57 protein-coding genes and 1 riboswitch (1 of these 58 only partly in view) are annotated in these 55,774 nt (G+C 62.3%); of the genes, 38 read left to right on the plus strand and 19 right to left on the minus strand.

What is annotated here, in order from left to right:
• The first annotated feature begins 9 nt into the window (after window positions 1-9).
• Window positions 10-222 (plus strand): hypothetical protein, encoded by a 213-nt coding sequence (locus GFM02_RS09495; RefSeq protein WP_246792158.1) that lies wholly within the window; start codon window positions 10-12, stop codon window positions 220-222.
• Window positions 223-325: 103 nt separating this feature from the next.
• Here the strand turns inward: GFM02_RS09495 and ftsZ are convergent, their stop codons facing one another.
• Together ftsZ and GFM02_RS09505 are read right to left on the minus strand one after the other, a co-directional pair.
• Complete coding sequence (gene ftsZ / locus GFM02_RS09500; RefSeq protein ID WP_003540976.1) at window positions 326-1,345, minus strand: cell division protein FtsZ; 1,020 nt, start codon at window positions 1,343-1,345, stop codon at window positions 326-328.
• A 170-nt stretch (window positions 1,346-1,515) separates the two neighbouring features.
• A complete protein-coding gene (locus tag GFM02_RS09505; protein WP_168321514.1) occupies window positions 1,516-2,361 on the minus strand; it encodes an NmrA family NAD(P)-binding protein in 846 nt (281 codons plus the stop codon).
• Between the two features lie 230 nt (window positions 2,362-2,591).
• On the opposite strand from GFM02_RS09505, the gene GFM02_RS09510 reads away from it, so the two are divergent.
• Together GFM02_RS09510 and GFM02_RS09515 are read left to right on the plus strand one after the other, a co-directional pair.
• Window positions 2,592-2,999 (plus strand): hypothetical protein, encoded by a 408-nt coding sequence (locus GFM02_RS09510; RefSeq protein ID WP_168321515.1) that lies wholly within the window; start codon window positions 2,592-2,594, stop codon window positions 2,997-2,999.
• A gap of 386 nt (window positions 3,000-3,385) precedes the next feature.
• Entirely contained in the window at window positions 3,386-4,333 is a 948-nt protein-coding gene (locus GFM02_RS09515) for an IS110 family transposase (protein WP_168321516.1), read from the plus strand.
• 118 nt (window positions 4,334-4,451) lie between these two features.
• On the opposite strand, the gene GFM02_RS09520 is transcribed toward GFM02_RS09515, so the two are convergent.
• The 3 genes from GFM02_RS09520 to GFM02_RS09530 form a co-directional block, all read right to left on the minus strand.
• On the minus strand, window positions 4,452-5,438 hold the full coding sequence (locus tag GFM02_RS09520) for an aldo/keto reductase (protein WP_168321517.1): 987 nt from the start codon (window positions 5,436-5,438) through the stop codon (window positions 4,452-4,454).
• A gap of 188 nt (window positions 5,439-5,626) precedes the next feature.
• A complete protein-coding gene (locus GFM02_RS09525; RefSeq protein ID WP_168321518.1) occupies window positions 5,627-6,163 on the minus strand; it encodes an ATP-binding protein in 537 nt (178 codons plus the stop codon).
• A 109-nt stretch (window positions 6,164-6,272) separates the two neighbouring features.
• Window positions 6,273-8,285 carry a BTAD domain-containing putative transcriptional regulator gene (locus tag GFM02_RS09530; RefSeq protein WP_168321519.1) on the minus strand — a complete coding sequence of 671 codons (2,013 nt, stop codon included), beginning with the start codon at window positions 8,283-8,285 and terminating at the stop codon, window positions 6,273-6,275.
• A gap of 176 nt (window positions 8,286-8,461) precedes the next feature.
• Between GFM02_RS09530 and GFM02_RS09535 the strand changes: the two genes are divergently transcribed.
• From GFM02_RS09535 to GFM02_RS09550, 4 genes are all read left to right on the plus strand, one after another.
• On the plus strand, window positions 8,462-8,725 hold the full coding sequence (locus tag GFM02_RS09535; RefSeq protein ID WP_168271282.1) for a DUF1127 domain-containing protein: 264 nt from the start codon (window positions 8,462-8,464) through the stop codon (window positions 8,723-8,725).
• 221 nt (window positions 8,726-8,946) lie between these two features.
• Entirely contained in the window at window positions 8,947-9,327 is a 381-nt protein-coding gene (locus tag GFM02_RS09540) for a VOC family protein (protein ID WP_168271366.1), read from the plus strand.
• A 43-nt stretch (window positions 9,328-9,370) separates the two neighbouring features.
• Window positions 9,371-9,853: a cupin domain-containing protein gene (locus tag GFM02_RS09545; protein WP_205930246.1), complete on the plus strand. Its 483-nt coding sequence runs from the start codon at window positions 9,371-9,373 to the stop codon at window positions 9,851-9,853.
• Between the two features lie 247 nt (window positions 9,854-10,100).
• A complete protein-coding gene (locus tag GFM02_RS09550) occupies window positions 10,101-10,397 on the plus strand; it encodes a VOC family protein (protein WP_246792180.1) in 297 nt (98 codons plus the stop codon).
• Window positions 10,398-10,516: 119 nt separating this feature from the next.
• On the opposite strand, the gene GFM02_RS09555 is transcribed toward GFM02_RS09550, so the two are convergent.
• Window positions 10,517-11,272, minus strand: coding sequence for an SDR family NAD(P)-dependent oxidoreductase (locus tag GFM02_RS09555; RefSeq protein ID WP_168321521.1), 756 nt, complete (start codon window positions 11,270-11,272; stop codon window positions 10,517-10,519).
• Window positions 11,269-11,397, minus strand: a complete 129-nt coding sequence (locus tag GFM02_RS35445) for a hypothetical protein (protein WP_281411266.1) — start codon at window positions 11,395-11,397, stop codon at window positions 11,269-11,271. Before GFM02_RS35445 ends, GFM02_RS09555 begins: the two co-directional genes overlap by 4 nt.
• A gap of 165 nt (window positions 11,398-11,562) precedes the next feature.
• On the opposite strand from GFM02_RS35445, the gene GFM02_RS09560 reads away from it, so the two are divergent.
• Window positions 11,563-12,456: an AraC family transcriptional regulator gene (locus GFM02_RS09560; protein ID WP_168321522.1), complete on the plus strand. Its 894-nt coding sequence runs from the start codon at window positions 11,563-11,565 to the stop codon at window positions 12,454-12,456.
• 498 nt (window positions 12,457-12,954) lie between these two features.
• Here the strand turns inward: GFM02_RS09560 and GFM02_RS09565 are convergent, their stop codons facing one another.
• Window positions 12,955-13,965, minus strand: a complete 1,011-nt coding sequence (locus tag GFM02_RS09565; RefSeq protein WP_168321677.1) for an AraC family transcriptional regulator — start codon at window positions 13,963-13,965, stop codon at window positions 12,955-12,957.
• Between the two features lie 72 nt (window positions 13,966-14,037).
• Between GFM02_RS09565 and GFM02_RS09570 the strand changes: the two genes are divergently transcribed.
• Both GFM02_RS09570 and blh read left to right on the plus strand, forming a co-directional pair.
• A complete protein-coding gene (locus GFM02_RS09570; RefSeq protein WP_168321523.1) occupies window positions 14,038-14,406 on the plus strand; it encodes a DsrE family protein in 369 nt (122 codons plus the stop codon).
• Between the two features lie 166 nt (window positions 14,407-14,572).
• Window positions 14,573-15,853: a bifunctional sulfur transferase/dioxygenase Blh gene (gene blh, locus GFM02_RS09575; RefSeq protein WP_168321524.1), complete on the plus strand. Its 1,281-nt coding sequence runs from the start codon at window positions 14,573-14,575 to the stop codon at window positions 15,851-15,853.
• Between the two features lie 33 nt (window positions 15,854-15,886).
• Here blh and GFM02_RS09580 read toward each other — a convergent pair whose 3' ends face one another.
• Window positions 15,887-16,270, minus strand: coding sequence for a type II toxin-antitoxin system VapC family toxin (locus GFM02_RS09580; protein WP_168271278.1), 384 nt, complete (start codon window positions 16,268-16,270; stop codon window positions 15,887-15,889).
• Window positions 16,267-16,524 carry a type II toxin-antitoxin system Phd/YefM family antitoxin gene (locus tag GFM02_RS09585; protein WP_168321525.1) on the minus strand — a complete coding sequence of 86 codons (258 nt, stop codon included), beginning with the start codon at window positions 16,522-16,524 and terminating at the stop codon, window positions 16,267-16,269. The genes GFM02_RS09580 and GFM02_RS09585 overlap by 4 nt, the downstream gene beginning before the upstream one ends.
• A 208-nt stretch (window positions 16,525-16,732) precedes the next feature.
• Window positions 16,733-16,988, plus strand: a riboswitch (cobalamin riboswitch).
• A 178-nt stretch (window positions 16,989-17,166) separates the two neighbouring features.
• On the opposite strand from GFM02_RS09585, the gene GFM02_RS09590 reads away from it, so the two are divergent.
• From GFM02_RS09590 to GFM02_RS09605, 4 genes are all read left to right on the plus strand, one after another.
• Window positions 17,167-18,183 carry an ABC transporter substrate-binding protein gene (locus tag GFM02_RS09590; protein ID WP_168271277.1) on the plus strand — a complete coding sequence of 339 codons (1,017 nt, stop codon included), beginning with the start codon at window positions 17,167-17,169 and terminating at the stop codon, window positions 18,181-18,183.
• A complete protein-coding gene (locus GFM02_RS09595; RefSeq protein WP_168321526.1) occupies window positions 18,180-19,220 on the plus strand; it encodes an iron chelate uptake ABC transporter family permease subunit in 1,041 nt (346 codons plus the stop codon). Before GFM02_RS09590 ends, GFM02_RS09595 begins: the two co-directional genes overlap by 4 nt.
• Complete coding sequence (locus tag GFM02_RS09600; RefSeq protein ID WP_168321527.1) at window positions 19,217-19,981, plus strand: ABC transporter ATP-binding protein; 765 nt, start codon at window positions 19,217-19,219, stop codon at window positions 19,979-19,981. The genes GFM02_RS09595 and GFM02_RS09600 overlap by 4 nt, the downstream gene beginning before the upstream one ends.
• A gap of 518 nt (window positions 19,982-20,499) precedes the next feature.
• A complete protein-coding gene (locus GFM02_RS09605; RefSeq protein ID WP_168321528.1) occupies window positions 20,500-21,441 on the plus strand; it encodes an MYG1 family protein in 942 nt (313 codons plus the stop codon).
• Between the two features lie 77 nt (window positions 21,442-21,518).
• On the opposite strand, the gene GFM02_RS09610 is transcribed toward GFM02_RS09605, so the two are convergent.
• Window positions 21,519-22,889: a lactonase family protein gene (locus GFM02_RS09610; protein ID WP_168321529.1), complete on the minus strand. Its 1,371-nt coding sequence runs from the start codon at window positions 22,887-22,889 to the stop codon at window positions 21,519-21,521.
• Between the two features lie 76 nt (window positions 22,890-22,965).
• Here GFM02_RS09610 and GFM02_RS09615 point away from each other — a divergent pair, with 76 nt between their 5' ends.
• Window positions 22,966-23,904, plus strand: coding sequence for a LysR family transcriptional regulator (locus GFM02_RS09615; protein ID WP_348643961.1), 939 nt, complete (start codon window positions 22,966-22,968; stop codon window positions 23,902-23,904).
• A 302-nt stretch (window positions 23,905-24,206) separates the two neighbouring features.
• Here the strand turns inward: GFM02_RS09615 and GFM02_RS09620 are convergent, their stop codons facing one another.
• The gene (locus GFM02_RS09620; protein ID WP_131663685.1) at window positions 24,207-24,851 is read right to left on the minus strand and encodes a LysE family translocator; all 645 of its coding nucleotides are present in this window, start codon (window positions 24,849-24,851) and stop codon (window positions 24,207-24,209) included.
• 262 nt (window positions 24,852-25,113) lie between these two features.
• On the opposite strand from GFM02_RS09620, the gene GFM02_RS09625 reads away from it, so the two are divergent.
• From GFM02_RS09625 to GFM02_RS09655, 7 genes are all read left to right on the plus strand, one after another.
• Window positions 25,114-25,503 carry a c-type cytochrome gene (locus tag GFM02_RS09625; RefSeq protein WP_026265317.1) on the plus strand — a complete coding sequence of 130 codons (390 nt, stop codon included), beginning with the start codon at window positions 25,114-25,116 and terminating at the stop codon, window positions 25,501-25,503.
• A 166-nt stretch (window positions 25,504-25,669) separates the two neighbouring features.
• Window positions 25,670-26,488 (plus strand): cytochrome c oxidase subunit II, encoded by an 819-nt coding sequence (locus GFM02_RS09630; RefSeq protein WP_011652557.1) that lies wholly within the window; start codon window positions 25,670-25,672, stop codon window positions 26,486-26,488.
• A gap of 46 nt (window positions 26,489-26,534) precedes the next feature.
• A complete protein-coding gene (gene ctaD / locus GFM02_RS09635) occupies window positions 26,535-28,313 on the plus strand; it encodes a cytochrome c oxidase subunit I (protein ID WP_168271271.1) in 1,779 nt (592 codons plus the stop codon).
• The gene (locus GFM02_RS09640; RefSeq protein WP_168271270.1) at window positions 28,310-29,029 is read left to right on the plus strand and encodes a cytochrome c oxidase subunit 3; all 720 of its coding nucleotides are present in this window, start codon (window positions 28,310-28,312) and stop codon (window positions 29,027-29,029) included. The genes ctaD and GFM02_RS09640 overlap by 4 nt, the downstream gene beginning before the upstream one ends.
• Window positions 29,030-29,040: 11 nt before the next feature.
• The gene (locus GFM02_RS09645) at window positions 29,041-29,760 is read left to right on the plus strand and encodes a heme-copper oxidase subunit III family protein (RefSeq protein ID WP_020050563.1); all 720 of its coding nucleotides are present in this window, start codon (window positions 29,041-29,043) and stop codon (window positions 29,758-29,760) included.
• Between the two features lie 7 nt (window positions 29,761-29,767).
• On the plus strand, window positions 29,768-30,133 hold the full coding sequence (locus tag GFM02_RS09650; RefSeq protein WP_168271269.1) for a cytochrome C oxidase subunit IV family protein: 366 nt from the start codon (window positions 29,768-29,770) through the stop codon (window positions 30,131-30,133).
• 42 nt (window positions 30,134-30,175) lie between these two features.
• Complete coding sequence (locus GFM02_RS09655) at window positions 30,176-30,868, plus strand: molybdate ABC transporter substrate-binding protein (protein WP_205930247.1); 693 nt, start codon at window positions 30,176-30,178, stop codon at window positions 30,866-30,868.
• Between the two features lie 47 nt (window positions 30,869-30,915).
• On the opposite strand, the gene GFM02_RS09660 is transcribed toward GFM02_RS09655, so the two are convergent.
• Entirely contained in the window at window positions 30,916-31,953 is a 1,038-nt protein-coding gene (locus tag GFM02_RS09660; protein WP_168321532.1) for an AraC family transcriptional regulator, read from the minus strand.
• 120 nt (window positions 31,954-32,073) lie between these two features.
• Between GFM02_RS09660 and GFM02_RS09665 the strand changes: the two genes are divergently transcribed.
• From GFM02_RS09665 to GFM02_RS09675, 3 genes are read left to right on the plus strand one after another with little or no spacing between them, the layout of a single operon-like run.
• Complete coding sequence (locus GFM02_RS09665) at window positions 32,074-33,525, plus strand: APC family permease (RefSeq protein WP_168321533.1); 1,452 nt, start codon at window positions 32,074-32,076, stop codon at window positions 33,523-33,525.
• Window positions 33,522-33,692, plus strand: a complete 171-nt coding sequence (locus tag GFM02_RS09670; RefSeq protein ID WP_020050559.1) for a hypothetical protein — start codon at window positions 33,522-33,524, stop codon at window positions 33,690-33,692. The genes GFM02_RS09665 and GFM02_RS09670 overlap by 4 nt, the downstream gene beginning before the upstream one ends.
• 60 nt (window positions 33,693-33,752) lie before the next feature.
• Window positions 33,753-35,741, plus strand: a complete 1,989-nt coding sequence (locus GFM02_RS09675; protein ID WP_168321534.1) for a primary-amine oxidase — start codon at window positions 33,753-33,755, stop codon at window positions 35,739-35,741.
• A gap of 194 nt (window positions 35,742-35,935) precedes the next feature.
• Here GFM02_RS09675 and GFM02_RS09680 read toward each other — a convergent pair whose 3' ends face one another.
• On the minus strand, window positions 35,936-36,571 hold the full coding sequence (locus GFM02_RS09680) for a cysteine hydrolase family protein (protein WP_018074382.1): 636 nt from the start codon (window positions 36,569-36,571) through the stop codon (window positions 35,936-35,938).
• Window positions 36,572-36,899: 328 nt separating this feature from the next.
• Here GFM02_RS09680 and GFM02_RS09685 point away from each other — a divergent pair, with 328 nt between their 5' ends.
• The 3 genes from GFM02_RS09685 to GFM02_RS09695 all read left to right on the plus strand — a co-directional run bounded on the left by GFM02_RS09685 (window position 36,900) and on the right by GFM02_RS09695 (window position 40,074).
• Window positions 36,900-37,523 carry an NUDIX hydrolase gene (locus tag GFM02_RS09685; RefSeq protein ID WP_168321535.1) on the plus strand — a complete coding sequence of 208 codons (624 nt, stop codon included), beginning with the start codon at window positions 36,900-36,902 and terminating at the stop codon, window positions 37,521-37,523.
• Window positions 37,524-37,768: 245 nt separating this feature from the next.
• Window positions 37,769-39,289, plus strand: coding sequence for an FAD-dependent monooxygenase (locus GFM02_RS09690; RefSeq protein WP_168321536.1), 1,521 nt, complete (start codon window positions 37,769-37,771; stop codon window positions 39,287-39,289).
• Window positions 39,290-39,492: 203 nt separating this feature from the next.
• Window positions 39,493-40,074: a dienelactone hydrolase family protein gene (locus GFM02_RS09695; RefSeq protein WP_168321537.1), complete on the plus strand. Its 582-nt coding sequence runs from the start codon at window positions 39,493-39,495 to the stop codon at window positions 40,072-40,074.
• A gap of 95 nt (window positions 40,075-40,169) precedes the next feature.
• Here the strand turns inward: GFM02_RS09695 and GFM02_RS09700 are convergent, their stop codons facing one another.
• Together GFM02_RS09700 and GFM02_RS09705 are read right to left on the minus strand one after the other, a co-directional pair.
• The gene (locus GFM02_RS09700) at window positions 40,170-40,544 is read right to left on the minus strand and encodes a VOC family protein (protein ID WP_168321538.1); all 375 of its coding nucleotides are present in this window, start codon (window positions 40,542-40,544) and stop codon (window positions 40,170-40,172) included.
• A gap of 8 nt (window positions 40,545-40,552) precedes the next feature.
• Window positions 40,553-40,729, minus strand: coding sequence for a hypothetical protein (locus GFM02_RS09705; RefSeq protein ID WP_168321539.1), 177 nt, complete (start codon window positions 40,727-40,729; stop codon window positions 40,553-40,555).
• A 266-nt stretch (window positions 40,730-40,995) separates the two neighbouring features.
• Between GFM02_RS09705 and GFM02_RS09710 the strand changes: the two genes are divergently transcribed.
• The 9 genes from GFM02_RS09710 to GFM02_RS09750 all read left to right on the plus strand — a co-directional run bounded on the left by GFM02_RS09710 (window position 40,996) and on the right by GFM02_RS09750 (window position 52,978).
• Entirely contained in the window at window positions 40,996-41,976 is a 981-nt protein-coding gene (locus GFM02_RS09710; RefSeq protein WP_168321540.1) for an SDR family oxidoreductase, read from the plus strand.
• Window positions 41,977-42,218: 242 nt separating this feature from the next.
• The gene (locus GFM02_RS09715) at window positions 42,219-43,292 is read left to right on the plus strand and encodes a helix-turn-helix domain-containing protein (protein WP_168321541.1); all 1,074 of its coding nucleotides are present in this window, start codon (window positions 42,219-42,221) and stop codon (window positions 43,290-43,292) included.
• A gap of 329 nt (window positions 43,293-43,621) precedes the next feature.
• A complete protein-coding gene (locus GFM02_RS09720; protein WP_168321542.1) occupies window positions 43,622-44,854 on the plus strand; it encodes an efflux RND transporter periplasmic adaptor subunit in 1,233 nt (410 codons plus the stop codon).
• A complete protein-coding gene (locus GFM02_RS09725) occupies window positions 44,851-45,555 on the plus strand; it encodes an ABC transporter ATP-binding protein (RefSeq protein WP_168321543.1) in 705 nt (234 codons plus the stop codon). The genes GFM02_RS09720 and GFM02_RS09725 overlap by 4 nt, the downstream gene beginning before the upstream one ends.
• The gene (locus GFM02_RS09730; RefSeq protein WP_168321544.1) at window positions 45,552-46,691 is read left to right on the plus strand and encodes an ABC transporter permease; all 1,140 of its coding nucleotides are present in this window, start codon (window positions 45,552-45,554) and stop codon (window positions 46,689-46,691) included. The genes GFM02_RS09725 and GFM02_RS09730 overlap by 4 nt, the downstream gene beginning before the upstream one ends.
• 4 nt (window positions 46,692-46,695) lie before the next feature.
• Window positions 46,696-47,895 carry an ABC transporter permease gene (locus GFM02_RS09735; protein ID WP_168321545.1) on the plus strand — a complete coding sequence of 400 codons (1,200 nt, stop codon included), beginning with the start codon at window positions 46,696-46,698 and terminating at the stop codon, window positions 47,893-47,895.
• Between the two features lie 137 nt (window positions 47,896-48,032).
• A complete protein-coding gene (locus GFM02_RS09740; RefSeq protein ID WP_168271257.1) occupies window positions 48,033-49,004 on the plus strand; it encodes a DMT family transporter in 972 nt (323 codons plus the stop codon).
• 524 nt (window positions 49,005-49,528) lie between these two features.
• Window positions 49,529-51,016 (plus strand): right-handed parallel beta-helix repeat-containing protein, encoded by a 1,488-nt coding sequence (locus GFM02_RS09745; protein ID WP_168271256.1) that lies wholly within the window; start codon window positions 49,529-49,531, stop codon window positions 51,014-51,016.
• Between the two features lie 468 nt (window positions 51,017-51,484).
• On the plus strand, window positions 51,485-52,978 hold the full coding sequence (locus GFM02_RS09750) for a right-handed parallel beta-helix repeat-containing protein (protein ID WP_168321546.1): 1,494 nt from the start codon (window positions 51,485-51,487) through the stop codon (window positions 52,976-52,978).
• A gap of 66 nt (window positions 52,979-53,044) precedes the next feature.
• On the opposite strand, the gene GFM02_RS09755 is transcribed toward GFM02_RS09750, so the two are convergent.
• The 3 genes from GFM02_RS09755 to GFM02_RS09765 form a co-directional block, all read right to left on the minus strand.
• Window positions 53,045-53,326, minus strand: a complete 282-nt coding sequence (locus GFM02_RS09755) for a nodulation protein (RefSeq protein ID WP_168321547.1) — start codon at window positions 53,324-53,326, stop codon at window positions 53,045-53,047.
• Between the two features lie 116 nt (window positions 53,327-53,442).
• Window positions 53,443-54,087, minus strand: a complete 645-nt coding sequence (locus tag GFM02_RS09760; protein ID WP_168321548.1) for an NrsF family protein — start codon at window positions 54,085-54,087, stop codon at window positions 53,443-53,445.
• The gene (locus tag GFM02_RS09765) at window positions 54,084-54,632 is read right to left on the minus strand and encodes a sigma-70 family RNA polymerase sigma factor (protein ID WP_020050542.1); all 549 of its coding nucleotides are present in this window, start codon (window positions 54,630-54,632) and stop codon (window positions 54,084-54,086) included. The genes GFM02_RS09760 and GFM02_RS09765 overlap by 4 nt, the downstream gene beginning before the upstream one ends.
• Window positions 54,633-55,029: 397 nt before the next feature.
• On the opposite strand from GFM02_RS09765, the gene GFM02_RS09770 reads away from it, so the two are divergent.
• Window positions 55,030-55,774 carry the 5' portion of a cytochrome b/b6 domain-containing protein gene (locus GFM02_RS09770; RefSeq protein ID WP_020050541.1) on the plus strand. The gene runs 98 nt beyond the window's last position, so the window shows 745 of its 843 coding nt (coding positions 1-745); it begins with the start codon at window positions 55,030-55,032; the stop codon falls past the right edge of the window.

Below are 55,774 nucleotides of genomic sequence, written 5' to 3' on the forward strand. Positions count from 1 at the left end.
GAACACGACATGCAAACGACCCGATCGAAAGAACTGGCGGAGGAATACCTGCGGCTTGGCGGCAAACGGCTGGCGAAGATCGATGACGATATCGTTAAAATCCGCCACTGGGAGGATGACACGCCGGAGGCCGAGGCCTTCTGGCAGAAGCACATTGAGCCGCTGGATGACAAGCGCCGCGTAGAGGTCGAAACGCACCTTCCCACGATCAACGACAGGTGATCGCGGCGATTTCCCTGGAGCGCATGACATTGACGCACGACAGCGCCGCGCGTCTGAAAAGACGCGGCAGGCTGTCGTGCTCGGATATGTCGCGCCGCTGCGCTTACTGCAGCGTGCGCGTCTGGATCTGCTCGGCGGCGTGAGGCGCGGATGCGGGCAGTGGGCTGCCTTCCAGGCCGGTCGCTACCACAGAGACACGGAACTTGCCGTCGAGGCTGCGGTCGAAGATCGCGCCGACGACGATATCGGCGTCTTCCTGCACTTCGTCACGAATGCGGCTTGCCGCTTCGTCCACTTCGAACAGCGTCATGTCCGAACCACCAGAGATCGAGATCAGCACACCCCTGGCGCCCCGCATCGAGATATCGTCGAGAAGCGGGTTGGCAATCGCCGCCTCCGCCGCCTTCATCGCGCGGCTCTCACCGGAGGCTTCGCCGGTACCCATCATCGCACGGCCCATGCCTGACATGACCGACTTCACGTCGGCGAAATCGAGGTTGATCAGGCCTTCCTTGACGATCAGGTCGGTAATGCAGCCGACGCCCGCATAGAGCACGCGGTCGGCCGTCATGAAGGCATCGGCGAACGTCGTTTTTGCATCAGCGATGCGGAAGAGGTTCTGATTGGGAATGACGATGACCGTATCGGCCGCCTGGCGAAGCGCCTCGATGCCGATTTCCGCCATCCGCATGCGGCGGTTGCCCTCGAAGGTAAAGGGCTTGGTGACGACACCGACCGTCAGGATGCCGGCCGCACGTGCAGCGCGGGCGATGACGGGTGCCGCACCCGTGCCCGTTCCGCCGCCCATGCCGGCGGTGACGAAGCACATGTGCGAGCCGGCCAGGTGATCCATGATCTCATCGAGCGACTCTTCGGCAGCCGCGTGGCCGACCTCAGGCAGCGAACCGGCGCCGAGACCCTCCGTCACATTCGCGCCAAGCTGGATGCGGCGCGTCGCCTTGGAGGTGGCTAGTACCTGAGCATCCGTGTTTGCGGCGACGAATTCGACGCCCGCCAGCTTTTCCGCGATCATATTGTTGATCGCATTGCCACCACCGCCGCCGACGCCGATAACTGTAATATGCGGCCGTAGCCCAGAAATGCCGCCCTTGGCGTCCGTCATCGCGCTCTCCTTTGATGCTTCGTTCATGCCCACCCTCGTTTGCGGACGGCGAATCGGGCGTCAGGATACGCGAGCAACAAGGCAGAGGCGAGGCGAAAGACGTCTCGGGGGCAGCGAACCTTTTCACATGTGACTATCGTTCTCGACAGGAATGCGTCCGCGATCGCCGCTCACCGAAGCGGGGCGATGTGGTCTTCGAGGGTGATCTCTCCGCGATTGGGCTCACGCGGCAATTCGGGGCCGTCGAGCGTCGCCTCGGTCATGCGCGTGTAGGAGCGGGCGGCGGCAGGCGAGAAGCCGAGCTTGCGAAAGCTCTCTTCGAGCTGGTCGCGCGGCGTCGTTTTCACCTTCACCGACTTTCCGACGACCGCGGAGAAAGCCGCGGCGACATCGGCGAAAGCATATCGCCGCGGTCCCTCCACATAGTTGATGCCGACATCACTGACTGAGCCTGCCAGGCGCGCGGCGGCCACCTTACCGAGATCGGCGGGAGAAACCATCGGCAAGATGAAGTCTTCGGGGAAGGCGGTGGTGATCATACCCTTGCGCGCCGGCTCCAGCAGCATATCGAAATTGGTATAATAGTAGGCCGCCCGGTTGACCGCCGCCGGAATGCCGCTTGCCTCTGCCAGGCGCTCGAACTCATACAGCACCGAGAGGTCGCCGACGCCATCGCCTTGCCTGGCGCCATAGGTCGATTGCACCACGAGTTTTTCAAGGCCCGAATCCGTCAGCGCTGCGGCAATGCTTCGTGCAGTCTTCAGCTCTTCGGCGTTCGTATCGGTGCCGGGATGTGCCGGCGGGTTGAGGAGAAAGGCGCGTCGGCCTCTCTGGAAGACAGCCCTCAGTGCCGCGCTGTCCAAGACATCAAGCACCACGGCCTCGACATTGCCACCGTCGACCGCGCTCGCCTTCTGCTCACTATGGACGAGCGCGAATATCTTCTCGCCCGCGGGCCTCAGCGTTTCGATGACACGGGAACCGACATTTCCCGCTGCACCCAGAACGATGTACATGATTTCCACCCGGCAGTTGTTTCGCTGCAAAACGAAGTCTCGGTGCCGATGGTTCCTGTCAGGTGGCGTAAAGCTGTCGTCAGCCGCCTGCCGACACATTTATGGTGGAAGCCGACCGAGCGCATGGCCCCTGGCGCGCCGATTTCGATCACAAGCGGTAACGGGGGTGAACCAAAACCTCAGCGCGGTGTTTACAGACACGCCTCATAACTCCGAAAGGAACGCTTCCAATGCAAAGATTTCTGCTATCGGGCCTTGCCCTTGCAGCACTGGCCGGCACAACCTTCGCCCAGCAGCCGCCGGCTCCGCCATCCGCCGGGACTCCGCCCGCAGCGGCCGAATCCGGCTCGCCTCCTCCTCCGCCGTCTCCGTCCGCTCCTGATGACGATGAGCAGATGACGGACCGGCCGGATGCGCGGCCGGGAGATCGCCCCGATTACCGCTGGCATGGTCGGAGAGGCGACATGGGCTTCCGTGGTTTCCGTGGGCATCGCCTGCCACCGCCGTCCAAGGCAGCGCATTTCCGGATCGAGGATGGGAATACCCGGATCGATCTCAAATGCGCCGAGGACGAACCGATGAAGGCCTGCGCCGATCTCCTGCTCCAGGTTATAGACCGCCTGCAGGGGCAGGACTGATCATCCGCGCCTGAGGCGGGTGCCACACGATGATGCAACCGCCCGCGTCTTCTCGCGGGCGGTTTCAGTGTGACGCGAACGCCGCCTCGCTCTCCGGTCATGTCAGCCTTGTGCCGAGGCTCTGCGGCACCGGTTGCAGATGCTCGGGACAAGCCCGAGCATGACGGAAGAGGGGTTGCCGCGTCCTCACGCCTGTTGTTGGGTGTGCGGCATCCTCCAACGGCCCTCATCCTTGTACGTTGCCGTTGCTGTATAAAGGGGCTGCGCGGCGGGGATGCGTGTCATCCTTGGGTCTTGAACTCGTGCCTCAGCAAGCATCTCCGTCGCCATGTCTTCGCTCGAACGGTTGGTTGGGCTTCGAGCCCGCGTTGCAAGGAGGAGCAGTCATGCATATCCAGCAATCTTTCATGGTCGGCATCGATGTCTCGAAGGCCCATCTCGACGTGGCCGTCGAGGGCAAACGCGCCGTTGTCCGCTTCGACAACAATGCGCCAGGCTGTGCCGCACTCACTGCGGCAGTGGCCGGCGCAGAACTTGTCGTCGTCGAGGCGACCGGCGGTTACGAGATGGCGATCGTCAGAACGCTGATGGCCGCCGGCATTGCCGTCGCCGTCGTCAATCCCCGCCAGGTGCGCGACTTTGCCAGGGCCAGCGGTCGTTTGGCCAAGACCGATCAGGTCGACGCCCGCGTCACTCTCCACTTCGCCAGAGCGATGCGGCCGGCACAGATCCCCCATATCGACGACGGCCGCATCGCGCTTGCTGCGCTTGTCACCCGCCGTCGCCAACTCATCGACATGGCGGTCGCCGAGAAGAACCGCCTCGAGCATGCGCCTGAGGCCATCGCAGCGCTGATTGGCGAGACCCTCGCCGCCCTTAAGGCCCAACTCGCCCGCGTCGATGCCGCCATCGCGCTCGCCATCGAGGCCGAGCCCGACATGGCCGAACGCCGCAATCTGCTGTTGACCGTGCCGGGCATTGGCGAGGTCAGTGCCGCCGTGCTCATCGCCGAACTGCCCGAACTCGGCGCCATCGACGACAAGAAGCTCGCAGCCCTCGTCGGCGTCGCCCCCATCGCTCACGACAGCGGCACATGGCGTGGACAACGCCATATCGCCGGCGGCCGCGCCACCGTCCGATGCGCCCTCTATATGGCTACGCTCTCAGCCATCCGTTGCAACCCGGCCATCAAGACCTTCCACAAAAGGCTGCGCGACGCGGGCAAACCGCCCAAGGTCGCCATCGTCGCCGCCATGCGAAAGCTCATCATCATGATCAACACTATTCTTAAAAGACGAACCCCATGGAACCAGCCCCAACAACACGGTTGCTGAGGTGCCCCGAAGGGGCCTCGAAGGACACGCCGCAACGCTGCTCCCGCATCCGTCCGACGCCGGCCACCGAGAGACAAGGATGTTCGTGCTGTAGCATCGAACGATCGGTGTCGTCGGCTCACCGCGTGACGCGGGCTGCCGATGTTCCCGAGTAGCGGTCGCCGTGGATCTCGATGCCCGAGAAGACCGCATCGATCCCGGCCAGTTCCTCCGATGTGAAGGTGATGTCGGCGGCAGCGATATTCTCCTCCAGCCGGTGCAGCTTGGTGGTGCCGGGAATGGGCATGATCCAGGGCTTGAGCGCCATCAGCCAGGCGATGGCGATCTGGGCCGCGGTGGCGTTTTTGCGGGCGGCGATGGCCTCGATCGCATCGACCACCGGCTGGTTCGCCTTGCGGTTTTCGGCTGAGAGGCGCGGATTGGTGTGGCGGTGGTCGTTGCCGCCTTCGAAACTGGTGTTCTCGTCCATCTTGCCGGCGAGGAAGCCGCGGCCGAGCGGGCTGTAGGGCACGAAGCCGATGCCAAGTTCTTCGACGATGGGCAGGATTTCCCGCTCCGGGTTGCGCCGCCACAGCGAATATTCGCTTTGCAACACGGTGACCGGCTGGACGGCATGGGCGCGGCGGATGGCTTCGACGCCCGCTTCTGACAGGCCGAAATGCAGCACTTTGCCGGCGCCGATCAGATCTTTGACCGTGCTTTCCACCTCTTCGATCGGTACGGCAGGGTCGACCCGATGCTGGTAGAAGATATCGATGCGATCGGTGCGAAGCCGCTTGAGGGCTTCTTCGACGACCACACGGATGCGTTCCGGCCGGCTATCCAGGCCGACTTCCGGCCGGCCATCCCTGAAGCCGAATTTCGTCGCGATCACCACCTCATCACGGATCGGCGCCAGCGCCTCGCCGACGAGTTCCTCGTTGGTGAACGGCCCGTAGGCTTCGGCAGTGTCGAAGAAGGTGACACCCCGGTCGTGGGCCGCCCGCAGGAGCGCGACGGCATCACCACGCTCCATCGCCGGCCCGCGATGGTAGTTCAGCCCCATGCAGCCGAAGCCGACCGCCGAGACGTCAGGGCCTCTTTGGCCGAGTTTGCGCTTGATCATTTCACGTCCTCCTTCCCAGGTTTGATCCCAAGATAGGGCAAAGTCCGGCGGCGATTAGCCGGAGATATCGGCATGAACTTATGAGGTCCGTTCATGAGTTTCCCGGCTCGCTCGGAGAGGACGAACCGGGATCGGGTAAGAGAATCCCGGCAGTGTCTGCCGCTTGAGCCGAAGCTGAGGGTCTTACGTTATGACGCCAGGCGAAACGTGCCGTTGCGCATAGCCTCGATCACCGTGCGCAACGTGTCGTCCCTGTCATGCCCCTCCGTCGAGACCACATGTTGCTCGAACGGGCCAAGTGATGAGAATTGCTGATGGAGCGCCGCAATAGGGCCGGGATCGGTCAGCGTGTCGCCGCCACGCTCCCGGCAGCGCCGGATGGCGACATCGAGCGGCGGACGCAGGACTACGTAGTGGAGGGGTGCCGCGATTTTCCGGAACGGTTCCAGGAACCACGGCCCGACGATGCCGTCCACGACGACGAAGTAGCCGCCGCCGGCATAGCCTGACGCCGCCTTCGTCAACACGTCGACGACAACGATATTCTGTTCATGCGCTTCCGGTAGATAGGGCGGGATCGCGCCGTTCTTGATGAAATGCCAGAAGTCGTCGGAATGAAGGTGGACCTTCGGCGAGCCGGGCTCGCGGGCGAGCGCCTCGGCCGTCGTGGTTTTTCCCGAGCCCGGTGGCCCGGTGAGAATGAGAACTTCGCCCGTGTGATCCATCGCGCGGCATTTTCGCACGAAGCAGCATCGTTTCGCAATTAGCCGATAGGGGGGCGGCAATAGCCCGGCCATGGTCCCTTTCGTTCTAAAGAAGCCGCTGAAACGGCAGCTACTCCGGCAGCCCCGCCATCCTGAGAGCCTCGATATATCGGCTGCGATCGTCCGGTCTTCGGAATGGCGGGAGCACGTCGGCGAGATTGGAAAGCCGGAGGGCGGGGTCCATCAGGCACAGGCGGGCGATCGTTTCGCGGGCTTGCACAAGCCGCCCGGCCATGGCCTGGCTCGCCGCCATCACGCGCATGGCGCTCGGGTAGTTCGGCTGGTGGTGTAGCGATTTTCCTGCCCAGGCGGCAGCATCGTCATAGTGGCCGGCGCAAAAATGCGCGAGACCGATGTTGAACTGCCAGGCAAAGAGGCGCGGATCCAAAGGGCTGAGACGCATGGCAAGTGTAGCGTGTTCAACGGCCTTATCAGGCTCGCCCAGGCAGGCCTTCACCCAGCTGCTGACGCCGAGCGCAGCCGCCAGGTTCGGGTTGAGGAAGAGTGCGCGATCGATGCAGGCCGCACTGTCATCGAGATCGCTGCCGACATAACCGATGACATATCCGCCGTAGGTGAGCGCAACCGCATCGTTCCAGCCGAGTTCGACCGCTCTCCTCGCCAGCCGGGTCGCTTCGGCAGTCTCGTCTGCGGGATTAAGCATCCAGCCATTGCTCTTTCGGGTGGCGTAGCAGCGTGCCGCTCGGGCATGGGCTATGGCGAATTCCGGGTCACGCTCGATCGCCTTCCTGAAAAGCCGCAAGGCCTCGTCGATGACCGATCTGTTGGTGATCGTCCGGTCGAAGGCCGCCAGGCCGCGGAGATAGTAGTCGTAGGCGTCGAGGCTCTCGGTCGGCTTGCGTTTGGCACGCTCGATCTCAGCTTCCTCCACTTTCGGCGTTATGGCGCCGACGATGCTCGAGGCGACCTGATCCTGAAGATCGAAGACATTCGCCAGGGTTCCGTCAAAACGATCGGCCCAAAGATGTGTACCGGTCGATGTATCGATGAGCCGCCCGGCAATGCGCAGGCGGTCACCCGTCCGGCGCACACTCCCTTCGACGACGTAGCGTACGTCCAGCTCACGCCCGACCTGCTTTATGTCGACCGCCTGACCTTTATAGGTGAAGCTCGAATTCCGGGCGATGACGTAGAGGTGGCGGAATTGAGCAAGCGCGATGGTAATGTCCTCGACGATGCCGTCGGCAAAATATTCCTGCTCCGTGTCGCCGCTCAAATTCTGAAATGGCAGGACCGCAACCGATGGCCGGTCGTGATGCTTCGCCGGGGCGGGGAAGAGCTGCGGCTGCGCTCCGACGTCGGCGGCCGGTGCGCTCAGCGGATGTCCGGGTTCCTGCCGCGATTGCAGCGAAGCTGCCAGGGAGGACGTCTGTGCTTCTGGTTCAGCCTGAAGATGCTTCTTCAAGAGCGCCCGGCAGGCTTCGTATTGGCGCAGAGCCGCGTTCTCGTGACCCCTGAGAGCGTGGATCCGCATCAGCGCCCGATGGGCGGCCTCCACGGTCGGGTCCGCAGCGAGCAGCCTTTCGGCCAGTCCTTCGCAGGCCGATTCTTCCGCGGTGCCTGGCTCGGAAAGCGCTTGGCTCAGCCGCTCCACCAGTTGCAGCGCCTTGCGTTGATATGTGCTCCGATACGGGCCGAACCACTCGTCCAATTCGTCCGGAATGGCCTCGCCTGCCAGCACCTCGCCACGGTAGAGATCGGCGGCGAAGGCGAGATCGGCCGTCCGGCCGGCCTCCAGTTTACGGTCGAAGATCGAAATGTCGGTTTCATCAGGACCTGTTATCAGCGCGACGGTCTCCTGATCCCCGTCAATGTAGACGGTGGCATCCCCGCCAGCCGGAAACGATCGCCTGATATCGACCAGCGCCTGGCGCAGGCTGTTGCGGGCCTGCTCATTGCTTCGTCCTGGCCAGAAAGCTTCGGAAAGCAGTTCCCTGCGATGGCCGCGGCGGCCTGCAAGCACCAGGGCAGCAAAAAGAAGTGACGTCTTGCGCGTGGCGAAGCGGATTTGCCGGTGCTCCCGGGACATCACTTCAAGGCCACCCAGCAACCTGATGCGCAAAGATCGTCTCCCAGATTTCGACCGCGACCGCAGAATAGCATTTCGGCAGATAGATTTAACACCGATTTAGCGGCGGCTTGTCGAAGTTTTCCTGGCCGTTCACGCCGAACCGAACAGCCGGAATACGCCCGCGTGTCAGGCTCCCACTTGCAAATCTCACAAATGGGAGACTGAAAATGGCTCACACGGAAACTCACGCCGGCATCAGCGCGCCGAAAGGACAGTTGTTCGGGTTCAGGCCGAACAGCGTAGCAATCATTGTCGCTGCCCTGAGGAGGTGGCAGCGGAGCGTCGCAAGACGGAAGGCATTGGCAGATCTGACGCCCGACCAGCTGAGGGACATCGGCCATCCCCGGGGTGACATCGGCCATCCCCAAATCAATCGACCCGTGCTCGAAATCAAAGCAGGGCTGATGACGAAGTTGATGTCAATGCGATAGTCCGAATGTTCGACTGCGCGGACGCGTCGGCTGCCGGTCGACAAGGCGAGGATCCAAGGTGCAAGCTTGGCGCCAGATTCGATTGGCAGCAGGCAATCGTTGATTCCCGCTCTGTCTGGGCAGGGACCGTTGATCTGGCCACCCTTCGCCATCAGTCGTCAGTTTTTCCGCCGCGGCGATTTCGACTATGATGGGACGCTGGAACGATAGGGATGCACGGCATGATCGATCATATTACCATTGCAGTGAGTGACCTTGAGAAGAGCAAGCTGTTCTATGAACGCGCTCTCGACCCTCTGGGCTATCGCCGTACCTTCGGGAAGGAGGGCGTGTTCTGGGCCTTCGATGTCGGCGGCAGCCTGTTCGAGATCCAGCACACCGACGACAAGCCGCCTCTGACGCGTTTGCACGTTGCCTTCCGGGTTCGGAGCAGGGCGGAGGTCGAGGCGTTTTATCGGGCCGCGCTCGAAGCCGGCGCCCGGGACAACGGCGCGCCCGGCCTGCGGCCGGAATATGAAGAGAACTATTATGCCTGCTTCGTTCTCGATCCCGACGGATACAATATCGAAGCGATGCTCAACGAGCCGGCGCCACAAGGGTGAGCGCAGGGCTCTGCCCAAAGAATGCAATCGAGGGGAGGTGGATATGTCGAGTTTCAGGAATGCCGTTGTCTCTTTGCCCGGCAAGGAGCGCGTGGCGAGCACGCCCTTCGGCGCGAGGATCGTCATCCATGCCACGGCCGCCGAGACCGGCGGCGCGTTCGGGATGTGGGAAACCTTCACGCCGCCGGGTCATGGTCCGGCCCCGCACACGCACACCCGGGAGACGGAAGTCTTTCGGGTCGTTCGCGGTCTCTATCGATTCCAGTGCGGCGACGAGGCGTTCGACACGCCTGTGGGAACCGTCGTCGTTCTGCCGCCACATGTACTGCACAGCTGGCGAAACATAGGCGACGAACCCGGCCAGATGTTCGGCACGGTCACGCCGGGCGGCTGCGAGCAATTGTTCATCGATATCGAGGCTTTTGGTGCCGATACGCCCGAGAAAATCGCGGTAATCGAAGCGCGACTGGGGATCATCAACGACATCACGCTGGCCCTCGGATTGACGGCACCGCAACCGCGCTGATTGGTCCTCAGGGAGTCGAGCGGGTCTGTCTATTGTCGGCGTGATCGCTTTCGCGGCATGGCACTCTCTCAAGAGTCCTGTCGCTTGGAAATATCCGTATGTCCTAACCGCGCTGCGTCCATGTCACCGACGCGCGCATTGGTCTTGAGGAGGCACATTTGATGCTTACGATTGGGTCGATTGTCTGGGGTGTGAGGGATGTTGCGCGCGCCATCGATTCTGGCGCGCGGCCTTGAATTATAAACCTTTGCGAGAGCCGTCGGAAGATTGGGCCATTCTTGTCCCGGTCACGGGCGAAGGACAGCAGATGGCGATCACGATCGTTTCATCCGACCCCACCACCCACCAGCGCCATCATCTCGATCTCTATGCATCCGATCAGCAAGCCGAGGTCGAGCGGCTGTTGTCTCTTGGAGCGCAGCGTGTGGATTGGCGCTATCCCGAAGGCGCGGACTATATCGTTCTGGCTGATCCTGATGGAAACAGGTTCTGCGTCGTTCAGAAGGAGATGGAACAAACCGGCGTCGCCAATCCATCCGCTTGATCCCCGAAGGTGCGGGAAAAGGCGCGCGGCGCTGTAGGGCGTAATGCCGAAGCGATTTTCAGGAAGAACAGCCCCGTCAATGATTGGCGGGGCTTTTTGCTGTCTGGCGGCAGGCGAGTTCAGATGACCTGGCCGCCGGAGACTTCGATGCGCTGGGCGGTGATCCAGCGGTTGTCGTCGCCGAGCAGGCTTGCGATCATCGGGCCGATATCGTCGGGCACGCCGACGCGGCCAAGCGCGATCATGCCGGCGAACTGGCTGTTGAGGTCGGGCATGTCGCGGACGGCGCCGCCGAGGAAATCGGTTTCGATGGCGCCGGGCGCGACGGTGTTGACCGTAATGCCGCGGCTGCCGAGTTCCTTGGCGAGGTAGACGGTGAGGATCTCGATTGCGCCCTTGGCGGCCGAATAGGCGGAGAAGCCGGGATAGGAGACACGGGTGAGGCCGGAGGAAAAGTTGACGATGCGGCCGCCATCGGCAAGCAGCGGCAGCAGCGCCTGGGTGAGGAAGAACACGCCCTTGACATGGACGTCGAACAGCGCGTCGAACTGCGCCTCGGTGGTCTCGGCAAACATTGCCATTTCGCCGTGGCCGGCATTGTTGACGAGGTGGTCGAAGCTATCGCGCCGGAACTTGTCGTGCAGCGCCTTACGGACCTGATCGGCGAAGGCGGGGAAGGTTGCGACATTGCCGACATCGAGCGGCAGGGCGACAGCCTTGCGGCCAATGGCTTCGATTTCGCCGACCACGGCTTCGGCCTCGGCCTTGCCGCTGCGGTAGGTCAGGATGACATCGCCGCCATGGCGGGCGATGCTGACAGCCGCGTTGCGGCCGAGGCCGCGGCTGGCGCCGGTGACGATTGCAATCTTGCTCATTTCGAAATTCCTTCGTGGTGTGTTGGTGCGACGATCGGAAAAGACGGGCGAGGCCCGTTGCCCGAAGCGCCTGACATTTTGCCTATTTCGCCGAATCCTGTACCGGCATGGGAGATTTCAGTCATCGAAGACCTCCTTGCGTTCGGCGATCCGTTGCGATCAGGCGTCTCGTCTCTCTGACGGTGTGACTATCTCAGAGGGAAGGCGGGTGGTGTTGCCGGAATCGCTAGGGATATTGCCTAAACCTCCAATTTCGGCTTAGGGTGGCTCGACTGCAGGAGAGGCCAGGGATGACAGAGACGCTATTGGAAGCCGTTCGCCGTTATACGGAGACCCATGCCGATCTCTCCGGCCTGGCGCGCACGCCGATTCCAGGCCTTGCCACCATCCGCGCGACGATGCCGAGCGACATGCAATATGCGATCTCCAAGCCGCTGGTGGCGCTTGTCGTGCAGGGTGCCAAGCGCGTGACGATGGGCGATGACGTGTTCGATTTCAGCGCCGGAGACTCGCTGCTGATCACGGCCGATGTGCCGACGGTGAGCGAGATCACCGCGGCAAGCATCGGCCGGCCCTATTACTCGCTGGTGCTCGACCTCGACCCGGCACTGATCGCCGAGCTCAGCGTCGAGATGAAGCTCGCCCGGGTGGCGGATGGCGCGCCGGTGCGCGTCGAGCCGACCGATGCGGAAGTGGCGGATGCGGCGCTGCGGCTGATGCGCCTGCTCGACCGCCCGGCCTCGGTGCCGGTGCTGCAGGCGCAGTTGATGCGGGAGATGCATTACTGGCTGCTTGCCGGCCGGCACGGCTCGGCGATCCGCCGGCTCGGCTGGCCGGATGGCCATGTACGGCGCGTGGCGCGGGCGGTGGCAGTGCTGCGCGCCGAGTTCGCCGAGACCGTGCCGGTGGAGAGGCTGGCTGCGGTGGCAGGCATGAGCCCATCCTCCTTCCACCAGCACTTTCGCGCCGTCACCTCGCTCTCGCCCCTGCAATTCCAGAAGCAGCTGCGGCTGATCGAGGCGCGGCGGCTGATGCTTGCCGAAGGTGTCCCAGCCAGCCACGCCGCCTTTGCCGTCGGCTATGAGAGCGTGCCGCAGTTCACCCGGGAATACGGCCGCATGTTCGGCCTGTCGCCGGTCAGGGACATGAAAGCGGCGCGGGACCGGGGGCCGGTGGCGGCTTAGAGCGGCATCCACCAACGGCCCTCATCCTGAGGCGTGCAGCCCGTAGGGCGGAGCCTCGAAGGGCACGCCGCAACGCTGCTCTCTGCATCCATCTGGCGCCGGCGCACACGCCTCGTCCTTCGAAGCCCCTCAGGGTAAGGCTCTCTTGGGCGCTGCCGCTCCTCGGTCCAGTACACCCTCAATCCCGCGCCGTCGGATATTCGATTGCACTCGTGGCGCATTGGCGATGACATGCCAGGCTATCTGGCGAGCGCCAGTATCAATGTGTGCGTCTCAATCATCGGAATGTGCATTGCGGCTGTTATAATCATAGCCCAAACGGCAACCGAGAACATTACCGCCGCAATCCTGATTCCGACTGGCGTCATTATTTTCTCCATCCCAAGTACAGCGTGTCGCTCCTCTGACAATTGTGATGCTAGCAAGGCAGAGGTCGACCCGATATCGCGAGATTTCGGTATATTCAGACGTGCAGCGACACGATCCCTTCGGGGCATCTCAGGATGAGCCTCTCGTGGACGCCGTCGCCCGCCACGCCGCCGGCGGGGTGCCGAAGGTGCGGGAAAAGGCGCGGTTGAAGGCGGCTTCGGTGGCATAGCCGGCGTCGTAGGCGATCGCCGCGATCGGCTGGCCTGAGGTGGCGAGCGCCACGCTTGCGAGATAAAGCCGCCAGTCCCGGATATAGCGGATCGGCGATGTCGAAAGCATCGCCTGGAAGCGTTCGGCCAGCGCGCTGCGCGACATTCCCGATGCCGCGGCCAGTTGCTCCAGCGACCAGTCGCGTTTGGGGTCGTCGTGGATGAGGGAGAGGCAGCGCGACAGCGCCGGATCGGCGAGCGCTGCCAGCCAGCCGATCGCATGCGGCTCGGCCATCATGATCTGGTGCCTCAGGATTTCGATGAAGATAATTTCCGTCAGTCGCGGCAGCATCGAGACGCCGCCGGCCCGTGGCCTGTCGACCTCCTCGACCATCTGGCGGATGGTGGCGCGCAGCCAGTCACCGTCATTGGCGGCCCGCGTTCTGACATGGATAAGGCTCGGCAGGGACTGCCGAAGCGGCGCGAAGCTCAGCCCGTCCCACTGCAGATAGCCGCAGAGAAGACGCACGCCTTGTGTCTCGTCGCCGTAACGCAGCACGGGAATCTCACGCCATGGCTTCTGCGGCAGATCGCGGGTCGGCAGTACCAGCATGCCGTCTCTGCCTGCGCCGAGCTGATGGCCGGTGCCGAAGGGGAAGACCAGTACGTCGCCGGCTTCCAGCTCGCTCTCTTCGCCTTCCGTCTTCAGCCAGCAGCGGCCCTCCACAACGATGTGAAACGGCATCGCGCCCGAGGCCTTGGCCGAAAGGCTGGCGAGCGAGGGCGTGGCATCGGTCTGCCAGTCGCCGGTCGGCATGAAGCAGAACTGCAGCGATCCCGACAGGCGGATCGTCGAGAGCAGCGCCGACAGCACATCGTCACGCGTCACGCCGCCGGCATCGTCTGGATTTTCGGACAAGGCTTCACGCATCCCGGCCAAATACGCGCGTCGCGCGTCCTCCTATCATCGACACGTTCACTGCAACTCGATTGGGAGAATACTATGCAAACTCAATGCGACAAACTGGTCGTGCTCGTGACCAAAGGCATCGAATCCGAACTGTCCTCCGTTGCCTTCACCATTGCCAATGGCGGCATCACCGCCGGGCTGAAGGTCTCGGTATTCCTCACCAGCACCGGGATCGACCTGGTGCGCAAGGGTGGCCAGCGCATGGCGCATGTGCCGCCGCTCGAACCGCTCGCGAGCCTGATCGAGAATTTCCAGCAGCGCGGTGGCACGATCTGGGCCTGCCCGCCCTGCGTGACTTCCCGCGGCTACAACAAGGAAGATTTGCTCGACGGCGTCGTCATCGTCGGCGCCAGCGCCATGCATGCCGAGATCAAGGAAGGTGCTGCGACGCTGTCGTTTTGACCGGGGAAAGCCGGGTTGGGCGGGCGTTGAGGAAAGCGTCTTACACCGGCATCCCGAAACTTTGATGATCTGCGGCATTCTTGCGCTCGGAAATATACTTGTGTGATTGGGTCGATATACATGCGATACTGCATGATGAGGGCGGCGCGGGCTTTCGGGGGCTTCAATGACATGCGTGAAGGTCAATGAACTGCTATCGGTGGCGGGGCAGCCCGACGCCGCAGCCTTTGCCGCTTTCGCCGCAGACGGCTTTGCTGCCGTCATCAATGCCCGGCCTGATGGCGAGGAGCCGGGCCAGCCGGGCAATACGGCGGAAAAAGCTTCCGCCGCGGCCGCCGGGCTTTCCTACAGTTTCGTGCCGGTGAAGGGGTCCGAGATCACCGAGGCCGATATCTTCGCCTTCCAGGCGGCGATGGCGCAAGCGAAGGGACCGGTCGTCGCCCATTGCAAGAGCGGCACGCGGGCGCTGACGCTCCATGCGCTGGGCGAGGTGCTCGACGGGCGAATGAAGCCCGGGGATGTCGAGGCCTTCGGTCAAAACCTCGGCTTCGATCTTGCCGGTGCGCGCAGCTGGCTGGAGAAGCGGGCAGGGCAGGCGCCACATGTGAAGGCCTTCTTCGAGCCCCGCACCTGCAGTGTGCAATATGTGGTTTCCGACCCGGCGACGAAACGCTGTGCCATCATCGACCCGGTGCTCGATTTCGACGAGATGTCGGGGGCGACGAGGACGGCCAATGCCGATGCCATCCTCGCTCATGTCGAAAGCGAAGGGCTGACGGTCGAGTGGATCCTCGACACCCATCCACATGCCGATCATTTCTCCGCCGCGCATTATCTGCATGAAAAGACCGGTGCGCCGACGGCGATCGGCATCCATGTCACCGACGTCCAGACGCTCTGGCAGGAGATCTACAACTGGCCGGAGCTTAAAACCGACGGCTCGCAATGGGACCGGCTGTTTGCCGATGGCGACACGTTCGAGATCGGTGCGCTTAAAGCCCGCGTGATGTTTTCGCCCGGCCATACCCTTGCCTCGGTGACCTATGTAATCGGCGACGCCGCCTTCGTGCACGACACGGTGTTCACGCCGGATTCCGGCACGGCGCGCACGGATTTCCCGGGCGGCAGCGCTGCCGCCCTCTGGCAGTCGATCCAGGCCATCCTGTCGCTGCCCGAGGAGACCCGCCTCTTTTCCGGCCACGATTATCAGCCCGGCGGCCGGCACCCGCGCTGGGAAAGCACGGTGGCGGCGCAGAAGCGCGCCAATCCGCATATATCAGGCATCGACGAGGCCGGCTTCGTGGCGCTGCGCCAGGCGCGCGACCGCACGCTGCCGAAGCCGAAGCTTATGCTGCACGCGCTGCAGGTGAATATCCGCGGCGGGCGGCTGCCCGAGCCGGAGGGGAATGGCCGGCGGTATCTGAAGATACCGCTGGATGCGTTGTGAGGGTAGGCGTGGACGTGGCAACTGCCGCATCGTTCAAAGCGCGCTTTCCACATCGGTCCTGACGAAGTCATCCCCCGCAAATAGCAGCCGGCACGCATGTTCCCGAGCCACCTCATAGGCGAAGCAGTCGCCGAAGTTCAGGCTGGCGGGATGGGCGCCTTTGCCCCAGGTGCGGTAGGCTTCGGCGATGCGGCGGGCGGAGGCAGGGGTGACGGCGACGATTTCGAAGCCGAGGCCGTCGATCAGTTGTTCCATTTCATCGCCGACGTTGCGACGGGCCGAGACGATCAGGGCTTCGGCGACCGTGCCGGCGGAGATCAGGAGATCGTCGTCGGCTTCGAGGACGGCAATCAGGGCATCGGCTTGTGGTTCGCCAAGCACGATCGCCATCAGGGCGGAGGTGTCGACGGCGATCATTCGGGCAGGCCGTCATCGCTATAGAGGAAATCCTGGCTGCGTGCGGCCGGCGGCCCGTCGGCGGCTTTGGCAATGGCGGAGGCCCGCACCGCTTCCATGAGCGTCCGGCGGGATTTCCGATCGGGCGCTACCCTCACCGGAACCAGCTTCACGGCGGCATGACCGTGCCGGGTGAGGATGACCTCGTCCCCGGCTTCGGCGCGCCGGACCAGTTCGGTCAATTGTCCCTTGGCATCCGTCACAGACACTCGCATCGTTCGCACTCTCCAGGACCAGTGCAGACCAGTTTCTTCTGGAAAATTAGACCATTCTCTGGACCATAGCAACGGATATCTTCGCAGGTCACGGACGGCGCGGGGATAGTTCGCGCAGCGAACGGCGGCATGAAGCTATGTACGCGATATATTTATCCGCTGGCGGCATGGCGCCTTCGGAATAATCATTGACGGCACATGGGCGGGCGACGTAACTGGGCGCGACGGTTCCCTGAAGATGACTCCAAGGGGATTAATAGGGAACACGGTGAGGACGACCCAGTAGGGACCGAGACCGTGGCTGCCCCCGCAACTGTAAGCGGATTGTCGATCATCTCAGGAGTGGCCAGCGACTGGCCATCTCTGAAGGGCTTATAGCCCTGCCACTGCGAGATATCGCGGGAAGGAGGATGAAACGACGGATATCCGCAAGCCAGGAGACCTGCCGTCAATCACGATCCAATCAACCGGGCGGGGATGCCCGGACAAGGAACAGATATGATTGACCTGCTGAACCTTCGCCGAATTCCGGCATGCATCCGTCTCGATTGGGCCTTCTGCGGCTAGGGCACGCCAAAGCGTGCTTTCGGTCCGCGCATATGCGCGGAACGGCCGTGATTTTTCCCTTCATCGAGGTTTTCCATGCGCCAAATTCTCGCCACCATGACATTTGCCTTCGGGCTCGCCGGCCTTGCGCCACCAAGCCTTGCCGCGACCCGATATCCCTTGACCATCACCAATTGCGGCCAGCAGGTGACCTTCGAAAAGGCGCCATCCAAAGTCGTTTCGATCGGCCAGGGCATGACCGAAGTGCTCTTCTCGCTCGGCCTTGCCGACAAGATCGCCGGAACGGGCGTCTGGGTCGGTCCCGTCCTGCCACAATATGCCGAGGCCAACAGCAAGATCAAACGGCTTGCCGACAATGATCCGAGCTTCGAATCTGTCGTCGGGCAGGAGCCCGACCTGGTGACGGCCGAGTTCGAATGGCATGTCGGCGCACAGGGCTCGGTCGGCAAGCGCGAGCAGTTCAAGGATCTCGGGGTCAATACCTATCTCGCGCCGGCCGATTGCGTCGCCAAGGTCAACACCGATGGCGGCGACGGCGTGCGTGGGGAACTGTTCACGATGGAGCTGATCTACCGAGAGATCGCTGAGCTCTCGGAGATCTTCGACGTGAAGGAACGCGGCGATGCGCTGATTTCGGAACTGAAGAAACGCGAGGCGGATGCCGTCGCTTCGATATCGGGCGCCTCGGGCGAGAAGCTGTCCGTCGTCTTCTGGTTCTCCAGCAAGGAGGTCAATGGCGACGCTTTCATCGCCGGCAAAAACAGCGCGCCGGCCTATATTCTGAAGACGATCGGCGCGAAGAACGTCGTCACGACGGAAGAGGAATGGCCGCTGGTCGGTTGGGAAACCATCGCCCAGGCGAACCCTGCCGTGATCGTGCTGGCGACCATGGATCGCCGCCGTTACGCCGCTGACGATCCCAAGGTCAAGGTCGATTTCCTCGAGAACGATCCTGTGACCAAGGAACTGGACGCGGTCAAAAACAAGCACTTCGTAATGATGGATGCGCAGTCGATGAACCCGACGATCCGCACGATCGACGGTATCGAGACATTGGCGAACGGCATCAAGTCCTTCGGCCTGGCGCAGTGAAGGCAGTGTCGGTCCGGCAACAGGGATGGTGGGCTCTTTCGGCGCTCACCACGGCCGCGCTTCTCATGCTCGGGCTGATGATCAGTCTCGCCGTTTCGATCGGCGAGATCGCCATCCCGCTTGCGACGACGGCGGAGGCGGTTTCGAACCGCCTGTTCGGAACGGATTTCGAGCTCAGCCGCATCCACCAGGGCATCGTCTGGGATTATCGCCTGAGCCGCGCGCTCGTCGCTGCCAGCGCCGGCGCGTCGCTCTCGCTCTCAGGCGCGATCCTCCAGGCGCTGCTGCGCAATCCGTTGGCCGAACCCTACGTGCTCGGCATCTCCGCCGGCGCCTCGACGGGCGCGGTCTGCGTGATGATCCTCGGCTTCGGCTACGGCGCGCTCGGCCTGTCGAGCGGCGCCTTCATCGGTGCGGTCATTGCCTTTCTGCTGGTCGGCATCCTGGCGACGGGTACGGGGGGAACCGGCGAGCGCATCATCCTGTGCGGCGTCGCCGGTTCGCAGCTCTTCAATGCGATGACCTCCTACATCGTGACGACATCGGCGAATGCCGAGCAGGCGCGCGGCATCCTGTTCTGGCTGCTGGGTTCGCTCAGCGGCGTGCGCTGGCCCGATGTCTATCTGTCGGTGCCAATCGCTCTTGCCGGCTTCGTCATCTCAATGGCTCATGTGCGGGCGCTCGACGCCTTCGCCTTCGGCACGGATGCCGCCGCCTCGCTCGGCAATGCCGTACGCCGCGTCCAGATCGTGCTGTTCGCCATGACGGCGGCGATGACGGCAAGCGTCGTCAGCATGGTGGGTTCGATCGGCTTCGTCGGCCTCGTCATCCCCCATGCCGCCCGCTTCCTCGTCGGACCGGCGCATAGGCGGCTGCTGCCGGCAACGGCGCTCGGCGGCGCGATTTACATGGTCGGCGCCGATATCATTTCGCGCATCATCATCCCGCAGCAGATCCTGCCGATCGGGGTCGTCACCGCGCTCTTCGGCGCACCGGCCTTCGCCGTCATCCTCTATCGCGTGCGGGGGAAGGCATGAGCATCAGCATCGACGAGGTGAGCTTTGCCGCCGGTAATATCGTTATCGTCAACGGCGTCAGCCTGACGGTGGAAAAGGGCAAGGTGCTCGGTCTGCTCGGACCGAACGGTTCCGGCAAATCGAGTCTTCTCAGATTGATCTGCCGGCTGCGCAGGGTTCGCAGCGGCATCATCCGGCTGGGTGAGGACGACATTTCCTCGCTGCCGCGCGCAGCCCTTGCGCGTCGCGTCGCCTTCGTCGAGCAGCAGTCGACGACCGATACGCAATTGACCGTGCGCGACGTCGCGCGGCTCGGCCGCACGCCGCATCGCGGGCTGCTGTCGTCCTGGGGTGCCGGAGACGACGCCGCCGTCGACGAGGCCCTGTCGCGGGTGGGCATGCAGGAGAGGGCGGGCCAACTCTGGCAGACGCTGTCGGGCGGCGAGCGTCAGCGCGTCCATATTGCCAAATCGCTGGCGCAGGCGCCGAGCGAACTGCTACTCGACGAGCCGACCAACCATCTCGATATCCAGCATCAGCTCGACATTCTCTCGCTGATCTCGAAGCTCGGCATCACCTGCATCGTCGCGCTGCACGATCTTAATCTGGCGGCGATGTTCTGCGACAAGCTGGCGGTGCTTCAGAAAGGCGAGATCGTCGCCTCCGGCGCGCCCGAGGTTGTGCTGACCGAGGATATGATCGGCCGGGTCTTCGGCGTTCGCGCCCATGTCCAGAAATCGGCCGTGCACGGCCGGCATCATATCCAGTACGTCATGGATTGATGGATGGTCGGGAATTTCGATCTCAAGGAGGAGATCCGGGATTGTTGTTGGTCGAAACGGTCGGAGACCTTCGACCTCGCTTTCGGCCATAGGATCGCCAGGGGTCACGAGACCGGCGCTGTCTTGGACCCCTTTCTCTTCATGCATGCCATCCTGCCAAAACCGCTGGGGAGTCTCGAAGGTCCAAGAGAGCCTCATCCTGAGACGCCCGAAGGGCCTCGAAGGGCGAGGCGGGTGCGCCCGCCTTGGATTAGCAGCGCAAGGAGCAGCGCTGCAGCGTGTCCTTCGAGGCTTCGCCCTGCGGGCTGCGCGCCTCAGGATAAGGGGCGTTGGAGGTTGCCGCGCCCGGGCGCCGGGGGTGCCGCGGGTTTGCTCTTGCTGTTCCAGCGCCGCAGTCCCTGCCGTTGCCAATACGCCAAAGTCCAAGAGCCTCATCCCATAGAGGCTTGTCGTCATATCCGCCAACCGCTATCTGGTGTTGACTCAAGGCGGACCCGCCGAAAACGACAAGGCCTTTCATGATTCCCGATTTTCTCGTCACCCATTCCGGTGGCTTTCATGCCGATGAATTGCTGTCGAGCGTCATCCTGACCCGGCTTTTCCCGCAGGCTCGTATCGTTCGCAGCCGCGCGCCGGAGTGGATCACGCCGGGCGAAGACCGGATCATCTATGATGTCGGCGGATCCTATGACCCTGCTGCCGGAATATTCGATCACCACCAGCGCGGCGCTCCGTTGCGCGACGATGGCCAGCCCTACAGCTCGTTCGGGCTGATCTGGAAGCATTACGGCCGCGATTATCTCACAGCCTCCGACCTTCCCGAAGCACATGTCGAGGCGATGCATGGCTCTTTCGACGGCGGCTTCGTGCTGCCGGTCGATCTGACTGATAATGGCGCGCTCAGCCCATCCGGGCCGCTGGCGGGGTTGACGCTGCCGGCTCTGCTGGAAACCCTGAAACCGGTTTTCGACGAAGCGGACCCCGAGGCCGATGATCGCGCCTTCCACGCGGCCCTTGCCATTGCCCGCAGTTTCGTCGAGGCCAGGATCGCTCAGAGTGCCGCAAAATTGCGAGCCGAGGCGATCGTGCATCGGGCAATCGAGGCTGCGGGGCAGGGGCGTGTTCTGGAATTGCCGAGGGGCATGCCCTTCCGTCCCGCCATCGTCAAGGCGGGCGCCGATCAGCTGTTGTTCGTCGTCCATCCGCGCGAAAAGGATTGGTGCGTGACCGGCATCCGCCGCGCCGAGGAAGGGTTCGAGCTCCGGGCCGACCTTCCGGCGGCCTGGGCCGGGCTCACCAATGGTGCGCTGGAGGCGGTTTGCGGCATCGAGGGCGCAAGCTTCTGCCACAACGGCCGCTTCATCGCCGCCGCCAGGACGCGGGAGGCCGCTCTCGCCATGGCCGAACTGGCGGTAAAGGAGGCGCTTTCGATCGGGGCACAGTCAAATGGCGGCCGCTGAGGTCGCATTGAATGTCATCAGTCCGACATTGAATGATATTTCCTCAGCTTCGCCTTCTGCGCGAATCTGCGGGCGCCCTACGGTGCGAGATCGACATGGTGGGCGCCGTGCGGCAGCTGCACGCGGCCGAGCCGCGTAAGCGCCGGCCGGCCGCCTTTTTCGACCCGGAAAACTTCGAGCCCCGAGCCGGCCTCGGGCCTCGCCCCATCATGGCCCTGAAACACGGTGGCGAGGAAGTGGTCTCCTGTCCGATCGAAGGCGCCGCCTTCCGGCAGTGCCCCTTCGAAGGGATAGTCTGCGAGCCTGGAGATGGCGCCGGTTGCCGGATCGAAGCTCAGAAGCGTGACGCTGGCGTCGCGGTGGAAGCGGGCGGAGCCCGGCGGGAAGGCGGTGCCGCGCATGTTGACGGTGGCGACGAGCTGGCCGTCCGGGCTGATGGCGATGCCCTCGGAGGAGAGGTCGGTCTCGGCACCGCCGAGGAGATCGTGGCGCGCCGATTGCTGTGGTGTCGCGGGATCGGCGAGCCTGATGACGCTGATCGTCGACCGTGTCTGCGGAATACGGTCCTCCAAGTTCTTGGCGGCGAAGTTCCGGCCCCAGTTGGCGGTGAGATAATGGCGCCCGTCGGGTGTGAAACGGCCGACGAAGGGATCGGCGCCAACCTCCACGACATTGCCCCATGGGCGCAGAATGGGCGCGTCGTTGGCTCCGGTGACCTCGAAGAAGGCGACCCGGTTTTGCGTATTGATATTGACTGCCAGGAAGCGGCCTGAGGGATGCCAGTGGACGTTGGTCGCGGTCACGCCGCCGCGCGGGGCCGGCTCCGATCCTCTCACCCCGAGGTCGGCGAGGTCGAACCGGGCGAGGCGGCTGAAGCGGCCATCGCGATAGGCGACGATCTGGACGAAGCTCGCCTCCGGCGTGTTGGAAACGACGGCGAGGCTCTCTCCATCAGGGCTGAGGGACAGGGCCTCGGGGAAGGCTTCGATCTCCACCGTGTCGGAGAGGCGGAGTGCCGCGCCGTCCGAAAGGTCGACCGCGAAGAGCCGCCGGCCCGGCGGCAGGTCGCTGATCCTGTTGCCGCCCTTTGGACGTTCGCCCAGCCTTTCCGCGACGAAGGCGGTTTGCCCGTCTTCGCTGAGGGCTAGGATTTCAGGCGCCGAGGTCACCGAATTGGAGACCGGTATCGAACCGGTGACAATCTTGTCCCCGGCTTGCGACATGATCGTCAGCAGATCGCGATAGCCGGCATTTCGTGGCGCAAGCTCGGCGGTGCCGTAGGTCCGGGCGAGAAAATCACCGTCGGAGATGACGGCGATCCGGCTCGCCGAGATGCGGCCGAGAATCTCGGACGCGGCCTGCGCGCCTTCGGCGGCCTGCGTGCTCTGGGGCGCGGCGAGGCTAAAGGTGATGGCGAGAGTCGCGGCGGTGAGGACTGGTCCGTTCATGATCCTGCTCCCTTGTTGGCGGTCCTTTGAAAATGCCGCCGATGCTGATAATTTTCCAATCGTAATCCTGTCGCCTGTGATAGGTATTTCGCATCGGGAGGCTGTCCTGGACATCCGCACGCTCGCCTGTTTCGTGGCCGTTGCTGAAGACCTGCATTTCCGCCGCGCGGCGGAACGGATGAACCTGACCCAGCCGGCGCTCAGCCAACGGATCCGGGTGCTGGAAGGCGAGGTCGGGACCGATCTCTTCGAGCGCGACCGCCGCGGCGTGGCGCTGACGCCGGCGGGCGCTGCCTTCCTCGGCCCGGCCCGCGAGGCGGTGCTGCATGCCGGGATGGCGAAGGCCGAAGCCCTGCGGGCGGTGCGCGGCGAGGTCGGGCGCCTGCGGCTCGGCTTCACACCGATCGCCTTTTACGGCGTCCTGCCGGAGGCGGTGCAGGCGTTTCGTGCCCGCTACGCGCAAGTCGATGTCGATCTCATCGAGATGAGTTCGCCTTTGCTGGAAGCCGCCCTTGCATCGGGCGACATCGACCTCGGCGTGCTGCATCCACCTCTTTCGCGGGATCTGATCATCCACTCCCTGCCGGACGAGCCGTTCGTGCTGGCGCTTCCGGCGACGCACCGGCTGGCGAAGCAGCCGGTCATCCGCGTCGCCGATCTTGCCGGTGAGCCCTTGTTGCTTGCGCCGCGGGCGATCGGTCCCAGCATATACGACCGTGTGATCGCCCTTTTCAGGGGCGAGGGCATCAGCCCCCGGATCGTCCAGGAGGTGACGCCGATGACGACGCTGGTTGGCCTCGTTGCGGCCGGAACCGGTCTCGGCTTCGTCACCTCGGGCATCGCGAAAGCCGCCCGGCCGGGCGTCGCCTACCGCCCCGTCCTGCCGCCGCCGCCATCCCTGCCGATCGCCGCCGCATGGCGCCCGCCGGCATTGTCGGCGAGCGGCGAGCGCTTCCTGGAGATTGTGAGAGGGTTGGTTGTGGAAGGAGCCGCATCCGGGGGAGGCCGATCCTGAGATGCTCGGGCCAAAGGCTGGAGCCTCGAAGGCCCAGGAGAGCCTCATGCCGAGATGCGCAGGCCGCGGGGTGAAGCCTCGAAACACGAGGCGGGCAATCGGCGTGCCTGGGCCGCTCTCGCCATGGCCGAGCTGGCGGTAAAGGAGGCGCGTTCCATCGGGGCGTAGTCAAATGGCGGCGGCTGAGGTGGCGCGAGGCCAGCATCATATCCGGTCCTGGCGGCAGGTCGCTGGATCCTATGTTGCCACCCTGCGGACGTTCTGCCTGCCTTTCCGTGACCAAGGCGGTTTGCCTGTCTTCGCTATCCGGCCTGCAATGTCGCCATCTTGGCGCCGAAGCCGATGAAGACCACGCCTGTCGCGGCTTTCAGCCAGCGCTGGAAGCGCTGGTTGCGCGCAGCTCTGGCGAGCCTCGCAAAGATCATGACCATCGAGCCGAACCAGATGACGTTGAGGCTGGCATGGACGGTGACCAGAAGGAATGCCTCGCCGATCGCGGCCCGGCCATTGGCGTCGTGGTGGATGAACTGCGGGAAGACCGCGAGGTAGAACATCGACACCTTCGGATTCAGGGCGTTGGTGAGGAAACCCTCGAGGAAGGCACGCGGAAGGTGCCTTACCTTACGGGAAGGGGTCACTGACGTTACGGCAGCATAACCGCGCCAGGCGCCGACCAGCGCCTTGATACCGATCCAGCAGAGATAGGCGGCGCCAATCATCTTGACGACGAGGAAGGCCTGCGCCGACTGCGCCAGCAGCAGGGAGATGCCGCAGATCGACAGGGTGCCGTGCACATAGAAGGCGGCGACAAAGCCGGCAATATTGGCGAAACCGGCGCCACGCCCCGAGGTCGGCACCGTCTTGGCGATGAGGACGCCGTTGGGGCCGGGGGAAATGATCAACAACGCGGTGACGAAAGCAAAAGACAGAATTTCAGCAATCGACATTGCGCGCCTCTCCTGGGCCTGGTTTTGACTGTGGGGCTTCGAGCAAGTATGTCGTCGCCGATACCGGCGTCAATATCCAATCTTCGAGGGTGACGGACCCTCCTGGGAGGACTGGAACAGGGCCGGCCCTTGTCCAAATTGCGGAACCGATTGACTTGCATCCGCGAAGGACTAAGCTTTATGCCATAGCAACCACCACTCACACGCGAGAGATAGCGGAGGGCGTGAGTGGCTGGCGACCTTGAGGAGGATGAGGTTTGCCGTGGATTACCGTGTTGTTCTGCTGATCGCCACATCCGTCATTGCCCTTTCCCCTGCTGACGCCGGGGCGCAGGAGGGCGATGCGACGGCGGGTGCCGCCGTTTTCAAGAAATGCGCGACCTGTCATGTCGCCGATTCCGATACGAACAAGGTCGGCCCATCGTTGAAGGGGCTGTTCGGCCGGAAGGCCGGAACGCATCCCAATTACGCCTATTCGGCGGGGATGAAGGCGGCCGGCGAGGGCGGCCTCGTCTGGGACGAGACGGTGCTGCGCGACTATCTGCACAATCCGAAGGGGAAGGTGAAGGGTACGAAGATGGCCTTCGTCGGGGTGAAGGACGACCAGGAAATCACCAATCTCATCGCCTATCTCAAGCAATATTCCAAGTGATGGGCAATATTCCCAATGCGGGGCAATCTCCAAATGGCGGCTCGCGCCTCCGGAGGCGCATGCCTAAATTGCCGTAATTGCCGATATTTTCTATCTGTGCGATAATAAAGACGGACTTTTTGCGGAATGCGGTTTCACGGGTCGACCTGCTCGAGGAGGAGCGGACATGGCTGTCGTGCTGATCCTCGTCCTGATTGTCGTCGGCTCCGTGCTGTTCCATGTGCTGAGCCCGTGGTGGTGGACGCCGATCGCGTCCAACTGGACCTATATCGACACTACCCTCGTCATCACCTTCTGGATCACCGGTATCGTCTTCGTGGCGGTGGTTTCGTTCATGGCCTATTGCGTCTTCCGCTTCCGGCACAAGCCCGGCAACCGGGCACATTACGAGCCCGAGAACCGCAGGCTGGAATTGCTGCTGGGAGGGGGAACGGCGCTCGGCGTTGCGGCGATGCTGGCGCCCGGCCTGATCGTGTGGAACCAGTTCATCACGGTGCCTGCCGATGCCGCATCGGTCGAGGTCGTCAGCCAGCAATGGCTGTGGAGTTTCCGGCTGCCCGGAGCCGACGGAAAGCTCGGCCGCGCCGAGACCGGCGACGTCACCCCCGAAAACCCGCTCGGCCTTGATAAAAACGACGCAAGCGGCCTCGACGACGTCATCATCGAGGGCGGTGAGTTGCATCTGCCGATCGGCAAGCCGGTGCACATCTTGCTGCGCTCGGTCGATGTGCTTCATGATTTCTACGTGCCGGAATTCCGCGCCAAGATGGACATGATACCCGGCATGATCACCTATTTCTGGTTCACGCCGACGCGGACAGGGACCTTCGACATCCTCTGCGCCGAACTCTGTGGCGTCGGCCATGGGCAAATGCGCGGCACCGTCGTTGTCGAGGAGGATGCGGACTACCAGACCTGGCTCGGGCAGCAGCAGACATTCACCCAGCTTACGGCGTCATCGGGAGAGATGCCGCCGGCAAACTGAACCCCCAGCCGTCGCAGACCGCTGGGAGACGAAGGGGAGAGAGATCATGGTCGAGATTCCATCCGACAGCGCAGGCGCCATCCCCTCTGCCGAAGTCGAGGATGTCGAGCTCTATCATCCGAAAAGCTGGTGGACAAAATATGTGTTCAGCCAGGATGCCAAGATTATTGCCGTCCAATATTCGCTCACGGCGATCGCAATCGGCCTGGTGGCGCTGGTGCTCTCCTGGCTGATGCGGATTCAGCTCGCCTTTCCCGGCTATTTCACCTTCATCGATGCCGATCATTATTATCAGTTCATCACCATGCACGGCATGATCATGGTGATCTATCTGCTGACCGCACTGTTCCTCGGCGGCTTCGGCAATTACCTCATTCCGCTGATGGTCGGCGCGCGCGATATGGTGTTTCCCTACGCCAACATGCTGAGCTATTGGATTTACCTGCTCGCAGTGCTGATCCTCGCTGCGGGCTTCTTCGCCCCCGGCGGTCCGACGGGGGCCGGCTGGACGCTCTATCCGCCACAGGCCGTTCTCTCCGGCACGCCTGGCGGCAAGGACTGGGGTATCCTGCTGATGCTCTCCTCGCTGATCGTCTTCATCATCGGATTCACCATGGGTGGGCTGAACTATGTGGTGACCGTGCTGCAGGGGCGGGCGCGCGGCATGACACTGATGCGCATGCCGCTGACGGTCTGGGGCATCTTCACCGCGACCGTGATGGCGCTGCTCGCCTTTCCCGCCCTCTTCGTCGCCTGCGTCATGATGATGTTCGATCGCCTGCTCGGCACGAGCTTCTTCATGCCTGCCATCGTCGAAATGGGCACGCAGCTGCAGCATGGCGGCGGCAGCCCGATCCTCTTCCAGCACCTCTTCTGGTTCTTCGGGCATCCGGAGGTCTATATCGTTGCGCTGCCGGCCTTCGGCATCGTTTCGGACCTGATCAGCACGCATGCGCGCAAGAACATCTTCGGCTACCGCATGATGGTCTGGGCGATCGTCATCATCGGCGCGCTCAGCTTCGTCGTCTGGGCGCACCACATGTATGTCAGCGGCATGAACCCGGCCTTCGGCTTCTTCTTCGCCACGACGACGCTGATCATCGCCGTCCCAACGGCGATCAAGGTCTATAACTGGGTGCTGACGCTGTGGCGCGGCGACATCCACCTGACCCTGCCGATGCTCTTTGCGCTCGCCTTCATCGTCACCTTCGTCAATGGCGGCCTGACAGGCCTGTTCCTCGGCAATGTCGTCGTCGACGTGCCGCTGTCGGATACGATGTTCGTCGTCGCGCATTTCCACATGGTCATGGGAGTCGCGCCGATCCTCGTCATCTTCGGGGCGATCTATCACTGGTATCCGAAGGTGACGGGACGCATGCTGAACGACGTGCTCGGCCATATCCACTTCTGGATCACCTTCCTCGGCACCTATGCGATCTTCTTTCCGATGCACTATCTCGGTCTGCTCGGCGTGCCACGCCGCTACTTCGAGATGGGAGAGACGGCCTTCGTTCCGCCTTCGGCCGATACGCTGAATATCTTCATCACCGTCATGGCGCTGATCGTCGGGGCCGGACAGATGGTCTTCCTGTTCAATCTGGTCTGGAGCCTTTTCCGGGGCAGGGAGTCCGGCGGCAATCCGTGGCGGGCAACAACGCTCGAATGGCAGACGCCGCAGACGCCGCCCGCCCACGGCAACTGGGGCAAGGATCTGCCGGTCGTCTACCGCTGGGCCTATGACTACAGCGTTCCGGGGGCGGCCGAGGATTTCATTCCGCAGAATGTGCCGGCAAGCGGCGACGTCACACGGGAGGTTCCGGCATGAACGTCACGCTGATCTTCCTTGCCGCAGTCGCCGCCATTATCTTCTGGTGGCTTTCCGGGCAGCGGTTGACCTCGAAGCCCTGGCTCGAAACCGGATCGGTGCAGTTGCCGGGTCATAACGGTGCCGAGCGGCAAAGGCTGCCGGCGCCGGCGGTGAAAATCGGCCTCTTCGTGTTTCTCGGCGTCGTCGGCGCCGTCTTCAGTCTTGCCGTCAGCGCCTATTTCATGCGCATGGCGTCGACCGACTGGTGGGCTACGCCTGTTCCCCGGCTGCTCTGGGTGAACACTGCGGCACTGGCCTTAAGCAGCGCTGCCCTGCAATGGGCGAAAAGAGAAGCAGGGCATGGCCGCATGGAGGTGCTGCGACCGGCGCTTGCTGCAGGACTTGCGCTTGCCATCTTCTTCCTCGTCGGACAGATCCAGGCATGGCGGGAGCTGACGGCGGCCGGGTACGTGCTTGATGATAACCCTTCCAACAGCTTCTTCTACATGCTGACCGGCTTGCACGGCCTGCATATCCTCGGCGGGCTTGCCGTGCTCGCGCACACGACGGTCAGGGCTTTTTCAACGGCTGTGGCGACGGATAGGCTGCGCCTGAGCGTCGATCTTTCCGCCATCTACTCGCATTTCATGCTCGCCGTCTGGCTGTTGCTCTTCGCGCTCTTTGCCGGATGGGCAAATGATTTCGTCGATCTCTGCCGCACACTGCTCAGTTAGGAGATTTGCAGATGGCACATCCTGTCCAGACGCACGGCGAGCCAGGCCTCAGCCCGGTCGGCCTGCGCGGTGTCGCGGCCGATTTCAGCTCGGATCAGCGCGCCTTCAAGACCGCCTCCTGGGGCAAGGCGATGATGTGGATCTTCCTCTTGAGCGACACCTTCGTCTTCGGCTGTTTCCTGATCGCTTATATGACCGCCCGGATGTCGACGCCGGTCGCCTGGCCCAATCCGAGCGAGGTCTTCGCGTTGCATATCGGCGGCCAGGACGTGCCGCTGATCCTGATCGCGATCATGACTTTCGTGCTGATCTCGAGCAGTGGCACCATGGCGATGGCGGTCAATTTCGGATATCGCCGAGACCGCCGGATGACCGCGGTGCTGATGCTGCTGACGGCAGTTCTCGGAGCTTGCTTCGTCGGCATGCAGGCCTTCGAATGGACGAAGCTGATCACCGAAGGCGTGCGCCCCTGGGAGAACCCGTGGGGGGCGGCACAGTTCGGATCGACCTTCTTCATGATAACAGGCTTTCACGGCACCCACGTCACGATCGGCGTCATCTTCCTGCTGATCGTCGCCCGCAAAGTCTGGCGCGGCGATTTCGACGTGGAACGGCGCGGCTTCTTCACCAGCCGGAAAGGCCGCTACGAGGCCGTCGAGATCATGGGCCTCTACTGGCACTTCGTCGACCTGGTCTGGGTCTTCATCTTCGCGTTTTTTTATCTGTGGTGAGGTGGTCATGAGCGAGACAACGGCGCATGCGCAAAGCCAAACGGTGAATGCACAAACACACACCGGACAGCAGCACCCGATCCGGCTGTATCTCTTCGTCTGGGGCCTGCTCTTCGTGCTCAGCGCCTTTTCCTACATGGTCGATTATCTCGGCATCCAGGGTTATCTCAGGTGGACGCTGATCCTTGTGTTCATGATGCTGAAGGCCGGGCTGATCGTCGCCGTCTTCATGCACATGGCCTGGGAACGGCTGGCGCTCGTCTACGCCATCCTGCTGCCGCCGCTGCTGGTGCTGGTTTTCGTGGCGCTGATGGTATCGGAAGCAGACTACACGATCTTCACCCGGCTGGCGTTCTTTGGGGCTGGGCCGTAGGGTCTGTTGGACAGGATGGACAGATCAGAGCGGACTTCGGCCATGACCCAGGAAATCCGCCTTTTTGGCGCTATTGCGGTCCGACCCGCCGTCCTTGCTCTCATATCCCGGTTCGAAACGGACACCGGATTCACAGTTGCGGTCAAGTGGGAGCTCAATCCTGTCGTCAAGAAGCAGATTGAAGCTGGGGAGCCTTTTGACCTCGTCATCACCAATCCGAACCTGGTTGAGGATCTGGCTGTCTTGGGAAAGGTCAAGGCGGGGAGCGAGGTCGCGTTCGGCCGGATCGCAATGGGGGTGGCGGCCAAGGCAGGCGGTCGGCCGCTCGACATCGGGTCGGTGGAAGCATTCAAACATGCGTTGAAGAGCGCCAGTTCGATCGCCTACGCCAGTGAGGGAAGCAGCGGCGGCTACTTCTCCGGTTTGCTGGAACGCTTGGGAATAGCCGATGAGGTAAAGCCCAAGCTGGTGGCCATATCAGGAGGGCAGACCGCGCCGGCCGTAGGCCGTGGGGAGGCCGAGTTGGGCGTTGTTCCCGTGACTTCGATTCTCGCCGCCGCTCCAGAGGTCATGCTTGTCGGTCGGTTTCCGGCAGAACTCCAAAGTTACATTGACTTCGCTATTGGCATCAGCGCCGATTCAACGGACGCAGAAGCTGCCAGGCAGCTGTCGGAATTTCTGACGTCGACAGCCGTCGACGATATCCTGGTGGCAAAGGGCGTCGAACGCCGCTGAAAGCCTGCTTGATAAGCAGCGATCGGTTCACGGTCATCGTCTGATTTTCAACGTCTCGAAGGTAGGGGGCTCCCCTTCTTCTCCCAGGACCGCAGCGCACGCCAGAGCACGGTGTTGTCTGCATAACCCAGCACACGCGCAATCTCGGACATCGGTGCGGCATGTCGGTCGCCGAGATAGTGGGCGGCGAGTGTCTGGCGGTGCTGGCGAACGAGATCGCGAAGCGACACGCCTTCCTCTGACAGCCGGCGCTGCAGGCTTCGCGGCGACATCTTCAGTTCGGCGGCAAGCGTTGCAACCGTCACCGGTTTGCGGCCGAGATAGATGCTGATCAGGGCCTGGACCTTTTCCGTGAGGATATCGCCGGCCGCTGGCTCGTTGACCAGATCGCCGATATGCCGCTCCAGGATTTCGATCAGGCTTTTGTCTTCCGCACGGTGTACACGGTCAGCTTCCGCCTTGTTCATGACGATCCGGTTGCTGGATTGGCCGAACAGGATGGGCGCGCCATAGATGCGTTCGAGCACGCCGGCGTCGCGCGGGGCGTGATGCTCGAGCTGGATTTCGATCGGCCGCCAGCCGCGACGGAAACACGAACGGACGAGCTGACAGGAGGCGGCGATCGTGAATTCGCTGTCCTGCCGGCGCGGCCACATGCTGGGATCGACGATCCGGTAGCTCCAGACAAAATCGCCATTCTCCTCGAACACGCCGGAACTGGTCGCGCCTTGTACCGCGTTGACATATTTCGACAGCCGCTCGAAAGCGCTGCGAATGGTCGGCGAGAGCGCGAAGAGCATGCCGATGGGGCCGATGTCGGCGGGCTTGAAACCGGTGCCCATGCGGGCTCCCAGTCCCGGTTCGCCTGTTATCGTCGCGGCCTCCTCGAACAGCGCGACATAACGGGCCATGGGCAGGACAGCGTAGGGATCTTCCAATTGCGAGCGCAGAATGCCGTGCGAAGCCAGAAGAAGGTCGGTTTTCCCGGATCTTTTATCGATTTGTTGCACCAGCGGGATCAAGACGGAGGCTCGAATTGAAGCAACTGCGGGCATGCGGCTGATCAAATGCGATGCAACTGCCATTTTCAGCGTCTCCGGTGACCTTCGTGGCGCGAATTATCGATTCATTGGCATAAACTGCAATTTCGGGGCCAGATCGCCGCGCTTACCTTCTTGCCAACAAACAAGCAAAGAGGGTTCTCCATGACACTGGAAGCAAGCATGCCCGCACCATCATCGCCGGAGCGTCGTCTGGCCAGGGACTCGGTGGGCCTCGCCCATATCGTGTTCTTTGTCGTTGCCGCGGCCGCGCCGCTGACGGCTGTCGTCGGCGCTTCGCCGGCCGCCTTTGCCTTTGGCAATGGCGCAGGCGTTCCCGGCGCTTTCGTGCTTGCCGGCCTGCTCTACCTGCTCTTCTCGGTCGGCTTCACCGCCATGAGCCGGCATGTGGGCGGGGCAGGAGCCTTCTACACCTATATCACCCACGGTATTGGCAAGCCGGCCGGTGTGGGTGGTGCCTTCATGGCGCTGGTCACCTATAGCGCGGTTCAGATCGCCATCTATGGCCTGTTTGGTTTCTTCATGGCCAATGCCATAGCGCCGCTCGGGCTGGTCCTGCCCTGGTGGGCCTTCGCCTTCGCGGCACTCGTCGTCGTGCTGGTCTGCGGTCAGCGCAACATCGCCTTCTCAGGCGCGATCCTCGGCGTCTGCATGATTGCCGAAATCGCCATTTTGCTGGTTCTGGATCTTGCCATCGTCTTTTCTGGCGGCGGACCGGAAGGCATCAGCTTCTCCTCCTTCATGCCATCGTCGGTCTTTGCGCCCGGTCTTGGTGTGGCGCTGGTCTTCGTCATCGGTTCCTTCATCGGCTTCGAAGCGACGGCCATTTTCGGCGAGGAAGCCGAAGATCCGGAAAAGACCATTCCCCGCGCCACCTATGTTGCCGTGCTGCTCATCACCCTCTTCTATGCCTTCTCCACCTGGGCAATTGTGCAATTCTACGGTCCGGGCAAGGTGCAGGCCGCTGCTGCTGCCAGCCTCGACAGCTTCTACTTCACTGCCGCCAATTCCGTGCTTGGCCCATGGTCGAGCCAGGTGATGAACGTGCTGCTGATCACCAGCCTGTTTGCCTGCATCCTGTCCTTCCACAATACGCTCAACCGCTATTTCTTCGCTCTCGGCCGTGAAGGTCTGGCCGCCAAGGTGCTTGGCAAGGTTCATACCAAACATGGCTCACCCTACGCCGCAGGTCTTCTGCAAAGTCTGGTCGCGGCCGTCGTCCTTGCCCTGTTCGTGATCTTCGGTGCCGATCCCTACACTGTCGTGTTCTCGTGGATGGCGGCGCTGGCAGGTATCGGTATCCTACTGGTGCAGGTGCTGGTCTCCGTCGCGATCATCATGTTCTTCCGCAAGACGCCGAACAGCTACAGCGCCTGGACCACGATGATCGCGCCAGTGCTGGCGCTGCTCGGTCTCATGGGTTCGCTGGTGCTGGTCAGTTCCAATCTTTCACTCCTTTCCGGCAGCGAAAGCCCGATCGTCAAGGCATTCCCCTATGCCATGGTGCTGGTGGGCATTCTTGGCGCGCTGTTTGCGATCCGGGTCAAGAGATCCAAGCCCGCTCTCTACGCCTCGCTTGGAAAGGTCTTCGAATGAGTGCGGTTGCTGAATTTTCACCCGTCGATCGCCTTCTGGTTCTCGCGGTCGCGATCCTTGCGGGCGCAACATTGCTGGTTGCCGTCGAGGCACACGCCTTCTGCTCTCTGTTCTGCATTCATGCAGACCAGATGATCGAGACACAGATCTGCTCCGGTCGATCCTGATCATCGCAGCTTGCGACGCGCCATGTTGCGTCGTCTCTTCCAAAAACAAGAGGTATACCAATGGACGCCGTTGTCGCAGTTACCCATCCGCTCGATCCTCTCAGCCTCGACGAGATCGCTTCTGCCGTTGCCATACTCAAGGATACGCAGACACTCGCAGCCACCTTCCGCTTTCCGATCACCCGGCTGGAGGAGCCGACCAAGGCGGATCTTGCCGCCCATCGCCTGGGCGACGGGCTGCCGCGGCTTGCCTTCATCCTGGCAATCGACATCAGCAACGGCGAAACCTTCGAGGGCGTCGTAGACCTGACTGTCGGCACGGTGTCCTCCTATATCCGGCTGCCTCTCGATGAACTGCCCTATGGTCAGCCGCCGATCATGCTGTGCGAATTCGAAACCGTTGAAGGCACCGTCAAATCCGATCCGCGCTGGATCGCCGCCGTCAAGAAGCGCGGCATTACCGACGAGGATATTCCGCTCATCCAGATCGATCCTTTTTCCTCGGGCTATTTTGGCCGCGAATTCGAGAAGGGAAAGCGCATCGTCCGCGCCGTGTCCTACTGGCGCGAGGATGTCCGTGACAACGGCTACGCGCATCCGATCGAGGGCGTGGTGGCGGTGGTCGATCTGATCACCAACCGAGTGGTCGATCTCGTCGACGATGAGAAGATCATTCCGGTTCCGAGGAAGAAGCGCAATTATGGCCGCGAAACCTTCCCCGAACCGCGGCCCGATCTCACGCCGCTGCATATCGTTCAGCCGCAAGGGCCGAGCTTTACGGTCGACGGCTGGAAAGTTGAATGGCAGAACTGGAGTTTCCGTGTCGGTTTCACCCCGCGCGAAGGCCTCGTTCTGCATGAACTCGGCATCAAGGATCAGGGCAGGCTGCGGCCCGTCGTCTTTCGCGCCAGTGTCACCGAAATGGTCGTGCCCTATGCCGATCCGACCGCGAACCACTATTGGAAGAGCGCCTTCGATGCTGGCGAATATGGCCTCGGACGCCTGGCCAATTGCCTCGAACTCGGCTGCGACTGCCTCGGCCATATTCACTATTTCGACGTGCCGGCGGCGGATGATCTCGGCCAGCCTTTCATCATGAAGAACGCCATCTGCATGCATGAGGAGGATTACGGAATCCTCTGGAAGCATTACGAATTCCGCAACGGCATTTTCGAAGTGCGCCGTTCGCGCCGCCTCGTCATCTCCTTCTTCGCAACCGTCGGCAACTACGATTACGGCTTCTACTGGTATCTCTACCAGGACGGCACGATCCAGCTCGAAGCCAAGCTCACCGGCATCATCCAGACGGCGGCGGTCGCGACCGGCGAAACCTATCCATGGGGTGGCATGGTCGATGACAATCTCGGCGGTCCGACCCATCAGCATTTCTTCAATGCGCGCCTGCACATGGATGTCGATGGCGGCGACAATACCGTGACCGAGCATGAGTTCGTGCCGCGTCCATGGGGGGAGGACAATCCCTATGGCAATGTCTTCGATACCAGGAGCCGGGTGCTGAAGCGCGAACTCGATTCGCCGGCAGTCGCCAATGGCGAGACCGGCCGTTACTGGAAAGTCTCCAACCCCAACATAAAGAACAGCGTCGGCAAGGCGCCCGGCTACAAGATTGTCGTCATGCCGTCGCCGGTCATGCTTGCCCAGCCGGATTCGACCGTTGCCCAGCGCGGCGGCTTCGCCAAGAAACACATCTGGGTCACGGCCTTCGATGCCAGGGAAAAATATGCGAGCGGCGATTATCCGAACGTGCATGCCGGCGGCGACGGCCTGCCGGGTTATGTCAAGCAGAACCGCGAAATCGAGAATGCCGATGTCGTGCTGTGGCATTCCTTCGGCCATACCCATGTCTGCAAGCCCGAGGATTTTCCGATCATGCCGGTGGAATATGCCGGTTTCACGCTGAAACCGAACGGCTTCTTTGCATCCAACATCGCCATGGACCTGCCGCCGGAAGGAAACAGCCAGAGTGTGGACAATCGCCTGCAGCGTTCGCCTGACAACACTGGAAACGGCTCCTGCTGCCACACATAGCTGCAATGCTCGACGGCCTAGCCCGCGACTGACGTCTTCCGGGTGGTGCGAGGGCGCTGTAGAGTTGCAGAATGTGTGCCCTACTGTCCCACCCCGGAGGCTCCCTATGGCTGGGGTCTTGTTGTTTCATCACGACAGGGACCCAAGGGTGCGCGCCCGTTCGCCGATGCCTCACGCGGCAGGTCGGGAGAGCGTCAGCTCTGCCGGGCTGCTGCGATGAAATCGGCCGACTGGCAGATCAGCGCATCTCCCATGAAGGCCATGTTGGCGAATGATCGCTCGGCGGCCTCGGCATGCCCGGCGCCGCAGGCGTCGCTGATGACGAGCGGCACGAGCCCGAGGTCGGCACCGTGGCGAACCGTCGGCTCGATGCCGATTTCGGTGGCGACGCCGCAAATGGCGAAGCTGGTCAGACCCAGATCGCGCAGAATGATCGACAAAGGCGTGCCTTCGAAAGCCGAAAAGGTAATCTTGTCGATCACCGCCTCGTCGTAGCGCGGCTGAAGTTCGGGCACGATCTCGAAGCCTTCGCTTCCTCTGAGAAACCAGGGTTTGATGGCGGCCGGATCGTCGATCCTTTGCCAGGCCATGGCCTGACGACGCTGGAAGGCGCCCATCAGAGCGAGCGGCATCGACATGTGCCGCATGAAGATGACGGGAAAGTTCGATGCCCGCGCGGCGGTCAGAATCGACAGGACGCGGGCGGTGATGCCGGCGCCGTCAGGCATTTGCCGCATGATGCCGATCTGCATGTCATAGACGACGAGAGCCATTTGATCCGGCCGGCAGAAATCGCCGATTGTCTTGCCGGGGTGTTTGATGGAATGCATGCTCGGCCTCCTCTTTTCCTGCTTATGTAGAGGAGATGAATTGCGTCCGGCAAGCAGAAGGTGACAGTTTCCGGGGCGAGGCGGACATTGTCGGCGGCTTGGTCCGCGACTGACGTCTTTCCGGCGAAGCGATGACGCAGTAGAATGGGTGCGCCCGACCATCCCACCCGGAGGCTCCATATGGCTGAGATCCTGTTGTTCCATCACGCACAGGGGCAGACTCCTGATGCGCGAGCGTTCGCGGCGTTTTTTTGGGGCGCGGCCTTGGGGGGTGGCGGTCGTCCGCACGCGGCACGCCTCGAGTGGACCATTTGATGGAGATCAAGCAATGGAAAGTTTATGGCTATCTCGCGCAAAACGTCTCCAAGCGATCGCATCAACCGGGCTCTACTTTTGCAAGGACGAATTCGATCGTGAACGATACCAAGAGGTAGCGGACATCGCACACGCGATGCTAGCCGATCTTGCCAATGTGCCGATCACGCGCATCTCTGGTCTCGTATCTGATTTTGCTAAAGGCTATGCCACGCCGAAGGTCGATGTTCGCGGGGCGTTGATCGAAGGAGGTAAAGTCCTTCTGGTGCGGGAAAAGAGCGACGGCCGATGGACCTTGCCCGGCGGGTTTGCGGATATTGGACGATCAGCGTCGGAAAATGTCGTCACCGAAATACAAGAAGAAGCGGGCCTTCAGGTTTCGGCCACCCACTTGTACAGCGTGCGACACAAGGTGAAGGCCGCATATGACCCTGATGCGAGAGATTTCTATAAACTGTTCTTCCTCTGCGAGCGATCGGGAGAGATGACGATGAAGGCGGGCATCGAAACGTCGGAAGTCGGTTTCTTCGCACCTGCCGATCTCCCCGATCTGTCGCGAGGGCGCGTCCTGGAAAGCGATATTCATTCCGCTTTTGCATTCCAAAATGGTGCCCAACGGTTTGCCACGTTCGATTAGCTGTTTTCGCACAGAGCATATCTTCTGTTGCTGATCGATCGCCCGGCGGCTATGTTGCCCACGTCGGAAAAGGCATGACTTGGTGTGGTTGGCCCAAGTCCTTTCGGAAACGAAAGCTCTGTTCCTTGCCTCGTGCATGAGTTCTCCACGACGAACACGGACGCTGCTCAAGCGTCCCACTGTTCGTCCGTGTGGTTCTCGAAACGACGAACTGCTCCGGTCGAACGACCATAAAGGAGTAGTTCATGTCCGATTTTCTCATGATTCATGATGTCGTGATTTCAGGTGCCGGCCCTGTCGGTCTGTTTCTGGCCTGCGAGATGCGGCTGGCAGGCCTCTCGGTGTTGGTGCTGGAGCAGGCCGAAGACCCATATTCGCCGTTGAAGCGGCTGCCGTTCGGCATGCGCGGCCTCTCCGCACCGACCATCGAAGCCTTCTACCGTCGCGGGCTGCTGGATGACATCATGGCGCCGCAGCGCGAAAAAGATCAATCGACTTCAGCGCATTGGATGCAGCAGCCGCGTCGCCCGGGCGGCCATTTCGCCGGCATTCAGTTCTTCCACGACACCATCGACAGCTCGACGTGGCCCTATCGCCTGCCAGGTCCGGCCGGTAGCAGCATGGCGGTCGAGATGGAGCACCTCGAATCCGTCCTGGCCGCGCGCGCAAGCGCGATGGGTGTCGAGATCAGGCGCGGGCTCGGCGTCGATGGTTTCGAGCAGTCGGGCGAAGGCGTGACCGTTCGTGCGGGTGGCGAGATCTTTCGCGGAGGCTGGCTCATCGGTTGCGACGGCGGGCGCAGCACCGTGCGTAGGGCAGGCGGCTTTGAATTCGTTGGCACCGATCCCGAGTTCACCGGCTATTCCGTTCAGGTCGAGATGGCCGATCCGGATAAGCTCGTCCCGGGCCGCCATTACACGCCGACAGGCATGTATACCTACCAAAAGCCCGGCACCATCGCGATGGTCGATTTCGACGGGGGCGCGTTTCACCGAACGCAGCCGATCACGCCGGAGCATGTGCAATCGGTGTTGCGGCATATTTCCGGCGCCGATGTCACGGTGACGGGCCTTGAGCTTGCCACCACCTGGACGGATCGCGCCTATCAGGTGACGGCTTACCGCAAGGGCAGGGTGCTGCTTGCGGGTGACGCCGCGCACATCCATTCCCCCTTGGGCGGCCAGGGCCTGAACCTCGGGCTCGGCGACGCGATGAATCTTGGATGGAAGCTTGCAGCGACGATCCGTGGCGATGCGCCGGAGGGCCTGCTCGACAGCTATTTCTGCGAACGGCATCCAGTTGGAGCGCAGATTCTCGACTGGTCGCGCGCCCAGGTCGCACTGATGCGGCCGAGCCGGAGTTCACGCGCGCTCGAAGCCATCATCCGTGACCTGATCGATACGCGTGACGGCGCGACATACTTTGCCGAGCGCGTCTGGGGTGTGTCTCTCCGCTACGATCTTGGCGGCAGTCACCCGCTGGTCGGCCGCAGCGCTCCCGACTTCGAGCTGGCCGACGGGACAAAGCTCGGCGATCGCCTCAGGCAGGGCAAAGGCCTGCTTTTGGACTTTGACGCCGGTGCACCGCTGCAAGCGCTGGCAAGCCGCTGGAATGGGATCCCCTATGTCGCCAGTGACGCCAGGGATCGGCTGGGGCTGAGCGCGCTGCTCGTGCGCCCCGACGGCTTCGTGGCGTGGGCTGGTGAGACTGTGCCTGACAATGAGGAAGCTGCGCAGGCCGCATCGCGGTGGTTCGGCAAAGCCTGAAACTATGAATGGACAATCGATGTACAGGTCTCGGAAAGGTTCTTCAGCCTTATCAGTCCGGTAGAGCGTCACGGAAGTTTCCCGCCTATCGCTTTTCGGCGGGTTTGCAGATGTTGCTTCGGCAAGGTGTCCGCACTCTTCCAGGCAAGGCGGCGACGCTGTAGAGTGGCGATGCGCCCGACCATCCCACCCGGAGGCCCCTTATGGCTGAGATCCTGTTGTTCCATCACGCGCAGGGGCTGACCCCGGGTGTGCGTTCGTTTGCCGACGATATCAGGGCAGCCGGTCACATCGTGCACACGCCTGATCTGTTTGACGGGCGCACGTTCCCAAGCATCGAAGCGGGGATCGCCTATATCGGCGAGATCGGATTCGACGCCATGCGGGAGCGCGGCGTGCGCCTCGCCGACGAATTGCCTGCCGGGCTCGTCTATGCCGGGTTCTCCTTCGGGGTGCTGCCGGCGCAGAAGCTGGCGCAGACGCGGCCCGGCGCCCGTGGGGCTCTGCTCTTCTACTCCTGCCTGCCGATCAGCGGCGAGTGGGCCTTCGGACCCTGGCCGGACGGCGTTCCGGTGCAGATCCACGGCATGGACAACGATCCGATTTTTGTTGGCGAGGGCGACATCGACGCCGCCCGCGAGATCGTGGAGAAGGTCGAGGACGCGGAGCTTTTCCTGTACCCAGGCGATCAGCACTACTTCGCCGACCGCTCGCTGCCGTCCTATGACGCGGATGCGACCGCGCTGCTCACCCTCCGCGTGCTCGAATTCCTGAATCGCGTCTGATCCAGACATTCCGTGGGAGATCCGGTTTGGCTCCGGTATAGCCGTCCTGAGATAGATGCCGTTCATCCTGCAGCGCGGCTTCGGCGCGGAGCGGATTATTCCGACACCACGCAGAAATTGTTGCCTTCGGGATCATTCAAGACCGTGTAGCCATCCGCTTCCCGGACGAAGCTCGCTCCGAGGAATAAAAGCCGTTCTACCTCCCTGGCCCGATCGGGGGTGGCAATATCGAGATGCAGTCGGTTGCGGGCGGGCCGTTCCCCCTGGCGAAGTTGGAAGCAAAGGCGGGTTCCGGGGCCTTCGACCATCACGGTCGGGTCAGTCTCGGGTGTCAATCCGAGAGCGGCAAGGCGGGCCAGTTCTTCGTCGTCATATGGCATCACGTCGTAGCCATCGAGCGCCTCCGCCCAGAACCGGGCGACACGTGAGGGAATGTCGCAATCGATGACGATTTCTTTCAGCCTTGCCATGGAATCCTTCAAGAATTGTTGGGCCGGCGACGGCAAACGCGTTCGACGATCGCGCCACCGACGGCCGGCAGCAATGCGAAAAGCATGAGCTGCGGTGTCTCCGTCAGCGCCAACAGGCCAGACATGAGGAAGGCGACCAATAAACCTGCCAGCACCCCGGCTGCATAGGGCAGATAATCCTTCAAGAAAGCCTCCGTCTTGTGCTGATCTCAAACAGAAGGGGCATTATTGGCTTGAGATAGAGATCTTTGCGGTATCGGCAATGGCTGGTTGCGGCCGAACCTCACGTCGTCCGATCGGTTTGTGCGGAATACCACCACGTTGGTTTACGCGACAGGTCGACCCAAACGACGTGAGCCGGTGCACGTGTTTTGCAGGAGACGACCGATTTCTTTCGCGCTATGAAGACTGACCGCATATTCCCGCTACATCCGACACCGAGGTCCTTCACATGGCTTTGAAAATCCTTTTCGTTGGCGGTACCGGCCAGATTTCATATCCATGCGTCGAGCGCGCCGTGGTTCAGGGCCACGATGTCAGCGTCTATAACCGCAGTTTGAGAGGCGACCCATTGCCCGCGGGGGTTACCTCGATCGTCGGCGATCTCGCGGCGCCCGCCTATGCGGACTTGGCCAAGGCCAATTATGACGTCGTGTGCCAGTTCATTGCCTTTACGCCCGATCAAGTCGCGCGTGACATCGATGTGTTTGCCGGGCACTGCGGCCAGTACATCTTCATCTCTTCGGCTTCGGTCTATGAAAAGCCGCCGCGCCATTATGTGATTACCGAGCAGACACCGGCGATCAACCCCTACTGGCGCTATAGCCAGGACAAGATTGCCTGCGAGACGCTGCTCAAGAATTCCGAGAATCTCGCCTGGACCATCGTCCGCCCCAGTCACACCGTTCGCACCGGCTTGCCGATCATGATGGGCGACAGCGATGTCATGGCGAGACGCATGCTGGACGGCGAGCCCACCATCGTAGCCGGCGATGGCCATACGCCCTGGACACTGACCCGCTCGGTTGATTTCGCGGTGCCCTTTGTCGGGCTTTTCGGCAAGCCGGCGGCGTTGAACGAGATCTTCCACATCACCTCCGATCGCGCCTACATCTGGAACGATATTCAAAAGACGATCGCCAGATTGCTTGATGTCGAGGCCAGGATCGTGCATGTGCCGACGGACACCCTGGTCCGGTACAATCCGGAGTGGGTTGGGCCCCTCAGGGGCGACAAGGCATGGTCGGCGATCTTTGACAATTCAAAGGTCAAAAGCGTGGCGGGCGACTTCACCTGCGCCGAGAGCCTTGATGAAATTCTGGCGGAGCCGATCATGCATCTCAAGCAGCGCCTGGCCAAGAACCGTCCGCCAAGGGGCGATCTCGATGCTTTGGTCGATCGGATCTGCGTAGCACAAAGCGCTCTCGGCTAGGCAGTTCCTCGTAGAGCGCGTGCAGGGCATTTATGATCCTCGCCTATCGGCGCGCCATTGCCGAATGCCAATTGGCGCACAGTTCGCCACAATGATCGTCGCCACTTGCCCTCGACGCAGAATCTGTACGGCGGTCCCGGAGCGTCGGATGAGGGATGGCACGGCATATCGCTCACAAAAAATCCCAGCCTAAAACACGTCCTAAAACATGATGGAGGTCGCGCCGGCTGAGGATCTCGGCAATGATGGCCATCCATTCGCCACTCCGATCCTATCAGGCCATGCTGTTCATTCCGCTTCCTTTCGTCGTTGCCCTGCTGCTGCTCATCCTCTTCGTCACCGTCCTCAGGCGCGACGAGGAGGCGCAGCCCAATCTGCCGTTTCTGGCACTGATCCTGCTCGCCGTGCTGCAATCCGTCCTCTCCGGCCTGCGCTGGGGCTACGGGGTGCAGGCGGTGGGCGTGATCGCGCCTGTTACCGCGGCGATGGTGCCGCCGCTTGCCTATGCCGGGGTTTCCAGGCTGGTGAGGACGAGCCGGCGGCCGCTGCCGACGCGCATTGCACTGCATGCGGTGCCCGCCGCGGTCATGCTGCTTTTGATGGTGTTCCGGCGGGATGCGATCGATCTCGCGCTGGTGCTTGTTTTCGTCGGTTATGCCATGGCGATCCTGCTTCTGATGCGGCCGGGCGCGGATGCGCTTCGGCTTGCGCCCTTCGAGGGAGCGGTGCCGGCCTATCGGGCCATCATCTTTGCGGCGGCGGCGCTGTGCCTGTCGGCCTCGGTCGATATTTTCGTTTTTTTCGATTTCACATGGGCGCATGGCGAGTATGCGCTGACGCTGATCAGCGTCAGCAATCTCGCGGTTCTCGTCATCCTCGGCATTGCGGCAGCGGCCGCCAGCCGAAGCCGGGCGCCGGCCGAGACGGTGGAGGCGGTGCTGAAGTCCGAAACGACCGAGGATAAGGAAACGATCGCCACGGTCGATGCGCTGATGGAGGCAAAAAAACTCTATCGCGATGCCAATCTCAATCTCGACCGGCTGGCCCGCAAGGCCGGCATTCCCGCCCGCCAGATCTCGGCGGCGATCAACCGGGCGATGGACAAGAACGTCTCGCAATATGTCAATGACTACAGGATCGGCGAGGCCTGCCGGCTGCTTGCCGCGACCCAGAAATCGGTGACCGAAGTGATGTTCGAGGTCGGCTTCCAGACCAAGTCCAACTTCAACCGCGAATTCCGCCGCGTCACGGATATGACGCCGCTTGCCTGGCGTGAGAGGAAGGGCGGATCCGGCGTCTCTTCGGCTTCGTCTTAAGGTACGTCCTCTCAGCTCCCGCCTACGCAATCACCCGCCCTCGTGGTTCGAGACGGCCCCTCGGGCCTCCTCACCATGAGGGCTAATCGCAGGTGTCTTGCCGCGCGGAGTGATCGGTGTATCTCAGATCGTGGGAGGAGGCCCCGGCCGCATTCCAAGCCGCCACCTCTCTCCAGCCTCATCCTGAGGTGCCCCGCAGGGGCCTCGAAGGACGGGGCTGGCCACCGCGTCGCTCTAACAATGCGGATGTTGCCGTTGGTGCAGAGCCCACCCGCCCTCGTGGTTCGAGACGGCCCTTCGGGCCTCCTTACCATGAGGGCTGATCCCAGGTGCCTTGCCGCGCCACGTACACAATCGCGATCGAGGACTGTCAGAAACGCGTTCGAGGTCGCGGTTTTGCTGCCGTTGGTCATTCTGGCGGCATGAACACGACATCAGAACATGACCGAGACCTGGCCGCCAAGCTGAGATCACTTTCGATCGAGCCTGCGCCCTTCCAGACAGAGCCGCCGGAGCCCCGTGTCCGGCGGCGTGTGATCCCCGGAGCAATGCTGGCCCTTGCCGCGACGGCATCGCTGGCGGTGGTGCCTCTCTATCGGCCCGAAACGCTGGAGCGCATCGAGACTGTGCTTGCGGGACTCATAGGCAAGGACGAGGCCGCAATATCCGTCCATGGAACCGACGTGCCCGCCGCCGGTTCTATCCGGGCTCTGCCCTCCAATAAGCCAGCGGAGAGGGGATTGCCGTCCCGGGAAGTCACCGGCTCCGGCTACGTCGTGGCCTCCGATATCGCCACCGTCTTCTCCAAATATGAAGGTCGGATCGCTGCCGTCGAGGTTGAGGCGGGCGACAGGGTCGTATCGGGGCAGGTGCTGGTGCGGCTCGATGATGCCGGCGCCCGCTTTGCGCTTCAAGGCGCCGAGATCGCCCGGCAATCGGCGGAGTTGGCGCTGGCGGCGAAGACTATTGAATTGGCGCAGGCGCGGTCTTCCCTCATGCGCACCGAACGGCTGGCCGGGCGCGATGCGATGTCGGCGCAGACGCTGGAGGAGGCGAAGACGGCGTTCGACACTGCCGAAAATGCCGCCCTGCAGGCCCGGCAGGGCGTGGCCAAGGCGGATCTCGATATCGACAGGGCGCGCGAGCAGGTGGAAGCGCTGACCGTCCGGGCACCGATATCAGGCACCGTCACGCGGCTTACCGCACATGTCGGCGACACCGTGCTGTCGAGAGAGGACAGCGTCCGGGAGAATGAAAGCCTGCTTGCGATTGCCGACATGGCGAACATGGTTATCGATGCCGATGTGGCCGAGGCGAATATCGCCTTGATGCGGCCAGGCTTGCGTGGCGAGGCGGTGCTCGACGGCTTTCCCGATCGGCTCTTTGCGGTCGAAGTATCGAAGATCGCACCGATGATTTCGCGGGAAAAGGGGACGGTGACGCTTCGCCTGTCGCTCTCCTCGCCGCCGCCAGACATGCGCCCCGCCATGGCCGCGCGCATCCGCCTTCTGGTGGGTGAGGCCGGGGATAGCACAGACCATCAGCAAGGAGCAGAGCGATGACCGACACTCAAGAACCCTATATCGCGCTTCGCGGCGTCAGGAAGGCATTCAGGATCGGCGTGGAGACGATCCCGATCTTTTCCGGGCTCGACCTTTCCATAGCACGCGGCGATTTCGTCGCCGTCATGGGGCCGTCGGGTTCGGGGAAATCGACGCTGCTCAACATGCTCGGCGGCATCGACAGCCCCGACGGAGGGGAGATCAGGATCGGCCGCAGCCATCTCGAGCAGATGGGCGAAGGCGCCAGAGCCGCCTGGCGGGCACACAGCATGGGCATCGTCTTCCAGTTCTACAATCTGCTGCCGATGCTGAATGCGGGTGAGAATATCGAGCTGCCACTGCTGTTGAAGCCGCTCAAGCGCAAGGAGCGGCAGGCGCGCGTCGAGACCGTGATGGATCTGGTCGGGCTCTCCGGGCGGCAGCGGCAGTTTCCATCCAGCATGTCCGGCGGGCAGCAGCAGCGCGTCGGCATCGCCCGCGCCATCGTCGGCGACCCCGATCTCTTGCTCTGCGACGAACCGACCGGCGATCTCGACCGGAAGTCTGCAAACGATATCCTGGAGATGCTCGGCTTTCTTAATCAAGAACTGCAGAAGACCGTCATCATGGTCACGCATGATCCCAAGGCCGCCTCCTTCGCCCGGCGCACGCTGCATCTCAACAAGGGCGAATTCGTCGAGCAGGAAAGGTCGGCCCAATGACCTTCTTCCAGCTGATGCGCCGCAATGCCTGGCGCAAGCCGCTCAGGGCGACGCTTCTGATGTTCTCGGTCGGCGTCGCCTTCCTGATCTATGGGCTGACGGCGAGCTTCCTCAGCGGCTCGCAAGGGGCGGCCGGGGCGAGCGATACGCTGCTCGGCGTCTTCAACAGATCGGGGCGGGCGCAGCCGCTGCCGCTTGCCTATCTCAACAGGATCGCCGCCGATAGCGATGTCGCCGCCGTCGCCTACATGACGCGCATGCGGGGCTTCGTCGATGTCGAGAAGAATGTCGTGATTACGAGCGCGGTCGATCCACGATTGATCGCCGCGGCCAATGGCGACGAGCTCGGGCTGACGCCGCAGCTGATATCAGCGCTGGAAGAGGGCCGTGACCGGGTGCTGGTCGGCCGGGCGCTGGCGGAGGCGCAGGGCTGGTCGGTCGGCCAGCGCATCGGGGTCACCAGCCACCTGACAAGGGAAGACGGCAGCCGCAACTGGAGTTTTGAGATCGCTGGCATCTTCGAAGGGGCCGACGCCAGCACCGACACCTATTTCATGATCGCCCGCTATGATGCCGTCAATGCGGCGCGCGCCCGCGGCAAGGATACAGTCGATGGCTTCGTGGTGCGACCGCGACCGGGCGTTTCATCCGGCGTGCTGGCGGCAAGGATCGACGCGGTGTTTGCCAATTCGGCGGCACCGACGCGCACTCAATCGGAAAAGCAGTTCCTCGAGGCTTTCTTGCGGCAGTTCGCCGATATCGGCCTGATCGTCAACCTCGTCGTCGGCGCCGCCTTCGTGACGATCCTGATGATCGTGGTCAACACCATGCTCTTTGCCGTGAGGGAGCGCAGCTTCGAAATCGGCGTCATGAAGGTGCTCGGCTTTTCCAGGGGGCGGATCATTTCGTTGATCCTCGGCGAGACACTGTTCGTCTTCGCCGTCGGCGGGGCGGGCGGGCTCGTTCTCGCCAAGCTCGCGACGCTGTTTGCCGGGCCGGAATTCGGCCTCGCCTTCACCTCGTCCGTGCTGCTGAAATCCGTCGCGATCATTACCGGTCTCGGTCTCATGACCGGGCTGTTGCCCGCCTTCAGCGCCATGCGCCTGCCCATCGTCAACGCCTTCAGAACGAGATAGTCGAATGTCATCAACGCTCAAGCAGATCTTTCTCATGATCAGAGTCAATCTCGGCAGCCTGCCGCGGCGGCTAGCGATCTCGTTGTCGATGGTGCTCTCGGTCGCCCTCGTCGTGGCGGTGCTCGCAGGCTTCCTGGCGATGGCGCGTGGCTTCGAAGCCGCGCTTGCCGGGGCGGGCTCGCCCGATGTCGCCGTCATCCTCGGCGGCGGCACCAACCAGGAGACCGGCTCGGATGTGCCGGCCGAGGCGATCCGCAGCCTTGCCGCCGTGAGCGGCGACACGGGGATTGCCCGCGACGGTGCGGGCGGGCTGGCTCTGTCGCGCGAGACCGTCGTTCCCGTCGATATCAGGGCAAGCGACGGTGCCGACCAGACCTTGTCGCTGAGGGGCATGGACGTGGCAGGCCCGGGCTTGCGCGAGCGCGCCCGGCTTTCCGAAGGGCGGCTGTTTTCGCCCGGCGCCCGCGAGATCGTCGTCGGCGCCCGCATCGCCCGGACTATCCCCGGCTTTGCCGTCGGCGAGACGGTGCGCCTCGGCGCGGTCGACTGGAGGGTCGCCGGCCATTTCACCTCAGGCGGCAGCGCCTTCGAATCCGAGATCTGGACGGATCTCGAAGCGGTGCAATCGGCCTTCGACCGGCAGGGGCAGGTGCAGAGCCTGCGGGTGCGGCTCGATGCCGCGAGCGCATTGACGACGTTACGCGCGCGCCTGTCCGGTCTCTCGGGTCCGCCGCTCACCGCCGTCTCCGAGGCCGATCTCTACGCCGCGCAGGCCGAGCGCACCGAGAGCCTGATCCGCCTGTTCGGCTGGCCGATCGCGCTCTTGATGGCGGTCGGCGCTACGGCCGGGGCTCTGAACACGATGATGAGCTCAGTCTCCGACCGGACCGTCGAGATCGCCACGCTCCGCCTGCTCGGCTTCGGCCGCCTGCCGGCCTTCACTGCCACCTGGGTCGAGGCCGTGGCTCTCTCGATCGCGGGTGCCGCCCTCGGCATCCTCGCCTCATGGCTCGCCTTCAACGGCTGGCAGGCCAGCACGATGGGCGCCAACAATACCAAGATGGCCTTCCAGCTCGACGTCACCGCCGACGTCGCGCTCACCGCCGGCCTGCTGGGTCTTGCCATCGGCATCATCGGCGGCGCGTTGCCGGCACTTGCGGCGACACGGCTGCCGCTGACCTCGGCTTTGCGGGCGAGAGGGTAGAGGCTGGCTGTCTAAATCTTCCGGGCGGGTCACATCATCACGGCGACCGTCCTGATCGGCCCGAAGGAGACATCCGCAACGGGCGGAGCGCCGCCGCCTCATCTGTCCAGCCCATGGAAACTGTGGCATACTCAGCCATGGCAATGAATGTCTTGGCGGTCCATCGCGACACGGTCGGGACGGAACAGGCGGCAGGCAATTCGCTTGCCGCCGCCTATTCCGTGGGCGTTCTCTGCTGGCTGCTGTCGGCCGGCGTCTATATCGCGGCGAAATGGGTTTCTACCGAGATGCCGCCCTGGGCGCTCTGCTTCTGGCGCGTGCTGATCGCCTTCGCGATCCTGATGCCGATCGTGCGTCGGCATTTTGGCGACATGGTCGCGCTGGTGCGGGCTCGCCCGCTCGAACTGCTTCTCATTGGCGGTGTGGGACTGGCGATCTGCCAGGGCATGATTTTTGTCGGCCTCGAACATGCCGATGCCACCACTGCCGGCATCATCATCGCCCTGATCCCGATCATCACCATGATCCTTGCCCGTTTGATGCTGGCCGAGCCGATGGGACGCTGGCAGGTGATCGGATCGATCCTGGCCTTTCTCGGGATCGTGGTCATCATCATCAAGGGCAGTCCGGCCGCGCTGATGCGGCTCGACTTCAACCCGGGTGAACTGTGGATCGTCGCCGGCGCGTTCTGTTTCAGTCTTTATACCGTCCTGCTCCGCCGCGCGAAATTCGACATGAATCGCCTTGCGCTCCTGGTGCTGCTGCTCGGTGCGGCGGTGCTGACGGCGCTGCCCTTCTACCTGTTCGAGCTATTCTCAGACGAGCGCTCGACGCTCAACAGCAGTGGGCTCATCGCGCTCGCCTATGTCGCGATCCCCGGCGGGGCGGTCATGTACTACCTCTTCAATCGCAGCATCGAGGCACTGGGCGCGGCTCGGGCAGGCGTCCTCCTCTACATTCAGACCATCTTCATAGCCGTGCTCGCCTATCTGATCCTCGGCGAGCAGTTGCAACGCTATCACCTCGAAGGCGCGGCACTCATCATCGCCGGCTTGCTTCTCATCATCCTGCTGAAGCCGAAGATCAAGGCCGAAGCGGCTACTGCATAATTCCTTAAATCGGGATCGATTTAAGGATAAAATTATGCAGCAATTCAAAGTGCTACAGCGTCCTTTGCGCGTCTGAAAAGACGCGCGGCGCTGTAGGGCCTGAGGCCTCCCCATCGCTGCGACATGGTCGCCGCTGACCTCGGCTTTGAGGGCGAGGGGGTAGGGTTTCACCCTGGAGTGCGCCTTTCGCTTACGCTCAAGGTGTTCGTCGCTGGCGCTCCTCACCCCTGAGCGCAAGCGAAGGCAAGAATCATATGGCGCACAGACCGAAGGCGACGTGTGCCTCGCGCAAACACGCCGCGATTTATTCACCTCGAAGTCGTCGATTTCTCGGCCCAAGTTGTAACTTTTGTCACACCAGGCAATTGCCTGTGGAATGAGGCGCGCGGACTCGCCCGCTGCCGCATTGACAACATCTTATCGCCTTCTTGCCGTGGCCGGTTGCCCCCGCCGCATCCGATCGGCCGATCCTGGCGATCCCGGCGGCGACATTAGCGATCCGACGAATAGGGCAACATGGCGATATGACAGTCTACTATGTGAACTCAGCGACTGGCTCCGACCGCAACGGTGGAACGGGCCAGAACTCGGCTTTTGCGACTTTGTCCAAAGTGGAATCCTTGAAACTGAAACCCGGCGACAGCGTGCTTCTTGCCAAGGGGAGCGTGTTCAACGAGCAGTTCGATATCAAATATTCTGGCAGCGAGAGTGCGCCGATCAAGATCGGCAGTTACGGGACGGGTGCGGCACCCGTCATCCACAGCAGCGGCGACGGCATCCACAGTCTCTATGCCTCCAACATCGTCATCGAGAATCTGAAGATATCGAATATCGGCGGTTCAGGCATCTATGGCGGCAGTGTCACGAACTGGACGGTCCGCGACGTCGAGATCGCCAAGACCGGATTGTCGGAAAACGCAGGCGCCGTCACCTTCCGGAGCAGCAAGAATGTCACGGTCGAAGATAGCAAGATATCGGACGTCAAAGGCGACGGCTTCTGGATCGAAAAGGTCAACGGCGTCAAGCTTCTCAACAACACCGTCACCAGCGCGAACGGTTCGACGGCCGATGCGGTGCAAGTGAACGACAGCAGCGATATTCTGATCAAGGGCAATCATCTCGACCAGACCGACGCCAGCACTCCGAAGGGGGTGATAGCGCTGGTGCGGGCAACGAATGCCGTGGTCGAGGACAATGTGCTCACCGGCGGCGGCTTCGGCATCAGCGCGCCCGCTGGCAAGAACGTCGCCATCCGCGACAACGACATATCCGGATATCACGGTTACAGCTGGTCCTTCGCCGTCGGTCTCGGCGACCAGGGCAATGCGCGGGACTATGATATTTCAGGCAACCATATTCATGACGGCGCATGGGGCGTTGCCGTCAGTGGCCCCAGCGGCGCCAGCTATACCCGCACGAATATCAAGGTCCACGACAACGTCTTCGACGACCTCTCGCAGGCGGCGCTGAAGGTCGACAGGCCGGCATCCGGCTCCTTCTACAACAATACGATCGAGACCGGCACCAAGGCCACCAGCATATCGCCGGCCATTGCCGATGCGCATACCTTCACGGTCAAAGGCAATCATACGGTCGCCAATGTCGAGACGGCGCTGGCAAGCCCGGTTGCGAAGACCGTGGCAGTCACCGACGCCTCCGCGGATCCGACGGTTGTCGCCGTCCATGACAATTTGAAAATCTTCACCGATACGGGCGACGCCCATCGCGGCAATCTGCTCGAAAACGACAGCTCGGACAATGACACCCTGGCACTTCGCCGCTTCGGCGACGAAACCGTCGGCAAGCACGGCCTGACGCTGACCGGAGAATATGGTGAGATCCATGTGGACCGGGAAGGCAACTATGCTTACACGCTCGATGAAACGAAGCTCCCTGACCATAGCGGACATGTGAGCGAGTCGTTCAGCTACGGGATCAACGATGGAAGCTCGCATCATAGCGACGCGGATACGCTGACCGTCTTCATCCACCTGGATGGCTTGCTGAGCTGAGCTGAGGTGAGGGTGCCGGGAGCGGCGCTATGCCGGGAGGCGTTCCTTCCGGCGAGGCGTGGCTCCCCCGGGGGAGCGTCGTTCTCGCCATCAAATGGCTCCGCAGTATCCCTCATCCGGCTGCCGCCGGGTGAGGGTATGGGGTTGCAATACGGCCTCAACCTTTCCTGCTTGCGACTGACCTGAAACAGGACATCTCATCTCTGCGACCATACGTCGCCGAGGTGTACGGTTATCATTCATTCACCTTTCGGTCGTTATTTAGTAGCTTGTTTTCGTATAAGTTGTCATTTCCAGGGTGCGCCTCCGCCAGGCGTTCTCGGGACCAAGGCAGGCCTACAGGGTCTGCCAACCGTCGTGAGGGCAATATCGAAGGCCTTTTGACATGGCCTTTAGCCCCGACCGCATCCGATCCACGCGTCGCAGCCGATTCAGACGGCTGCGCGAGCAATTCGAGAACAAGGCGATATGGCAATCTATTATGTGAATCCAGCGATAGGCTCCAACAGCAACAATGGAACGAGCGAGGACACGCCGTTTGCATCGTTCTGGGCAGTGGAAAACTTGAAGCTGCAGCCTGGCGACAGCGTGCTGCTCGCCGCCGGAAGCGTATTCAACGACCAGCTTGACCTTAAATATTCCGGCAGCGTCGCGGCTCCGATTACGATCGGCAGTTATGGTGTCGGCGATGCGCCGGTCATCCATAGTCCCAACGACGGCATCCACAGCCTCTATGCATCGAACATCGTCATCGAGAACATCAAGATCTCGGACACCGGCGGGGCAGCCATCTATGGCGGATATGTTTCGAACTGGACGGTCCGCAACGTCGAGGTCGATCACACCGGACTGGCGGGCAAGTCAGGTTCGATCACCTTCAGGACCGGCTCGAACATCACCATCGAAAACAGCACGATCAACGACGTGAACGGCGACGGCGTCTGGATCGAAAAAGTCAACGGTGTCAATTTTCTCAACAACACCGTCACCAATGCCCACGGCACCGCGGCAGATGCCGTCCAGATGAACGACAGCAGCAATATCGTGATCAGCGGCAATTATCTCGACCAGACGGGGGCAGCTACGCCGAAGGGTGTCATCGCGCTCGTTCGGCCCGTAAATGCCTTGGTCGAGGACAACGCGATTATCGGCGGTGGCTTTGGGATCGGCGCACAAGCCGGCACCAACGTCGCTATCCACGACAACGATATTTCAGGTTATGGCGGCTACAGCTGGTCCTATGCCATCGGTCTCGGCGACCAGGGAAATACGCGGGACTACGACATTTCAGGCAATTACATCCATGACGGCGCATGGGGCGTAGCGGTCAGTGCCGCCGGCACGACCAGTTACGTTCGCGAAGGTATCGAGATCCACAACAACGTCTTCGACGACCTGTCGCAGGCAGCGTTGAAAGTCGACAGGCCGGCATCCGGCTCCTTCCACGACAATGTCATCGCCAGCGATGTCACGCCCTACAGCATCTCTCCCACCATCATCGCCGCGAACACCTTTCCCGTCAGCAACAACACGACGCTCGACGAGGCCCAGGCGACGATGCTTGCGAGCAGCGATAGTCTCGCGGTCGGCGATATGACGCACACGGACACAGCGCCTGCACTTGTCGCAACCCATGACAGCCTGGAAATCGCCTCCGATCTGGATGGCGCCCATTATGGCAATCTCCTCGAAAACGACAGCTCGGCCAATGGAACCCTGCTGCTTCGCCGCTTCGAGGGTGAATTCGTCGACAAGGACGGCGTGACGCTGACCGGCCAATACGGCACCATCCATGTCGACAGTGACGGCGATTACACCTATACGGCCGACGCGGCAAAGCTCGCCGGACTCATCGGAGACGTGAGCGACACCTTCCACTACAAGATCTCCGACGGGACTTCGCTGCATTTCGACACGGATACGTTGAGCGTCTCCATCCATGTGGATGACCTGCCGGGTTGATGGGGATGCCGGCAGCAAATGGCGTTGCATCATCGCGGCTGCAGTCCGCCCAGCACTTGCGAAGTCTCATTGATCGCCGAGCAGGATCCTGATGACGTCGACTTCGATTTCCGCGCAGATGATCTCGTATTCGGTGATGATTGCGGAATCGGCCGATCTATCCCGGCGCGCGCGATCGAGGACGGCGCAAGCCTCGGCGTAGGCGCCACATAATTCATAAAAATGGGGCTGGCTCGCCGCAACTGCTCTGATCGTTGCCCGCGTCGCAGGCAGCCTCATCATCAGCCTGGCCAGCCCCTGTTCTGCGGCTTGCCGGGTGAGGTGGGCTACGCCTTCTTTCCTGGCCATGCCGTCATCCCCGCTGCCTGTGTTTCCCGATCCAGGGGTACGCAATACTCATCCCCCGAGTAGTACGCAGGAATGCTGCATCTGGTTTCATGCCGGATGAAGGATTAGTTAGTGGCTTACCAGCGCAGGAGGCGGGGGCCGAACAGCGCGCCGACTGCGCCGGTCAAGAGGATGCCGAGCGAATACCAGAGGGTGACGAAGGGCAGGCCGTTTTCCGTGCAGAACCAGGAATAGACCCAGGCGCCGGATGCGCCGGCGGCAATGCCGGCGATGAAGCCTGTGATGCCGAGGTTGCTCGGGGCACCGCCACGGAGAACCCAAGTATTTGCGATCAGGATCGGCATGGCAAAGGCAAAGATCAGCAGCGGGCAATGCAGGGCGGAGGAGCCGAGCACCAGCACGGGATAGCTGGCGGCCGGCGAAAAAGCGAGCTGGATGACCGCCATGACGGCGAGGGCGAGTATGATGGCCGCGGTAATCCCGAAAAAACGGCCCTCCGAGCCATCCGGCCGGGACAGGCGGTAAACGGCTGCGAAGGCGGCGACTGCAAGCAAGGCATTGTAGGCGGACTTGATCCAGAACACCGGCAGCATCAGCGCCTGCGCCATATCGGTGCGAAAGCCGAGGACGATAAGCATCAGCAGCAGCGAGACTGCTAAGGCCGGCAGGATGGCGAACGCGAAGCGGCGTTCGAGCGCATATCTCGGCACCGGCTTCAGATCCCGGACAAGGTTGTCGATCACGTCCTCAGTCTCTCTCACATCCCACCTCGCAATCTTGCCGCCAGCGCCTTGATGCCCCTGTGAACGCCGACCTTGACCGCCGATTCCGACTGTCCGGTGCGGCTTGCCGTGTCGGCCACCGACTGCCCCTCGAGCTTGACCTGACGGATCAGCTCCTGCTGGTGCTGCGGCAGTCCGTTCAACAGCCGTTCGACATCCATACGCGCTGCAATCGCATCCTCCCTGAAGTCGTCTTCGATCTCCTCGTCCAGTTCTATTTCCGCCTTGTAGCGGCCGCCATGCTTTCGGTGGTGGTCGATCAGCTTGTAGCGGGCAATCGAGAAGAACCACGCGGTGAACGGCCGCTCCCTGTCATAGGTCGCCCGGCGCGAATGCAGCGCCAGCAACGTCTCCTGCACGAGATCTTCCGTGTCGGATTTCGCGGTAGTGCCGATCCGCCCGCCGTAATAACCGACGAGCAGGGTTCGCAACGTCACGAGCAGACGTCGGTAGGCTGCCTCGTCCCCGTCGAGGGAAAGAAGCATCAGCATCTTCAGTGCTTGTTCCGAATGGGTGCTCGTCATGTCGTCTGCAATATCATTCGGGTGGATGACGCTTTGGTTACAGGCGGGTTCAAAAATCTTCCGGCGGCAATTCAAAGTGTACAGCGTCCTTTGCACGTCTCCAAAAGACGTGCGGCGCTGTAGCGCTATCACATAAGCGTGAGGCTGTAACCGCCTTAGCAAGGGGATCGAATTCAGGACTGTGAGCCGTCGGCGGGTGCCGAAGGACGCAATGGCGACCGGGCAGCACCAAGGCCGACTGAATGCACAATGCCGGCATGGAGAAGGACACGATGAAGAAGGACGCGATGATGAAGGCCTGCGACGCGATGAAGTATTGGCGCGGCCGCTGAAACTTTATCGCCAGCGGCCGCGTCCTTCTCGTGAAGACCTTTGACGCCGATCCGGAGGAACTACAATGGCCACGACCGATGCCGGCATGGCGAGCGGACGCACGCTCTTCTACCGCCATGGCCTGCTGGTGCGCCTGTCGCACTGGGTAAACGTGCTGTGCATGACGGTGCTGCTGTACAGCGGCCTGCAGATATTCAACGCCCATCCGGCGCTCTATTGGGGCCAGTACGGCGCCGACGACGATCCGTCCTTCATTTCCATGGAGGCGGAACAGGAAGGCGATGCGCTGAAGGGCGTGACGCGCATCGGCGGATTGAGCTTCGACACGACGGGCGTTCTCGGGGTTTCGAATGTCGACGGCGAGGCCGCGGTGCGCGGTTTTCCGAACTGGCTGACCTTGCCGAGCTACCAGGATCTGGCATCGGGCCGGCGCTGGCATTTCTTCTTTGCCTGGCTGTTCGTCATCAACGGCTTCATCTATCTCGCCTATGGTTTCGTCAGCCGGCATTTCCGCCGCGATCTGCTGCCGGCGGCCGAAGAGCTGAAGCCTTCGCATCTCGGTCACGAGATCGTCAATCACGCCCGGCTGCGCTTTCCCAAGGGGGCCGAGGCCCGCCACTATAATACGCTGCAGAAACTCGCCTATGTCGCCGTGATCTTCGTGCTGCTGCCGCTGATGATCGGGACGGGGCTTACCATGTCGCCGGGCTTCAATGCGGTCGCCCCCTGGCTGCTCGATCTGTTCGGCGGCCGACAATCGGCCCGCACGCTGCATTTCCTGACCGCCTTCTCGCTCGTCGCCTTCGTCG

The organism is Rhizobium leguminosarum bv. viciae (assembly GCF_012276115.1).
Lineage (GTDB): Bacteria > Pseudomonadota > Alphaproteobacteria > Rhizobiales > Rhizobiaceae > Rhizobium > Rhizobium leguminosarum_T.

Coding starts and splice junctions, on each gene's coding strand:
- GFM02_RS09495 (WP_246792158.1), top strand. CDS start 10: ATGCAAACGACCCGATCGAAAGAACTGGCGGAGGAATACCTGCGGCTT.
- ftsZ (WP_003540976.1), bottom strand. CDS start 1,345: ATGACGGACGCCAAGGGCGGCATTTCTGGGCTACGGCCGCATATTACA.
- GFM02_RS09505 (WP_168321514.1), bottom strand. CDS start 2,361: ATGTACATCGTTCTGGGTGCAGCGGGAAATGTCGGTTCCCGTGTCATC.
- GFM02_RS09510 (WP_168321515.1), top strand. CDS start 2,592: ATGCAAAGATTTCTGCTATCGGGCCTTGCCCTTGCAGCACTGGCCGGC.
- GFM02_RS09515 (WP_168321516.1), top strand. CDS start 3,386: ATGCATATCCAGCAATCTTTCATGGTCGGCATCGATGTCTCGAAGGCC.
- GFM02_RS09520 (WP_168321517.1), bottom strand. CDS start 5,438: ATGATCAAGCGCAAACTCGGCCAAAGAGGCCCTGACGTCTCGGCGGTC.
- GFM02_RS09525 (WP_168321518.1), bottom strand. CDS start 6,163: ATGGATCACACGGGCGAAGTTCTCATTCTCACCGGGCCACCGGGCTCG.
- GFM02_RS09535 (WP_168271282.1), top strand. CDS start 8,462: ATGGCTCACACGGAAACTCACGCCGGCATCAGCGCGCCGAAAGGACAG.
- GFM02_RS09540 (WP_168271366.1), top strand. CDS start 8,947: ATGATCGATCATATTACCATTGCAGTGAGTGACCTTGAGAAGAGCAAG.
- GFM02_RS09545 (WP_205930246.1), top strand. CDS start 9,371: ATGTCGAGTTTCAGGAATGCCGTTGTCTCTTTGCCCGGCAAGGAGCGC.
- GFM02_RS09555 (WP_168321521.1), bottom strand. CDS start 11,272: ATGAGCAAGATTGCAATCGTCACCGGCGCCAGCCGCGGCCTCGGCCGC.
- GFM02_RS35445 (WP_281411266.1), bottom strand. CDS start 11,397: ATGACTGAAATCTCCCATGCCGGTACAGGATTCGGCGAAATAGGCAAA.
- GFM02_RS09560 (WP_168321522.1), top strand. CDS start 11,563: ATGACAGAGACGCTATTGGAAGCCGTTCGCCGTTATACGGAGACCCAT.
- GFM02_RS09565 (WP_168321677.1), bottom strand. CDS start 13,965: ATGCGTGAAGCCTTGTCCGAAAATCCAGACGATGCCGGCGGCGTGACG.
- GFM02_RS09570 (WP_168321523.1), top strand. CDS start 14,038: ATGCAAACTCAATGCGACAAACTGGTCGTGCTCGTGACCAAAGGCATC.
- blh (WP_168321524.1), top strand. CDS start 14,573: ATGACATGCGTGAAGGTCAATGAACTGCTATCGGTGGCGGGGCAGCCC.
- GFM02_RS09580 (WP_168271278.1), bottom strand. CDS start 16,270: ATGATCGCCGTCGACACCTCCGCCCTGATGGCGATCGTGCTTGGCGAA.
- GFM02_RS09585 (WP_168321525.1), bottom strand. CDS start 16,524: ATGCGAGTGTCTGTGACGGATGCCAAGGGACAATTGACCGAACTGGTC.
- GFM02_RS09590 (WP_168271277.1), top strand. CDS start 17,167: ATGCGCCAAATTCTCGCCACCATGACATTTGCCTTCGGGCTCGCCGGC.
- GFM02_RS09600 (WP_168321527.1), top strand. CDS start 19,217: ATGAGCATCAGCATCGACGAGGTGAGCTTTGCCGCCGGTAATATCGTT.
- GFM02_RS09605 (WP_168321528.1), top strand. CDS start 20,500: ATGATTCCCGATTTTCTCGTCACCCATTCCGGTGGCTTTCATGCCGAT.
- GFM02_RS09610 (WP_168321529.1), bottom strand. CDS start 22,889: ATGAACGGACCAGTCCTCACCGCCGCGACTCTCGCCATCACCTTTAGC.
- GFM02_RS09620 (WP_131663685.1), bottom strand. CDS start 24,851: ATGTCGATTGCTGAAATTCTGTCTTTTGCTTTCGTCACCGCGTTGTTG.
- GFM02_RS09630 (WP_011652557.1), top strand. CDS start 25,670: ATGGCTGTCGTGCTGATCCTCGTCCTGATTGTCGTCGGCTCCGTGCTG.
- ctaD (WP_168271271.1), top strand. CDS start 26,535: ATGGTCGAGATTCCATCCGACAGCGCAGGCGCCATCCCCTCTGCCGAA.
- GFM02_RS09640 (WP_168271270.1), top strand. CDS start 28,310: ATGAACGTCACGCTGATCTTCCTTGCCGCAGTCGCCGCCATTATCTTC.
- GFM02_RS09645 (WP_020050563.1), top strand. CDS start 29,041: ATGGCACATCCTGTCCAGACGCACGGCGAGCCAGGCCTCAGCCCGGTC.
- GFM02_RS09650 (WP_168271269.1), top strand. CDS start 29,768: ATGAGCGAGACAACGGCGCATGCGCAAAGCCAAACGGTGAATGCACAA.
- GFM02_RS09655 (WP_205930247.1), top strand. CDS start 30,176: ATGACCCAGGAAATCCGCCTTTTTGGCGCTATTGCGGTCCGACCCGCC.
- GFM02_RS09660 (WP_168321532.1), bottom strand. CDS start 31,953: ATGGCAGTTGCATCGCATTTGATCAGCCGCATGCCCGCAGTTGCTTCA.
- GFM02_RS09665 (WP_168321533.1), top strand. CDS start 32,074: ATGACACTGGAAGCAAGCATGCCCGCACCATCATCGCCGGAGCGTCGT.
- GFM02_RS09670 (WP_020050559.1), top strand. CDS start 33,522: ATGAGTGCGGTTGCTGAATTTTCACCCGTCGATCGCCTTCTGGTTCTC.
- GFM02_RS09675 (WP_168321534.1), top strand. CDS start 33,753: ATGGACGCCGTTGTCGCAGTTACCCATCCGCTCGATCCTCTCAGCCTC.
- GFM02_RS09680 (WP_018074382.1), bottom strand. CDS start 36,571: ATGCATTCCATCAAACACCCCGGCAAGACAATCGGCGATTTCTGCCGG.
- GFM02_RS09685 (WP_168321535.1), top strand. CDS start 36,900: ATGGAAAGTTTATGGCTATCTCGCGCAAAACGTCTCCAAGCGATCGCA.
- GFM02_RS09690 (WP_168321536.1), top strand. CDS start 37,769: ATGTCCGATTTTCTCATGATTCATGATGTCGTGATTTCAGGTGCCGGC.
- GFM02_RS09695 (WP_168321537.1), top strand. CDS start 39,493: ATGGCTGAGATCCTGTTGTTCCATCACGCGCAGGGGCTGACCCCGGGT.
- GFM02_RS09700 (WP_168321538.1), bottom strand. CDS start 40,544: ATGGCAAGGCTGAAAGAAATCGTCATCGATTGCGACATTCCCTCACGT.
- GFM02_RS09710 (WP_168321540.1), top strand. CDS start 40,996: ATGGCTTTGAAAATCCTTTTCGTTGGCGGTACCGGCCAGATTTCATAT.
- GFM02_RS09715 (WP_168321541.1), top strand. CDS start 42,219: ATGATGGCCATCCATTCGCCACTCCGATCCTATCAGGCCATGCTGTTC.
- GFM02_RS09725 (WP_168321543.1), top strand. CDS start 44,851: ATGACCGACACTCAAGAACCCTATATCGCGCTTCGCGGCGTCAGGAAG.
- GFM02_RS09730 (WP_168321544.1), top strand. CDS start 45,552: ATGACCTTCTTCCAGCTGATGCGCCGCAATGCCTGGCGCAAGCCGCTC.
- GFM02_RS09735 (WP_168321545.1), top strand. CDS start 46,696: ATGTCATCAACGCTCAAGCAGATCTTTCTCATGATCAGAGTCAATCTC.
- GFM02_RS09740 (WP_168271257.1), top strand. CDS start 48,033: ATGGCAATGAATGTCTTGGCGGTCCATCGCGACACGGTCGGGACGGAA.
- GFM02_RS09745 (WP_168271256.1), top strand. CDS start 49,529: ATGACAGTCTACTATGTGAACTCAGCGACTGGCTCCGACCGCAACGGT.
- GFM02_RS09750 (WP_168321546.1), top strand. CDS start 51,485: ATGGCAATCTATTATGTGAATCCAGCGATAGGCTCCAACAGCAACAAT.
- GFM02_RS09755 (WP_168321547.1), bottom strand. CDS start 53,326: ATGGCCAGGAAAGAAGGCGTAGCCCACCTCACCCGGCAAGCCGCAGAA.
- GFM02_RS09765 (WP_020050542.1), bottom strand. CDS start 54,632: ATGACGAGCACCCATTCGGAACAAGCACTGAAGATGCTGATGCTTCTT.